Source organism: Deltaproteobacteria bacterium (genome assembly GCA_016177765.1).
In the GTDB taxonomy this organism is placed as follows: Bacteria; UBA10199; UBA10199; order JACPAL01; family JACOUP01; genus JACOUP01.
The window spans coordinates 57672-115342 of sequence record JACOUP010000003.1 but is presented as its reverse complement, the minus strand read 5'-3'; the positions used below and the strand labels follow the sequence as shown (position 1 = coordinate 115342).

The 57671-nt window shown below is 53.2% G+C and carries 55 protein-coding genes and 2 tRNA genes (2 of these 57 cut by a window edge); 14 read left to right on the top strand and 43 right to left on the bottom strand.

The features are described 5' to 3' along the window. The 8 genes from ispG to HYS22_01950 all read right to left on the bottom strand — a co-directional run. On the bottom strand, nt 1-472 hold the 5' portion of the coding sequence (ispG, locus tag HYS22_01985) for a (E)-4-hydroxy-3-methylbut-2-enyl-diphosphate synthase (GenBank protein ID MBI1908922.1). It extends 653 nt beyond the left edge of the window; 472 of the gene's 1125 nt are visible here — the first part of the coding sequence; the start codon lies at nt 470-472; the stop codon falls past the left edge of the window. A 140-nt stretch (nt 473-612) separates the two neighbouring features. Then, complete coding sequence (trpB, locus tag HYS22_01980; protein ID MBI1908921.1) at nt 613-1785, bottom strand: tryptophan synthase subunit beta; 1173 nt, start codon at nt 1783-1785, stop codon at nt 613-615. Further along, entirely contained in the window at nt 1772-2389 is a 618-nt protein-coding gene (locus tag HYS22_01975) for a phosphoribosylanthranilate isomerase (protein ID MBI1908920.1), read from the bottom strand. Before HYS22_01975 ends, trpB begins: the two co-directional genes overlap by 14 nt. Before the next feature lie 45 nt (nt 2390-2434). Continuing rightward, nucleotides 2435-3301, bottom strand: a complete 867-nt coding sequence (gene trpC, locus HYS22_01970) for an indole-3-glycerol phosphate synthase TrpC (GenBank protein ID MBI1908919.1) — start codon at nt 3299-3301, stop codon at nt 2435-2437. After that, nucleotides 3243-4226, bottom strand: coding sequence for an anthranilate phosphoribosyltransferase (trpD, locus tag HYS22_01965; protein ID MBI1908918.1), 984 nt, complete (start codon nt 4224-4226; stop codon nt 3243-3245). Before trpD ends, trpC begins: the two co-directional genes overlap by 59 nt. Beyond that, nucleotides 4214-4786 (bottom strand): aminodeoxychorismate/anthranilate synthase component II, encoded by a 573-nt coding sequence (locus HYS22_01960; protein ID MBI1908917.1) that lies wholly within the window; start codon nt 4784-4786, stop codon nt 4214-4216. Before HYS22_01960 ends, trpD begins: the two co-directional genes overlap by 13 nt. Further along, a complete protein-coding gene (locus HYS22_01955; protein ID MBI1908916.1) occupies nt 4767-6266 on the bottom strand; it encodes an anthranilate synthase component I family protein in 1500 nt (499 codons plus the stop codon). The genes HYS22_01960 and HYS22_01955 overlap by 20 nt, the downstream gene beginning before the upstream one ends. Next, complete coding sequence (locus tag HYS22_01950) at nt 6242-8656, bottom strand: MMPL family transporter (protein MBI1908915.1); 2415 nt, start codon at nt 8654-8656, stop codon at nt 6242-6244. The genes HYS22_01955 and HYS22_01950 overlap by 25 nt, the downstream gene beginning before the upstream one ends. Nucleotides 8657-8730: 74 nt before the next feature. Between HYS22_01950 and HYS22_01945 the strand changes: the two genes are divergently transcribed. Then, nucleotides 8731-10242, top strand: coding sequence for an alkaline phosphatase family protein (locus HYS22_01945; GenBank protein MBI1908914.1), 1512 nt, complete (start codon nt 8731-8733; stop codon nt 10240-10242). On the opposite strand, the gene HYS22_01940 is transcribed toward HYS22_01945, so the two are convergent. Then, entirely contained in the window at nt 10236-11192 is a 957-nt protein-coding gene (locus HYS22_01940) for an ROK family protein (protein MBI1908913.1), read from the bottom strand. The two genes, HYS22_01945 and HYS22_01940, sit on opposite strands and share 7 nt — an antisense overlap. A 66-nt stretch (nt 11193-11258) precedes the next feature. On the opposite strand from HYS22_01940, the gene HYS22_01935 reads away from it, so the two are divergent. From HYS22_01935 to ruvA, 6 genes are read left to right on the top strand one after another with little or no spacing between them, the layout of a single operon-like run. Beyond that, nucleotides 11259-12011, top strand: a complete 753-nt coding sequence (locus tag HYS22_01935) for a 16S rRNA (uracil(1498)-N(3))-methyltransferase (GenBank protein ID MBI1908912.1) — start codon at nt 11259-11261, stop codon at nt 12009-12011. 12 nt (nt 12012-12023) lie between these two features. Then, nucleotides 12024-12728: a glycerophosphodiester phosphodiesterase gene (locus tag HYS22_01930; GenBank protein ID MBI1908911.1), complete on the top strand. Its 705-nt coding sequence runs from the start codon at nt 12024-12026 to the stop codon at nt 12726-12728. Further along, nucleotides 12728-13894: an RDD family protein gene (locus HYS22_01925; protein ID MBI1908910.1), complete on the top strand. Its 1167-nt coding sequence runs from the start codon at nt 12728-12730 to the stop codon at nt 13892-13894. Before HYS22_01930 ends, HYS22_01925 begins: the two co-directional genes overlap by 1 nt. A 34-nt stretch (nt 13895-13928) precedes the next feature. Further along, nucleotides 13929-14678, top strand: a complete 750-nt coding sequence (locus HYS22_01920; protein MBI1908909.1) for a YebC/PmpR family DNA-binding transcriptional regulator — start codon at nt 13929-13931, stop codon at nt 14676-14678. 16 nt (nt 14679-14694) lie between these two features. Then, nucleotides 14695-15186, top strand: coding sequence for a crossover junction endodeoxyribonuclease RuvC (ruvC, locus tag HYS22_01915; protein MBI1908908.1), 492 nt, complete (start codon nt 14695-14697; stop codon nt 15184-15186). Continuing rightward, on the top strand, nt 15170-15763 hold the full coding sequence (gene ruvA / locus HYS22_01910) for a Holliday junction branch migration protein RuvA (GenBank protein MBI1908907.1): 594 nt from the start codon (nt 15170-15172) through the stop codon (nt 15761-15763). The genes ruvC and ruvA overlap by 17 nt, the downstream gene beginning before the upstream one ends. A 77-nt stretch (nt 15764-15840) precedes the next feature. Here the strand turns inward: ruvA and HYS22_01905 are convergent, their stop codons facing one another. Then, nucleotides 15841-17496, bottom strand: a complete 1656-nt coding sequence (locus tag HYS22_01905) for a hypothetical protein (protein ID MBI1908906.1) — start codon at nt 17494-17496, stop codon at nt 15841-15843. Nucleotides 17497-17583: 87 nt separating this feature from the next. On the opposite strand from HYS22_01905, the gene ruvB reads away from it, so the two are divergent. Continuing rightward, complete coding sequence (gene ruvB / locus HYS22_01900; protein ID MBI1908905.1) at nt 17584-18630, top strand: Holliday junction branch migration DNA helicase RuvB; 1047 nt, start codon at nt 17584-17586, stop codon at nt 18628-18630. Continuing rightward, nucleotides 18620-18901 carry a septum formation initiator family protein gene (locus HYS22_01895; protein MBI1908904.1) on the top strand — a complete coding sequence of 94 codons (282 nt, stop codon included), beginning with the start codon at nt 18620-18622 and terminating at the stop codon, nt 18899-18901. Before ruvB ends, HYS22_01895 begins: the two co-directional genes overlap by 11 nt. A 9-nt stretch (nt 18902-18910) precedes the next feature. On the opposite strand, the gene gspN is transcribed toward HYS22_01895, so the two are convergent. The 12 genes from gspN to HYS22_01835 are packed head-to-tail and all read right to left on the bottom strand — an operon-like array spanning nt 18911 to nt 32184. After that, nucleotides 18911-19831, bottom strand: coding sequence for a type II secretion system protein GspN (gspN, locus tag HYS22_01890; protein ID MBI1908903.1), 921 nt, complete (start codon nt 19829-19831; stop codon nt 18911-18913). A 4-nt stretch (nt 19832-19835) separates the two neighbouring features. Then, the gene (locus HYS22_01885; GenBank protein MBI1908902.1) at nt 19836-20426 is read right to left on the bottom strand and encodes a hypothetical protein; all 591 of its coding nucleotides are present in this window, start codon (nt 20424-20426) and stop codon (nt 19836-19838) included. Beyond that, a complete protein-coding gene (gene pilM, locus HYS22_01880) occupies nt 20416-22044 on the bottom strand; it encodes a pilus assembly protein PilM (GenBank protein MBI1908901.1) in 1629 nt (542 codons plus the stop codon). The genes HYS22_01885 and pilM overlap by 11 nt, the downstream gene beginning before the upstream one ends. Then, entirely contained in the window at nt 22045-23328 is a 1284-nt protein-coding gene (locus tag HYS22_01875) for a general secretion pathway protein GspK (protein MBI1908900.1), read from the bottom strand. Then, nucleotides 23318-24010, bottom strand: coding sequence for a prepilin-type N-terminal cleavage/methylation domain-containing protein (locus HYS22_01870; protein ID MBI1908899.1), 693 nt, complete (start codon nt 24008-24010; stop codon nt 23318-23320). Before HYS22_01870 ends, HYS22_01875 begins: the two co-directional genes overlap by 11 nt. After that, on the bottom strand, nt 24010-24570 hold the full coding sequence (locus HYS22_01865) for a type II secretion system protein (GenBank protein ID MBI1908898.1): 561 nt from the start codon (nt 24568-24570) through the stop codon (nt 24010-24012). The genes HYS22_01870 and HYS22_01865 overlap by 1 nt, the downstream gene beginning before the upstream one ends. Continuing rightward, nucleotides 24567-25136, bottom strand: a complete 570-nt coding sequence (locus HYS22_01860; protein MBI1908897.1) for a prepilin-type N-terminal cleavage/methylation domain-containing protein — start codon at nt 25134-25136, stop codon at nt 24567-24569. Before HYS22_01860 ends, HYS22_01865 begins: the two co-directional genes overlap by 4 nt. Nucleotides 25137-25168: 32 nt before the next feature. Continuing rightward, a complete protein-coding gene (gspG, locus tag HYS22_01855) occupies nt 25169-25624 on the bottom strand; it encodes a type II secretion system major pseudopilin GspG (GenBank protein MBI1908896.1) in 456 nt (151 codons plus the stop codon). A gap of 21 nt (nt 25625-25645) precedes the next feature. Beyond that, nucleotides 25646-26875, bottom strand: a complete 1230-nt coding sequence (gene gspF / locus HYS22_01850) for a type II secretion system inner membrane protein GspF (GenBank protein MBI1908895.1) — start codon at nt 26873-26875, stop codon at nt 25646-25648. A 3-nt stretch (nt 26876-26878) separates the two neighbouring features. Further along, on the bottom strand, nt 26879-28597 hold the full coding sequence (gspE, locus tag HYS22_01845) for a type II secretion system ATPase GspE (GenBank protein ID MBI1908894.1): 1719 nt from the start codon (nt 28595-28597) through the stop codon (nt 26879-26881). A gap of 16 nt (nt 28598-28613) precedes the next feature. Continuing rightward, on the bottom strand, nt 28614-31274 hold the full coding sequence (gene gspD / locus HYS22_01840; protein MBI1908893.1) for a type II secretion system secretin GspD: 2661 nt from the start codon (nt 31272-31274) through the stop codon (nt 28614-28616). Beyond that, nucleotides 31261-32184, bottom strand: coding sequence for a hypothetical protein (locus HYS22_01835; protein MBI1908892.1), 924 nt, complete (start codon nt 32182-32184; stop codon nt 31261-31263). Before HYS22_01835 ends, gspD begins: the two co-directional genes overlap by 14 nt. 191 nt (nt 32185-32375) lie before the next feature. Between HYS22_01835 and HYS22_01830 the strand changes: the two genes are divergently transcribed. From HYS22_01830 to HYS22_01820, 3 genes are all read left to right on the top strand, one after another. Continuing rightward, entirely contained in the window at nt 32376-32651 is a 276-nt protein-coding gene (locus HYS22_01830) for a DNA-directed RNA polymerase subunit omega (GenBank protein ID MBI1908891.1), read from the top strand. Between the two features lie 24 nt (nt 32652-32675). Next, nucleotides 32676-32759, top strand: a tRNA-Leu gene (locus tag HYS22_01825). Nucleotides 32760-32765: 6 nt separating this feature from the next. After that, a tRNA-Thr gene (locus HYS22_01820) sits at nt 32766-32837 on the top strand. 65 nt (nt 32838-32902) lie between these two features. Here HYS22_01820 and HYS22_01815 read toward each other — a convergent pair. Further along, nucleotides 32903-33361 (bottom strand): hypothetical protein, encoded by a 459-nt coding sequence (locus HYS22_01815; GenBank protein ID MBI1908890.1) that lies wholly within the window; start codon nt 33359-33361, stop codon nt 32903-32905. 138 nt (nt 33362-33499) lie between these two features. Further along, nucleotides 33500-36955, bottom strand: a complete 3456-nt coding sequence (locus tag HYS22_01810) for an SBBP repeat-containing protein (GenBank protein MBI1908889.1) — start codon at nt 36953-36955, stop codon at nt 33500-33502. 305 nt (nt 36956-37260) lie between these two features. Here HYS22_01810 and HYS22_01805 point away from each other — a divergent pair, with 305 nt between their 5' ends. Then, the gene (locus tag HYS22_01805) at nt 37261-37719 is read left to right on the top strand and encodes a hypothetical protein (GenBank protein ID MBI1908888.1); all 459 of its coding nucleotides are present in this window, start codon (nt 37261-37263) and stop codon (nt 37717-37719) included. Here the strand turns inward: HYS22_01805 and HYS22_01800 are convergent. The 10 genes from HYS22_01800 to efp all read right to left on the bottom strand — a co-directional run bounded on the left by HYS22_01800 (nt 37716) and on the right by efp (nt 46590). After that, nucleotides 37716-38681 carry a radical SAM protein gene (locus tag HYS22_01800; GenBank protein ID MBI1908887.1) on the bottom strand — a complete coding sequence of 322 codons (966 nt, stop codon included), beginning with the start codon at nt 38679-38681 and terminating at the stop codon, nt 37716-37718. The two genes, HYS22_01805 and HYS22_01800, sit on opposite strands and share 4 nt — an antisense overlap. 2 nt (nt 38682-38683) lie before the next feature. Beyond that, on the bottom strand, nt 38684-39466 hold the full coding sequence (locus HYS22_01795; GenBank protein MBI1908886.1) for an enoyl-CoA hydratase/isomerase family protein: 783 nt from the start codon (nt 39464-39466) through the stop codon (nt 38684-38686). 9 nt (nt 39467-39475) lie between these two features. After that, nucleotides 39476-40660, bottom strand: a complete 1185-nt coding sequence (locus tag HYS22_01790) for a thiolase family protein (protein ID MBI1908885.1) — start codon at nt 40658-40660, stop codon at nt 39476-39478. Nucleotides 40661-40727: 67 nt separating this feature from the next. Then, nucleotides 40728-41999, bottom strand: a complete 1272-nt coding sequence (locus HYS22_01785) for a TRAP transporter large permease subunit (protein MBI1908884.1) — start codon at nt 41997-41999, stop codon at nt 40728-40730. Continuing rightward, a complete protein-coding gene (locus HYS22_01780) occupies nt 41996-42508 on the bottom strand; it encodes a TRAP transporter small permease (GenBank protein ID MBI1908883.1) in 513 nt (170 codons plus the stop codon). The genes HYS22_01785 and HYS22_01780 overlap by 4 nt, the downstream gene beginning before the upstream one ends. 7 nt (nt 42509-42515) lie before the next feature. Continuing rightward, complete coding sequence (gene dctP / locus HYS22_01775; protein MBI1908882.1) at nt 42516-43520, bottom strand: TRAP transporter substrate-binding protein DctP; 1005 nt, start codon at nt 43518-43520, stop codon at nt 42516-42518. Between the two features lie 12 nt (nt 43521-43532). Next, on the bottom strand, nt 43533-44444 hold the full coding sequence (locus HYS22_01770) for a hypothetical protein (GenBank protein MBI1908881.1): 912 nt from the start codon (nt 44442-44444) through the stop codon (nt 43533-43535). Between the two features lie 54 nt (nt 44445-44498). Next, nucleotides 44499-45137, bottom strand: coding sequence for a J domain-containing protein (locus tag HYS22_01765; protein ID MBI1908880.1), 639 nt, complete (start codon nt 45135-45137; stop codon nt 44499-44501). Between the two features lie 75 nt (nt 45138-45212). Continuing rightward, a complete protein-coding gene (locus tag HYS22_01760) occupies nt 45213-45989 on the bottom strand; it encodes a hypothetical protein (protein MBI1908879.1) in 777 nt (258 codons plus the stop codon). Between the two features lie 43 nt (nt 45990-46032). After that, the gene (gene efp / locus HYS22_01755; protein MBI1908878.1) at nt 46033-46590 is read right to left on the bottom strand and encodes an elongation factor P; all 558 of its coding nucleotides are present in this window, start codon (nt 46588-46590) and stop codon (nt 46033-46035) included. Between the two features lie 107 nt (nt 46591-46697). On the opposite strand from efp, the gene HYS22_01750 reads away from it, so the two are divergent. Next, a complete protein-coding gene (locus HYS22_01750; protein MBI1908877.1) occupies nt 46698-48980 on the top strand; it encodes an AsmA family protein in 2283 nt (760 codons plus the stop codon). A gap of 10 nt (nt 48981-48990) precedes the next feature. On the opposite strand, the gene HYS22_01745 is transcribed toward HYS22_01750, so the two are convergent. The 9 genes from HYS22_01745 to HYS22_01705 form a co-directional block, all read right to left on the bottom strand. Next, nucleotides 48991-49410, bottom strand: coding sequence for a hypothetical protein (locus HYS22_01745; GenBank protein ID MBI1908876.1), 420 nt, complete (start codon nt 49408-49410; stop codon nt 48991-48993). Nucleotides 49411-49437: 27 nt separating this feature from the next. Next, entirely contained in the window at nt 49438-50409 is a 972-nt protein-coding gene (locus HYS22_01740; GenBank protein ID MBI1908875.1) for an LOG family protein, read from the bottom strand. 49 nt (nt 50410-50458) lie between these two features. Then, a complete protein-coding gene (locus tag HYS22_01735) occupies nt 50459-50740 on the bottom strand; it encodes a helix-turn-helix domain-containing protein (protein ID MBI1908874.1) in 282 nt (93 codons plus the stop codon). Between the two features lies 1 nt (nt 50741). Beyond that, the gene (locus tag HYS22_01730) at nt 50742-51074 is read right to left on the bottom strand and encodes a type II toxin-antitoxin system RelE/ParE family toxin (protein ID MBI1908873.1); all 333 of its coding nucleotides are present in this window, start codon (nt 51072-51074) and stop codon (nt 50742-50744) included. A gap of 96 nt (nt 51075-51170) precedes the next feature. Further along, nucleotides 51171-52079 carry a methyltransferase domain-containing protein gene (locus HYS22_01725; GenBank protein ID MBI1908872.1) on the bottom strand — a complete coding sequence of 303 codons (909 nt, stop codon included), beginning with the start codon at nt 52077-52079 and terminating at the stop codon, nt 51171-51173. A 44-nt stretch (nt 52080-52123) separates the two neighbouring features. Continuing rightward, a complete protein-coding gene (locus HYS22_01720; GenBank protein MBI1908871.1) occupies nt 52124-53434 on the bottom strand; it encodes an outer membrane beta-barrel protein in 1311 nt (436 codons plus the stop codon). Next, nucleotides 53379-53681, bottom strand: a complete 303-nt coding sequence (locus HYS22_01715) for a hypothetical protein (GenBank protein ID MBI1908870.1) — start codon at nt 53679-53681, stop codon at nt 53379-53381. The genes HYS22_01720 and HYS22_01715 overlap by 56 nt, the downstream gene beginning before the upstream one ends. 67 nt (nt 53682-53748) lie before the next feature. After that, the gene (locus HYS22_01710) at nt 53749-54378 is read right to left on the bottom strand and encodes a hypothetical protein (protein MBI1908869.1); all 630 of its coding nucleotides are present in this window, start codon (nt 54376-54378) and stop codon (nt 53749-53751) included. Continuing rightward, nucleotides 54341-57671 carry the 3' portion of a hypothetical protein gene (locus tag HYS22_01705; protein MBI1908868.1) on the bottom strand. 2246 nt of this gene lie beyond the right edge of the window, so 3331 of the gene's 5577 nt are visible here — the last part of the coding sequence; its start codon lies beyond the right edge, outside the window — the gene reads right to left on this strand; the stop codon is at nt 54341-54343. The genes HYS22_01710 and HYS22_01705 overlap by 38 nt, the downstream gene beginning before the upstream one ends.

Sequence of the window (57671 nt, the reverse complement as noted above, 5' to 3'; positions counted from 1 at the left end):
GAATCATCGCTTCTTCTTCTGTCGGGTATTTGGCCAAAAAGTCCGGCGCGACGGAACCGCAGTTCACACCGATCCGGATCGCGAGATCATGCTTCCCCGCAATCGCCGCAATCCAGGCGACTTTTTGTTCGACCGTTTTGTCTTTCTCAATATGGTGAAGGTGTCCCGGGTTATAACGGATCTTGTGGACATAGGGGGCAACCGGCTCCGCCAATTTCCAATTTTCCTGAAGGTCGACCGAGAGCGGTTTGTCGGTCTCTCTGCTGATCTCGGAGAGCGCCTCCAGATCCCGCATGTTGTCGATCGCAATCCGTATGAGATCCGCCCCCGCCTTCTCCAGGATCTTCACCTGACGAAGGGTCGCCGGAATATCGGTTGTTTTGGTGGCTGCCATCGACTGGACGGCGATCGGGTTCTTCCCGCCAATCTTTAAATTTTTGATCCGGATTTCGCGTGTCTTTCGCTGTTTCATAAATCCCCGGTAAACTCCCCCCTCCCTTGATGGGAGGGGACTAAGGGGAGGGTGACCACAGGACCACCCTCTCCTTTATCCTCCCCCCTCAAGGGGGAGGAGAGAATCTCTTTGATTAATGTCAGAACCGGGGCTAGTTTTCAAGTGGTTTTATGGTGGACAATCGTCCCCAAATCCTTATCCCCCCGGCCGGAGAGGTTGATAACGATCGTCTTGGTCTTCGGAAGACGACGGGCCAGTTTCATCGCATAGGCAATAGCATGGGCCGATTCGAGTGCCGGGATGATCCCCTCCTCTTCCGTCAAAAGATGAAACGCCGCGAGGGCCTCTTTGTCGGTGACGGCAACGTACTGAACCCTCCGGGTATCCTTTAAATAGCTGTGTTCGGGACCAACCCCTGGATAATCAAGCCCGGCAGAGATGGAATGGGTCTCGGTCACCTGACCAAACCGGTCCTGAAGGAGATACGACTTGGAACCATGGAGGATCCCGACGGATCCCGCCACCAGCGTCGCCGCATGACGGCCCGAAGAAAGACCACTGCCAGCCGCCTCCACACCGATCATCCGAACCCGCCTGTCCTGCAAGAAAGGATAAAAAAGCCCCATCGCGTTGGAGCCACCACCGACAGAGGCAACAAGATAATCAGGTCGCTTCAGCGCCTGTTGTTTGACCTCACGACCGATGACCGATTGAAAATCCCGGACCATCATCGGGTACGGGTGCGGTCCCGCCACCGAACCGATGCAATAATAGGTGGTCTCGATGTTCGTGATCCAATCCCGAAGCGCCTCATTCAGGGCATCCTTTAAGGTCTTTGACCCGGATTGGACCGGAATAACTTTTGCTCCAAGTAACTTCATTCGAAAAACATTCGGCTCCTGGCGTTTGATATCTTCCGAACCCATGTAGACGACACACTCTTGGCCCAACAACGCCGCCATCGTGGCGGTCGCCACTCCATGCTGACCGGCCCCCGTCTCCGCGATGACCCGCTTCTTCCCCATCCTTCTCGCCAAGAGAGACTGGCCCAAGGTGTTGTTGATCTTATGGGCCCCGGTATGACAAAGGTCCTCCCGTTTTAAATAAAGGCGGGCCCCTTTTGCTTTTTGGGTCAATCGTTCGGCATAGTAGAGCGGCGTCGGCCGGCCAACATAATGTTTTTGATAATAGAGAAGCTCCTCCTTAAAGGACCGGGAAGAAACAATCTTGCGATAAGCCGCTTCCAACCCCTTCAAGGCCGGCATCAAGGTCTCGGCGACATAGCGGCCGCCGTAAATACCGAAATGCCCGTGCTTATCAGGTAGTCGCACCTTTCGCCTTTCTTAAAAATTCTTCCAGTTTGTAATGATCCTTTCTGCCCGGTTTCTCCTCCACACCGGAGCAGACATCAATACCATACGGTTTGACGGTGGCAATTGCCATCTCAACATTCTCCGGCCTCAACCCACCCGCCAAAATGATACGTCCTTTTTCTTTTACACGGGCCGCCAGATCCCAATGGGCCGTCACCCCTGTCCCCCCCCACATCTTTTGAACATACGCATCGATCAGAAAGGCATCCGGCTTGTACTTCCCGATCAATTCCAGCGTCTGCTCATCCTTCAAACGGAACGCCTTCCAGTAAGGGGTCGCAAACTGTTCACAATAGTAAGGGGTCTCATCTCCGTGAAACTGGAGAAAATCGAGGGAGAGAAACTGGGAGATCCCCTTGACCGCCTCTTCTTTCTCATTCACAAAAACACCGACCTTGGCGACCGCCGGGGGAAGATCTTCCAGGATTTCCAAAACCCTCTCGGGATCGATATAACGAGGGCTGTCTTTGTAAAAATTAAACCCAACGGCATCGGCGCCGAATTCAACCGCATCGAGCGCGTCATCGAGATTGGTAATGCCGCAAACCTTGACGAAGATCATAGTTGTGTTCAGACCTCACCCGGCCTCCGGCCACCCTCTCCTTAGCTAAGGAGAGGGACGGGGAGAGGTCTGTCCCAAGAGTTCTTTTAACTTGTACCCAACATTTTTCTCCCTGAGCAAGATCTCCCCTACCAGAAAGGCATGAACGCCAACCTTCTGCAGTCTTTCAATATTGGCACGGGAGGAGATGCCGGATTCGGAGATAAATGTAGGGGCAGGCACGGGGGCCGCCCCTACAAAATTCATCAATTTCTCGGTCGTTTCCAAATCAACCTTCAACGTGTCCAAATCACGGTTGTTAATCCCTACCAAAGGAGAATTCAAATCCAGAGCAATTCCCATCTCCTTTTCATCATGCACCTCGATCAGCGCCGCCATTCCCAACTCCATGGCCATGGCCTGATAATCCTTCAACTGGGCCTTTTCCAGAATCCTGACGATGAGCAGGACCGCATCGGCCCCTGCGGCCCGGGCCTCAAAAATTTGATACTCGTCAAAGACAAAATCTTTTCTTAAGAGCGGAAGGCCCATCGCCTTGCGAATCTTCTTTAAATGTTCGAGAGACCCTTGAAAGAAATGCTCGTCCGTCAAAACGGAGAGTGCCGCCGCCCCGTTTTCTTCGTAAGTCGAGGCCAGACGAAGGGGATCAAAATCTTCACGGATCACCCCTGCCGAGGGGGAGGCCTTTTTGATTTCGGCGATGATTCGGGTACGGGCGGTTCGCGAACCGCCCCTACAGGCCCCCATAAAATCACGGGCCGGTTTCTGGTCAGCCGCCTCTTTTTCAACGTCTTTCAAGGAATGGCGACGCTTGAGGGATTCCAGTTCTTCTTTTTTGTATTTTAAAATCTTATCAAGAATCACGATTGGAAACCTCCACCATCTTTTGCAAACAGTTGAGGGCCGTCCCATGATCCAGAGAACGTTTCGCCAATAGAACCCCCTGATGCCAATCCTCGGCACGACCCACCGCAACTAAAGCGGCCGCGGCATTCAGGATCACCACGTCGCGGATCGGCCCCTCAAGTCCTTCTAGAACAGCCTTCAGGGTCGAAGCATTCTCTTTGGCATCCCCTCCCCTTAAATCTTCCAGAGAACAGAGTTTAAAACCGAAATCTTCCGGTTGAACGACAAAGGTAGAAATTTTTGGGTGAATCACCCTCTCATTTTTAAATTCGGCAACAGTCGTTGGGCCGGTCAGCGTGATTTCATCAAGCCCATCCTCCCCATGAACCACAAGAACATGACTGGAGCCAAGCCTCGCCGCCACCCGGGCCATCGGTTCGATCCACTTTTGATCAAAAACGCCGATCACCTGGTGCCTGACGCCGGCCGGATTCAAAAGCGGTCCCAAGAGATTAAAGATAGTCCGGGTGCCGATTTTTTTCCGGACCGCCGCCACATTTTTCATCGCCGGATGGTACCGCGGGGCAAAAAAGAAACCGATCCCGGTGTCGTCGACACATTTTTTAACAGACTCGGGGGGCAAATCGATCTTCACCCCCAACGCCTCCAAGAGATCGGCGCTCCCGCACTGGGAGCTGACGCTCCGGTTTCCATGTTTTGCCACCTTGACCCCAGCCCCGGCCACCACAAAGGCGGCGGCCGTTGAAATATTGAAGGTCCCCTTCTGATCCCCTCCGGTGCCGCAGGTATCGACCCCCTCCTCCAGAGACCAGCCACTCTTGACGGCAAATTCTCTCATCACCGAGGCCGCCGCAGTCACTTCTTCAACGGTTTCACCCCGGTCCCGAAGTGTCGTGAGGAAGGAGGAAACCTCTCCCTCCGGCATCCGGCCGGACATGATCTCCCGCAATGCTGTTTCTAGCGACGGCATAATTCGAGAAAGTTCCTTAAAATTTTCTTCCCCTCCAGCGTCAGGATCGATTCAGGATGAAACTGGATCCCTTCCATCAGGATTTTTTTGTGGCGGATCCCCATAATTTCTTGTTCGGCGGTCCAGGCAGAGACTTCAAAACAATCCGGCAGGGTTTTTCTCTCAACAATGAGAGAGTGGTACCGTGTCGCCTCAAACGGGTTCTCGCAACTGGTAAACAGGGTCTTGCCGTCGTGCAGAATCGGCGAGGTCTTCCCGTGCATCAGACGAGGGGCGCGGATCACCTTCCCCCCCAGCGCCTCCGCCATCGACTGATGCCCCAGACAGACCCCGAGGATCGGAATCTTCCCCTGAAATTTCCTGATCGCCGCCACGGAAATCCCGGCCTCTTTGGGAGAGCAAGGTCCCGGTGAGATCACCAGCTTCGCTGGTTTCTTTCTCTCAATCTGCCGAAGGGTGATTTCGTCATTGCGGTAAACCTTCACCTCTTCTCCCAGTTCCAGAAAATACTGGACGAGGTTGTAGGTAAAAGAATCGTAATTATCGATCATCAAGAGCATCGAGCACCCCTTTGGCCTTGTTCCTACATTCCTCATACTCCCGTCCCGGGTCTGAATCGGCAACAATCCCGGCCCCCGCCTGGATATGAATCCGCCCGTTGTGAATCACGGCAGACCGGATGGTGATCGCCATATCCATATTGCCCGAAAAACCAAAATAGCCGACGCACCCGCCGTACGGTCCACGATGGGTCGGCTCCAGATCTTCAATAATCTCCATCGCCCGGATTTTGGGGGAACCACTGAGCGTCCCGGCCGGAAAGGTTGCCCGGATCACGTCAAAGGCGTTTTTCCCGTCGGCCAGTTCGGCACGGACGTTGGAAACCAGGTGCCGGACATGGGAGTACCTCTCCACAATCATCAGCTGGTCCACCGTCACCGTCTTTGTGCGGGCGACCCGTCCCAGATCGTTCCTCCCCAGATCAACGAGCATAATATGTTCCGCCTTTTCCTTGGGATCATTCAACAGTTCTTTTTCCAGGGCGGCATCCTTGATCGGGTCAGGATCCCTTGGCCGTGTGCCAGCGATCGGACGAAGAGTCAACTGTCCCTCCTCCAACCGAACCATCGTCTCCGGAGAGGCCCCGACCAGTTGAAGGTCACCAAAATCGAAAAAGAACATGTAGGGAGACGGGTTCAGGCGACGTAACGACCGGTAGAGATGAAACGGATCCCCGGAATAATCCCGTGACTCCCGAAGCGACAAAACGGTCTGCGTCACATCCCCCGCCAGGATATACTCCTTGACCCGCCGAACCCCTTTTTGAAAAGCGGCGGGGGACCAATTCAATTTTGTAGGGGCGCCCTGACCGCCCTCTCTGTCCCTATGGGACATCTCCCCCGATTGGCGGGGGAGTTCCCCTCGCCACCCGCTTCCCCCTTGATCAATCTTCTCCGAAATCTCCTTCAGGCGCGCCTCCACCTTCTTCTCCTCCCCCCTCTCCGCAAACCCGACGATCTCCAGCGTGTGCCGAATATTGTCAAAAATAAGCAAAACCCGCGGGATCATGAAAATGGAATCGGGGAGTTGGAGATCATCCCGGCCATGGCGAGGCAGTTTTTCAAAGAACCGGACCATATCGTAGGAAAGATAGCCAACCGCCCCGCCAAAAAAGCGGGGCAAATGACTCACCTCCGATGAATCAAGGGCAACCGAATAGGAATGAAAGAGTTTCTCCAACTCCTTGAAAGGGTCCTCGACCCGTGGGTCTTTGACCCGTTTTTTCGATTCCCGTCCGGCGATGTCAAGGTGTACACGATCGCCTTTACTCCGGAACAGGGCCAAAGGCTCCAAACCGATAAAACTGTACCGAGCCCACTTTTCCTGCCCCTCAACACTCTCCAATAAAAATGACGGCCCCGGCGATCTCAGTTTCTGAAAAAGAGAAACCGGCGTCTCGCAGTCAACATCCTTCCTGAGGCGTATCGGGACCAATTGATTTTTCTTGCGCAACCTCACAACGTCCCTTTCTTGCGCCAGTCCTCCAGCAACTGCAAAGCGGCCGGGAAAAGGGTCAAGGAACAGACCATGCAGGCCACCATGCCGATCATCGCCGCTTTTCCAATAGAAGCAAGCCCATTATGCTCCGCAAAAACAAGCCCCAGAAACCCGATGATGTTGGTGAGGGAGGAGAGAAAGGCCGCCTGTCCCGCCGTCCGGACGACTTTGCCAACGGCACTGAAACGTTCTTCCATGTACCGATGGTACATATGAACCCCGTTGTCGATGGCCGTGCCAACCACCGACGGGATGACCACCATGTTGTAAAAACTGAACCGGAAATCGATCATCCCCATCAGACCGCACATCCAAAAGATGCCGCCGACAATCGGAAGCATCACCAGGGCAACACGAATTGGCTTTCTGAAATCGAGAATAACAAAGAAAAGAACCCCGAAAACGGCCAACGCTATCGCCTTCTTAGAGTCCCGGAGCATTACCTTCAAGACATCGGCAAAGACGATGGCGTCACTCGTAGCGTGGTAGGTCTTGACGGCCGTCGGGATCTCGGCCACCTCACTCTGAAAACGCATCGCGATCCGGCCATCCGAGAGTTCCACATCCGGATCGGCAAAGATGAAAATAACCTGTCCGGGGACCTCCTTCCTGCCATAAAAGATCCGTTTCGCCTCGTCAGGAACATCATCCAGGGTGACCGGCGGCACATCCAGGGAGCGGACGAATTCGTCCAATGCCTTCTTTCTCCCCCCTTTCTTGATCCCCTTTTGAATCAGGGGTTCCTCGATCATCTTCTGAATATCCGATAAAATCTTTTCCTTGGCCTCCTGGTCTTTGGGAACCAGGTCTGTCGCAATCTTCACCCCCTGGATAAGACTGGAAGAAGTCAGCTTTTTCCTGGTCAGAAGAGCTTCCTTGATCAGTGCGGCCTCTTCATCCCTCTCAACAATAACCATCGCCGGACTGTTGACCGGAGGCACCACCTTGTGGACCTTCTTCCGGATCTCCTCATGGAAGGGAAGCTTCGGTTTCAGCTTGTTGAAATCATATTCGAACCGGAGTCTGGGAATGAACGCTAGACAAATCATCGAAAGGATGAGGGCTCCCCAGAACAGCGGCCGGGCGTAATGAAACCGCGTCCCCCGATTGTGCAGGAAAAGTCCCTTGTGGATCGCCCTGACCCGAAGGAGATGGAATCTCTCCAAAATGACAATGAGAGGCGGGAGAGTCAGCAGATAGGCCAGAAGTGTGATGAAAATACCGGAACCGGTGATGAGACCGAATTCGGAAAAACCTTTGAAATCGTTAAACCCCAGGAGAAGAAACGGGACACCCGCCGTTGCCGAACTGGTCAGTGAGGACCGTCCCACGGAAGTAATCATTTCCTCAATGGCGGCCAGGGGCTCTTTGCCCGACTCCTTCGCCTCCAGATAGCGGGAAAAGAGATGGATGCCAAATTCAATCCCCAAACCGCTCAGGATCGAAAAGAGAAAGGAGGTTACCACATTGAGATTCCCGATAAAGAGACGGGTCAGTCCAAAGGTCCAGACAAGTCCTATCCCCATCGGGGCCAACAACAAGAGAAGGACAACCGGATTGCGGAACCGGAGCAAAAGGAGGAGGGTAATGCCGACAACGGCAATCAGTCCGGCCAGGGCCAGATCCTGGATCAGGGCGTTGTATTCATTAATCCGTGTCTGAAAGGTCCCGGCGTAATAAACCTTCAGGGAAGGATCGTAAGAAGCAATATCAAAGTCCTCGACGACACCGCTGACATACCGGGTCACCTTTTTGGCAAAACCGAAGTCGGAGCTGGTCCCCGTCGGGTAAACATGAATAAGAAAAACCCGGCCATCATCACTTTCATAATAGGGGCTTCTTTTCCCCTCGGAGTATTTCTTTCGGTATTCTTCTTCAATATCCTTGAAATCCAGCCTGTCGCCGGATCTCCCCTCTTCCAGATTGATCAGCAACCCACCGAGTTTTTCCCTCTGGATGCGCCGGTCGATCCGGTCCCGAATCTCCTCAAGGTCTTCCAGATCAACATAGAGGAGTTTGTGATCGGAAAAGAACTGATACCCCGGTTTTGTGGAAACCACCTCCTTGATGAGGGAATCCCCTGAAAGTTTCTTCGAAAGATCGGAGGCAAACTGGATAATCCCTTCCCTTTTATCTCCTTCGAGGACGATGATGAGACTGCCCAACCCCTCCATCTTGTCACGAGCCTTCCTGATCAGCTGGACACTGTGGTAGCTCTCCGGAAGAAGGGCCGAAAGATCGGTCTGGATTGTGCCGAAAAGCCGGATGGTTGAGGGGATGGCTGCGGCGAATGCGAGGAAGATGACGGTCAGAACAATCAAGGGATGCCGATGAAAAAGACGAACGGCCGGCCGGGCGAGCTTAAGGTACATGAGCCTCCTCGGCTATCAAAGAAAGCCCCTAAAAACAAGGTGCAAAAAAGAGGAGCGGATGGTATCCCCCAGCCATGCTCCAAAAGGCAATAGTCCGGTTTGCGGTCTTTCTGACACTGTTGATGACGGTCGTTTTTTTCTTTTCTAACCATTTTTCGGCGAAATCGTCCGAACGCTCGGGACGTCAACCAAGGCTTCTTGTCCTTTTGCTGGACGGGATCCCTTACCACCTCTTTCAGGAGACCCAGCGGGAGGGACTTTTTGGCTACCTCTACCCGACCGCCCGGATGATCGCCCCCTTCCCCTCCATTTCCAACCCCTCCTTTGCCCGGATGTTCACCGACAAGAAGTTGCCCGGCTATGTCCGCGGTTATTTTAACATCCAGAACAACAAGAAGGAGGAAAATTACGGCGCTCTGACCGCCCTTGTCGGGGCGATGAGCTGGGAGAGAATCGTGCAGTATTCGGACAACAACACACTTCAAAAACTGGGTTCTTTCATATTCCCCCTCGCCACCACCTTGAGAGAGATCGATCAGCTCGAAGAGGCCTTTTTCCGCTCCGAAGACCCGATCTTTTTTGGCTATATCGGCGGCACCGATGCCCTCGCCCACATGTTGGGCCGGGAAAAAACAAAGGGCTTTTTGACAAAACTGGACGCCCGCCTCAAGGAAATTTTACACAAGTACGAGGAAAGGACCGGGCGTCCCCTTCTCCTGATGCTGGTCTCCGATCACGGCAACAATATGATTCCTCTGAAATTCCGCGACTGGGAGGCGATCCTCGCCAAAAAAGGATTCCATTATGATGAGGCCCTTCATGACGACCGGAGTGTCGTGAAAGTGGTGGAAGGATTCGCAACCGTCACAACGCTCCACACCGCCGGACGCCATGACCGGGAACTGGCTGAATCGTTGATCCAGGACAAGGCGGTGGACCTGATCACCTACCGGTCCGGCAACAAGGTTGTGGTCCTTTCAAAGGAAGGGAGTGCCGAAATCGAGCACGGAAAGAGAGGCTACCGCTACCACCCGTTCACGGGGGACCCACTCAACTATGCCCCCCTGCTTCAGAAACTATCCGCCGAGGGGAAGGTCGACCAAAACGGTTTTATCAAGGATGAAGACCTCTTCCCAATAACCCTCAATCACCAATACCCGGATGCCCTCCACCGGATCTACGACGGATTTTTCACCCTGACCGAGAACCCCCCCAACCTGATCGTGAGTCTCAAGGATGGTTACACCTCAGCCGACAAGACACTCTTGAGGACGCTGGAAACAGTCTCCGGAATCTACGCCCACGTCGAGGGATCACACGGGGCGTTGCTCGCCTCCCACTCCAACGGCATTTTCACCTCCAACTTTATGCCGTTCCCCGACATCCGCCCGGAGGAGTTGAGAAAATATATTGATCTCTCCCACTTCGGGATCAAGGCCGAAAAACCGGTCGTCAACATCGCCCTGGCCCAGGACGTCCGGTACCCGGAAAAAGGATCGGTTGTTTCACGCCCCCTACCGGCAGACAAAGAATTTCAGATCGCCTATTACCTCTGGTTCTCGCCCACTTATTTGTCTGATTACTGACTAAAAACTGCCGAGGCCGCCCCGAGAATGCCGGCGTCGTTCCCTAAGAGGGCCGGTGCTATTTGAACTTTTGAGGCTGTTTCCCTGTAAGTCCTCCGGGCTATCTCCTTTTTGACATCGCCGATAAAAAAATCCCAGGCCGGGGCAATCCCCCCACCGAGAATCACCTTCTCCAGGCCAAAGGCGTTCACCAGGGTGGCCACACCGATCCCCAGATAATACCCGATCCGTTTGAGGAGACCGACGGCAAAGATGTTCCCATCCCTCGCAAGGTTGTGGACCTCTTCGACGGTGATATTTTCAATCCCTCGTTCGAAAATCTGCAGAAATCGCCGTTTCTCGGTCTCTTCCGGAGACAGGTCAATCAAGGTCTTCAGACCGGTCGCCGAGGCATACATTTCAAGACAACCGCGGCCGCCACAAAAACAACGCACCCCTTCGCTCTCCACCACAATGTGGCCGAACTCCCCGGCAAATCCCCTGTCCCCACGCCACAATTTTTTCCCGATCACAATACCGCCGCCGATGCCGGTTCCTAAAGTCAGCATGAGAAAATTCTCCCAATCCCGGCCGGCCCCTTTCCAAGACTCCCCCAGGGCGGCAAAGTTGGCGTCATTATCCAGCAGAAGCGGCCGGCCAATGATTTTCTCCAGCTCCTCCCTCACCTTCCAGTTTTTCCAATCCTCAAAATGGGGAGAGGCGTATAAAATCCCCTCTTTGGAATCGAGAATTCCCGGCAAACCGATGCCGATGCCTCTGAGAGATGACCCGCTTGAAGCAGACATTGACACCAAATCGTCGATCAACTGTTTTAATCGGACCACAAAACGCCCCCGACCCATCCGGGATTCAGAAAGGATCTGCTGACGCTGGAGAATCTTCCCATCGGGACCGACCAGGACCCCTCGCGTATTCGTTCCTCCGACATCGATACCCAAGGCTAGTTGCATCTTCAGAGCGGTATAAACGAAATTGTCCCTCTTTACAAGAGGCGATCCTTCACCTATGACAGGCCGATGCCCTCCTTCTACGTTGACCCAAAAGATTTCACAGAAAACAGAGCAGTCCTGAAAGGGGCCGAGGCGAGACACGTCAGGAATGTCTTCCGGCTTGGTCCCGGGGAGAGCATCGTCCTCTTTGACGGGCGGGGGCATCAGTACAAGGGGGAAATCATGAGTGCCGGTTCGGTAGTCACCATCCAGCTATTGGAAAAAGAAACAATCCCTCCTGAAAGATTTGAAATCACCCTCGCGCAGGCCTGCCTCAAAAGCGACAAGATGGAACTGATCTTTCAGAAGGCGACCGAGTTGGGGGTCAGCAAAATCCTGCCCTTCTTTTCTTCCCGTACCGTTCCCAAAGACCCGGGCGCCAAACTGGAGCGGTGGCAAAAAATAATCCTGGCCGCCGCCAAACAATCCGGACGGGCGACCCTTCCGGAAATCATGAGCCCCTGCCCGATGCCAGAACTCCTAACCCAGTTTGACAAAACCACCGTCCGGCTCCTCCTCTCCGAGAGGAGGACAAAACGCCACTTAAAAGAAATATTGAGGGAATCGGCGGCAGGGACTTCTCTCCGAAACATTATCCCCTTCCGAATCGAAAAAATTGTCGGTCTGATCGGTCCCGAAGGAGGTTTTTCGGACGAAGAGATGGACCTTGCGGAAGAAGCCGGCTTCATCCCGGTCAGTCTGGGCCGGCGGATCCTCCGGGCGGAAACGGCGGCGATTACCTTTTTATCCGTCCTCCAGTACGAAATGGGGACATTATAACATTTCAATCATATGACCCTTGTCATCGCCCATCGCGGCGACACAAAACAGGCGACGGAAAACACCTTGGAGGCGATCTCAGCGGCTGTGCGAAAAGGGGCCGATGGGATTGAAACCGATCTCCGTCTTTCCGCCGATGGGATTCCGTTCCTGTTTCATGACAAGACCCTGGAACGTCTGGCAGGCCGTCCTGAAAAGGTAGAAAAACTGACTTGGCGTGAACTCCGCGAAGTCCGGCTCCAGGGAAACCTCCAGATCCCGACGTTGGACAATCTCTGTGAAATCGCCGGAGAGGAGCTTCTCCTGAACATTGAGCTGAAGGCTTCCTCACTGCAGGAATCACGGAGAATGGCTGATGCGGTGACCTCCCTCGTTGGCAATCGGAACCCAAACCGCTTCCTCTTCTCTTCCTTCAATCCGGTTTCTCTCTACTATCTTAAAAAGAAACTCCCTCGCTTTAGAATCGGGATGCTCTTTGCCGAACAAACAATTTTCTTCTCCCGCCAACCCTGGGCTAGAAGATGGTTGAAACCTTATTCCCTGCACCCCTCGATCAAACTGGCCACCGATGAAAAGATCCAACAGTACCGGCGTGAAGGGTTTGAAATTTTTGTTTGGACCGTCAATGAAGAAAATGATATACAAAGACTAACTTCCCTGGGGGTTACCGGTATTATTACGGACCACCTGGAACTGGCTCGGAGGATCGTGAAATAATGGATGACGAACAGGCGGCCGCCCCGCTCCACGACGACAAGACAGAAGAGCAGAGCTTTGCCTATAAGCTGGCCACTCTGAACGACCGTTTTGCCGCCTTTGTCACCGACGGTCTCATCCTGGGCTACCTCATCTGGGCCTGGTCCGGGGCCCTCTCCCTTTTCTTCAAGAAGGAGCTTTCCCTCTTCCCCCATTTTCAAGGGTTTCAGGCGATGCTCTTTTTTTCCACGAGCTTTGCCTTTGTCTTTCTCTACTACCTGATCGGTGAAGGGATCTTTTCCGCAAGCCTGGGGAAACTCCTTGTCGGGATCCGGGTGATGGGGATCCGGGGAACCCCCCCTTCGCTCTGGTCCATCATCGCCAGAAACCTGATCCGCTTTCTGGATCTCCTTGTTTTTCCGATCCTCCTGATCGCCTTCATGGAGGGGACTGAGGGTCGCCAACGATTCGGCGACTTCCTGGCCCGAACCACCGTTGTCCGGCGGAGGATGGATGAGAGGATCGATGAGACGCGAGTTTATGCCTCAACACTCCGGCGCTTCTTTTCCCTCCTCTTTGATCTGGTTCTTTTCTGTGGTCTGATGGGTGGTATCCTCCTGTTGATTCCCGCGGAACAAAACGGACTCACACTCCTTTTTCTGAACCTGATTCCGCTGTTCGGACTGATTTATATTATTCTGATGAACCTCCTTTTTGAAGGGAGTCCCGGCAAGCTCCTCCTGGGAATCAAGGTTTCCCAAGAATCGGGACGACGTATCGGTTTTGCGGGGACCATGACCCGATCTTTCTTCATCCCGTTTGACATCAACCCGGTCTCCTACCTTTGCACCCTCCTCTCCAAGAGACGACAACGACCGGGGGATGTCGCAGCGGCAACGGTGGTCATCAAAACCCCTTACCGCTGGTATTACCCCCTTGTCTTTCTGATGGTGCTGGTAATTGTCAGCGGGGTTGGATTTGTCGGCTGGAATAACCCCCGAAATTTTGTTGAAAAAGGGTACCAGATTAATCTCTTGGGGCAACCGCTGGACCCCTCCAAACTGACCCCTTATACCGGGAAACTGGCCCCTTATATAAAAGAACAAGCCCCGGTGTTGAATCGACTCCGAAAATTACCTCAAAGGGTCCTGCACAAGTTACCCAAGATCCCCTTCCTTAACCCTTGAAATAGGTTTATTCGTGTGTTAGCGCTACCCCGTTATGTCCGGACATTCCAAATGGGCGACCATCAAGCGTAAAAAAGGGGCGGAAGATGCCAAGCGGGGGAAGATTTTCACCAAAGTCATCCGCGAATTAACCGTTGCGGCCAAATCAGGCGGCGGCGATCCCAACAGCAATCCTCGTCTCCGAACAGTCCTTGAAAAGGCGAAGGCCGCTAACATGCCCCAGGATAACATCACCCGCGCGATCAAGAAAGGAACCGGCGAACTGGAAGGGGTCAATTACGAGGAGTCCACCTATGAGGGGTACGGTCCCGGCGGTGTCGCGATTATGTTCGATGTGATGACCGACAACAAGAACAGGACTATCTCTGAACTCCGCCATCTCTTGAGCAAAAATGGGGGGAATCTTGGGGAGGCCGGTTGTGTCTCCTGGGTTTTCGCCAAAAAAGGGATCCTACGTTTCGATAAGAACAAGGTCAGCGAGGAACAGCTCATGGATGTTGCCCTTGAAGCTGGCGCCCAGGATATCAACGATGAAGGAGACACCTTTGATGTCCTGACCGATCCCGCCCATTTTGAATCGGTCAAAAAAGGGCTGGCCGGCAAGGGGCTGTCCCCCCTCGAATCCGAGGTCACGATGGTCCCTCAAAATACCGTCCAGCTCCACGGCCCGCAGGCGGAGCAGATGATCAAATTAATGGAGGCGCTGGAGGATCACGACGACGTTCAGAACGTTTATGCCAATTTTGACATCCCCAAGGAAGAAATGGAGAAGATCGCTGTCTAACGGCGTTCCGCCATCAATGAAGGTCCTTGGAATAGACCCTGGTTCACTCGTTACCGGTTATGGGATCATTGGCAAAAATGGAACTGGCATTGTTCACATTGACAGCGGTGTAATCGCCCCTTCCCCCAAAAAAGATTTTCCGAGCCGTCTTCTTGAGATTTACACGACATTGATCAAGGTCATTCGGGAGTTCTCGCCGGACGAGATTGCCATCGAAGAGGTTTTTTTCGCACAAAACGTGCGGTCAGCCCTCAAACTGGGAGAGGCACGCGGCGTGGCCCTCCTGGCGGTAGAAGGCGAAGGAGTTCCGCTTTCGGAGTACTCCGCCCGCGAGGTGAAACAGGCGATCACCGGTTATGGTCAGGCAGACAAACAGCAGGTTCAAAAAATGGTCCAGCGGCTTTTAAAATTACCGGAACCGGCCGCCATCGATGCCTCCGATGCCTTGGCGATCGCGTTGTGTCATATGCAGTCCAGAAATATGAGGCGTTATGATCGCGCGTCTTAAAGGAATCCTCGTCGCCAAAGATAAAGACCATGTCATCCTTGACGTGGGAGGGGTTGGCTATAAGACCTTCCTCTCTCTCTCCTGCCATGAACATCTTCCACCCCTCGGCCAGACCGTTCTGCTTTTGATTCACACGCATGTCCGGGAGGGGGAGATTTCACTTTATGGCTTTTTGGAATCCTCCGAGAAGGAACTGTTTGAAAAACTGATCACCGTCTCCGGCATCGGCCCAAAGCTCGCCTTAACGATCCTTTCGGGAATCGCCCCCGACGAACTGGCCGCCTCCCTTTACAAAGAAGACCTCATTCGCCTGACCGCGATCTCCGGCATCGGCCGCAAGACAGCGGAGAGGATGATCGTGGATTTGAAAGACAAGCTGGTCGGTTTTATGGCGACCCATCGCCCCTCGAAAATGGAACCGGATGGCAAGCGCAAAATCTACGACGACCTCTTTTCCGCCCTCACCAACCTGGGTTACAGCCGCCCGATGGCGGAGAAGACCCTGTCTCAACTTCACTTGAAGGAAGGGACCGCTATCGAAGCGGCCCTCAAAGAGGCCCTAAAACTGCTCGCCTAGATCGTAGGTACCCGGCACCATTTGGCCATTTCGGCATTTCGGTACCGGGTACCTTTTGGCCAAAAGGTACCCGGTACCTATTCCAAATGATCGATGGTGGGGATAAAACAAAATGTCTGAACCGACTGTTGGGGAAGCCTATCAGGACCTTCCAACACGTAATCAAAAGCATAAAGACCGCCGTACAGGGAGCACTGAAGATCCCCCTGTTTTCTTCCCAATTCTGGAACATCCCAGGTTTTGACGTCAAAACCGGGAAGTTTTAAATCGACACCCATCCTCGTCCCCACCGCGAGCCAGTCGTTGAACTCATCGTCCATGAGGGAGTGATATAGAGGATCGGATGACAACAAGACCTTCTTTGCCTCTTCGGCACGATCCGGAAACTGGACGAGAAATCGTGTCGCCCCCAGGTAAAATATCCCCCGAGAAAGCGTCGGATCAGCCCACCCACCCCGCCAACCGATAGAGGCATGAAGACCGTTGTTGGGTGTAAACCAGCTATGATCCAGAAAGGTCATCTCCAGATCCCAGGTCATCCCTTTGATAATCAACGCCGTCCTGGAATCCAGAAGGGCCGTCATTGTCTTTTCCTTGGTGGAAAATTGCTCTCGATTGAGTTCTGGAAAACGCTTTTTCCAGCGACTCCAGACCTGATCATTCCCCGCCGCCGCCATGGCAAGTCCCACAATGACCTGATAGGGACCGATCCCCTGAACCTCCCAGTTGAGACTCTTACCAGGAATAACGGTTGGAAAGGCACTCACTCCCCGCTTTAGCCACTCTTCCGCTTTTCCGGAAATCAAACTACAGAAATTGGCCTCTATCTCTGGCCGATTCGGAGCCTCCGAAACCTTGGCGGCGAGACAATCCTGCTTGGGGTCCTCATCCCCAAACCCCTGCCATTCATCGAAAAGAAGCGCCAGGAAGGCCATTTCGATCAAGTTGCGAGGGGCGTTGTGCGAATGGGCCTCTGCCAAAACGGCCGAGATATCTCTGACAAGATTACGATATTCGGGTCTGTCCAAAATTTCCCTCAAAACAGTTTCCGAGGCAAAACGCCGATAACCGGGTCTTGCAAAAACATACTCTTTCCGTGACGGCTTACCACCCGGCGAGGAAACGTATTCAATATGCCTCAGGAAGAAGGTTTCATTCTCGTCCAGATAATTTGATCGTCTCTCGGTCACCCCAAAATAACGATAACCTAGGACCCGCCACCCGCTATCCGGCGTCCTCTGATCGTCAAAAAAGGCCGCTTTGTAACGAGCCAACATCGCGGGGGTACTCTTTTCTTCCCCATGACCGGCCAGCAGATTTCTCAATCCCATCCTCTCCACCCAGAGAGTGGAACCAGCCACTTCAGGGGGATTGACAGAATTCGCTTGCCATCGCCGATCCATCGCTTCCAAGGAACTGTCTTGCGAATAATGACCGCCTACTTCGAGACGACGTCTTTTAAAAACACCGGTATAGGCCTCCATAATTTTTCTGCGTACTTCAGCGAGCTTGGCGGGAGGGACTTGCTGGGGATCCTTCCCCTCCAGAAGGCCAGCAATGATCTCAAGATCCCACAGGAGGTCCTTGCGACGGTCGGCATAAGGCCCTTGGTTGTACTGACCGTAGTCCTCGATAAAATCATGGTGGGCGCCAATATTGGGGTCTATATAAAAAACTTCCCGACCGAATTGGACTCTCTTAATCTCAGGATGGGAAAGACTGGGTGGCGCCATAGCGGCCTTCCTTATCGGCACCGGGCAGGAAAGTTGCGTCTTTTCGTGCTTGCACGAACAGGCAAAGTAGTCTAAATTGAGGGCCCAATGACCCTAAAAGACCCTGCACGCCGTTCCGACCTTGACCCGATCCCGATCCCTGACGATTTAGAGATCGAGAACTCTCTCCGCCCAAAAAGCTTTGGCGAGTTCATCGGTCAGGAATCGGTCAAAAAGAATCTGATCGTCTTTATTGAAGCGGCCAGAAGGCGTAACGAACCACTGGACCATGCCCTCTTCTGCGGTCCGCCCGGTTTGGGCAAAACCTCACTCGCCCATATCATCGCCCACGAACGGGGGGTCCAGATCAAGTCAACCTCCGGCCCCGCCATCGAACGCCCCGGAGACTTGGCCGCCATCCTCACCAATCTGGAACAAGGGGATGTACTTTTTATAGATGAAATCCATAGGTTATCAAAGATAATTGAAGAGATCCTTTATCCGGCGATGGAGGATTACAAGCTGGATATTGTCATTGGCCAGGGCCCTTCCGCCAAGACGGTCAAGCTCGACCTCCCCCGTTTTACCTTGATCGGCGCAACAACCCGGGCCGGGCTTTTGACCTCCCCTTTCCGGGACCGTTTTGGGATTACCGCGCGGCTTGATTTCTACTCCCCTGAGGAGTTGACCAAGATTGTCCTCAGGTCTGCCAAGATCCTCGGCGTTCAGGTGGATCCGGAGGCCGCCCTGGAGATTGCCGGGCGATCCCGCGGCACCCCCAGGATCACCAACCGGCTCCTCCGTCGCGTTCGGGATTTTGCCCAGGTCCATGGAACCGGTCTGATTGATCTGGACAGGGCCAAAAAGGCGCTCACCTTGCTGGAGGTGGATAACAAAGGGTTTGATGCGATGGACCGAAAGATTCTTCTGACGATTATCGACAAATTTGAGGGGGGGCCGGTCGGGGTGGAAACCCTCTCCTCCGCCATCAGCGAAGAAAGAGAAACAATCGAGGATGTCTACGAACCTTACCTGATCCAGTCCGGTTATCTCAATCGCACGTCACGCGGGCGGGTCGCCACACGACTTGCCTACGAGCATTTAGGACGACCGATCAAAGGCTTAAATCAGGGAGCCCTCTTCAATGAGGCTTAACAACCCTCCCCCATTCCGCAAGATCACGACAGTTCTCATCGCTATCATGTTACTCGCCGCCATCTATGGAAACCAGGGGTTGCTAAAACTCTACCGATTGTCCCGCCTGGAAAAACAATTGGAGTCTTCCATCATGGAAAACAGGAGAGAGAACCAGCGGCTGGCCTTCGAAATCAAGCGGCTCAAAGACCCGTTACAACTGGAAAGAGTGGTTCGTGAGGAGCTGGGTCTCGTCCGGCCCAATGAACTTGTTTTCATTACTGAGCCTTGAAACTGGCCCCTACAAAGGCACTCTGAGGCTACCAATCTGAATGCTCGGTTTTTCCACACGGCCGGTCACCGTCAGGGGGAACTGCCCGTCCGACCCCTTTTCTTTTTCAATCAGGACAAGAAACGGCAGACGACTCGAGGCGGCAGGATTGACGCCAAAACTCCCTTTCAGATTCAAACGGCTATTACTCAAACTCTGGGCTATGTAAAGCTTCCCAGAAAGATTCAACTCAAGATCTCCCCCCTTGAACTCGAAGGATTTGACCTCCATATTCCCCTTATCCATCCTCATATCGATCACGGAAGGGACGGTATTTACCGCCATCTGAAGGGGTGGAAGATTAAAACTCATCGCCATCTCCCCTTCCCCCACCTTGAGCTCGGATTCCAGCAGTCTGAGCTCCTTCAAAACAAGATGCACAGAGCCCTGATTCCGTATCGGTTCCGCCGGAAACAGCTCCAGATCCACTTGGCCACTAATCTGGCTCGACAGATTCAATCCATAGCGGGTCGCCAGGGATTTCAGTTCACCCAGATTAATCCCATCCAATGAGAGAGAAACATGGTATCTGTTGCGGCCGGAGGCGAACGAACCCTCCAACTCCCCTTTCCCAATTTTGGCATCAAACCGGGTCTGCACCGAGCCCCACAAAAGGGGAAGGAGCCTGAGGGAAAGACTCGCCTTGTCAAGCTTGATGAAATCGTTCTGGCTCCGGGCCTCCTTGATCTGGACATTTTTCAGGACAACCCCCAGGAGGGGGAATGGCCTGATTTTGTTGATCGTCACCTGGTAGGCGCCCCCCAAACCGTTTTCCAGTTCCCTGGTGATTCTTCCCTTGATGCTGTCATAGGGAAAGAGCGTCAGCAAAAAAAGGAGGAAGAAAAAGAAAAAGGTGACGCCGTAAAGGGCCAGTCTCAAAAAGAGTTTCATGTCTTTAAGTCCCCTTCTTCAGTGTAAAGTTCGCAATTTCACAGGAAACATCCATCAGGGAACGATTGGAATACATCGGCCGGATCTCGATCTTCGTCACCTTCATGAAACCGGCGGTATTCTGCTCAACATTATAAAGAAAATCGACGAGCTGTGACAAGGTCAGTTTCGAGAGCCTCAACTCTACCGCCTCACCGGTCAGGTCGTCAGTATCAATCGCCGGTTTGCCGCGGAGCGAATCCATATTGGAACGAACGTTACTCTTGGTAGCAATCCCCTCAATGCTGGTCGCCAGGGACCCGACGCCAACACCAAAGGACCTTTCCATCTCCTCCACAGAAGCCTTCAGGTCCTGGTACTCCACCAGTTTGTCCGAAATCTGTCGGAGCGACTCCTGGGAGGTGCTGATTTCCTTCTGAAGAGAGGCAATCTTGCCCGACATCAGGGAGGTCGGGAGAAAGATCAGAAGGACCAGAATGAAGCCACCCACGGAGAGGGCGATCACCCTCCCTTGGGGTGACAGGGAAATGAAGGAATTGTAAATATTATCGAGATTAACCTTGGAAAGGAGGGAGTATCTCGTTTTAAGTGCCATGGTCTCCCCCTTCCTCGCCAACCCGTACCTCAAGGCTCAAGTCGAACTTGATCTCATCCTTGACCCCCTTTTTGACGTTGCCGGTCGTCACATTCTTGAAGAGGGGGGAGCGGGAGAGTGATTCCTTGAGTTTGTCCACCGATTCAAAGGAGTTGGTCCTCCCTTGAAGCCTGATCTTGTTGGAAACGATGTTAAGATTATCCATGTCGACCACAAGATTGGCCTTTTCCGGAATAACGGTGGAAATTTCTTTGAGAAGTTTCAGAACTGAAAGACTGGTCTCCTCCTCCAGACGCCTCTTTTTGTCCCGAACCTCCTGAATCTTCCCATTGAGCACGGAAATGGCCGATTGCGGCCGTTCCACCATCTTCTTGGGGGTATCCGGCAGTTTCTCCGTCACCAATTTGGAAACTTCCTTACGGACACCGCTAACCCGGGACTGCAAGAGGGAATAACTCAGCAAAAAATTTACCAGTGCAAAAAGGATGAGTCCCGCCAACAGAAAGCCTGTCTGCTTTACAACCTTGGAGAGATCTTCAACATCCCCCCGGTAGGCGAATTCCCCCCGGCGAAATTGGACATCCGGAAACCCTCCGGAAGGAAAGACAGCCCTGAGGGCATAGGAGAGTGCCGTAGAGACAAGGGGACGGCACCAGTTTGAGTCGGAAAGACGGTTGAAGGGAAAATCGAGGGGATCTAAAAAACTGACATTTTTGCGTATCCGGAACGATAAAAATTGATCGATCCCTGGCAGGCGCGAGGTCCCGCCGCAGAGGTAAAGGGCCTGGACCGTTTCACCCCCCATCTCCTCAAAGGCGAGAAAGGTCTGTTTGAGCTCCACCAGCAACCCCTCCATCACCTTGCGGATCGCCCCCCCGACCTTTTGCCCCATCGCATCCAGTCCTTCCATGTTCTCGCTCAGCTGGCCAAGTTCAATTTTTATTTTTTCCGCCTCCTCGTAAGGAACAGACAACGTCTTCGCAATCTCTTCGGTCATCGCCTTCCCACCGGTCATGACCGTCCGGGTATACCGGAGAGTCGGCCCGACGAAGAGGGAAACCTCGGTTTTCAGATGACCGATATTGATGATCGCATAAGCCCCTTCCGGTTGGGCCAGCCCCAGTTTGAGAAGATTCCCCAGTTCCACCGGTTCGCAACCGATGAAACGAGGCTCAAATTCGAGATCTTTGAAGATGGAGAGGAACTTGACGAAATCGGTTTTCTTCCCGTAGGCCACCAAAATGGAGGAGAGGTTCTTGGCACTTTTGAGGATATGATAATCGATGAGCAGATCCTCAAGGCTAAAAGGGAGGTATCCTTCCATTTCAAATTCCACCGTCGTGTCTATCTTCTTGGGGTTTGAAAAGGGGAGTTCCAGGAGCCGTGTGGCCACAAGAGAGCCGGGGAGGCTCGCCAGAACGATATCCGGCTTCAGGGAAAAGTCATCAACCAGTTTCTGGAGGGTGGCGGCAATCGCCTCTTCAGGGCTCAAGACCTCATTGTAGGCAACGACCCGCTCATAGAAATTGACCAGCTCGAACCCCTTATAGGCCCGTTCGATCTCGGCAATCTTGACCGAGTAACTCCCGATATCAATCCCCAGAATCTTTTGCGCCATTTACTGCACCCTAAAATAAAGTGTTTTCCATTCGTTGACATTTCCCTTGGTATCAAGAACCGCCTTGATCTTCAGTTCCAGGTCCCCCGATTGCCCTGTCAGTTCGAGCGCATAAAACCTGGCGTCTGTCGTGATCATTGAAGAAAGCGGGATTGTCGCCGTTCCCCCTCCTGCCGCCACCCCCAGAATCGGGTTGACCGCCGAGGCGATCGCATTGGCATCTTGACTCAATTGACAGGTTTGCTGAACCGCCTCCACCAGTTTCTTCAATGTTTCCTCATCATCCGGTTTCACCGGAGGGACCCCCTGGAGCCCTGAGGCGTATTTTAAAAGCACGGCCTTGATCAGTGCCTCCTCGGCCAGACAAAGGTTTATTTTGTTGTCACCATAAACGGTGAGTGAAGGGCTTGCCAGATTATAAAGATCGTCCCCCACCCCACTGACCAAAAGCAACTCCGCCAGTGAGCCCATCTTACCATTTTTGACGCGATATGTATACTCCGTTCCGACATAGACACTGTCCTCATAGCCCCCTTCAATCCCCGGTGCCTCGTTGATCCGGTCATTGCGATCGACCCAATCAGCGATGTTGCCCACCACCTTGGCGATCTCCTCTCTTTTTCCCCCAAAGACAGGCTCAAAGGCCTTTTCCGAAAAGAGCGTCTTCAAAATAAGTTTCTGTTCCTCATACGGGTCGGAAGAACCTGTGGAAGAACTACCCCCGATCCTGAAATAATTCAGATTGATCTTGGACTCCTCCAGGCCGCAGGAGACAGAAAAGTCTCCCTCAAAATCGAGAAACTCCTTGGCCTGCCCTTCCTGGAGAAACCCGAGATCCCCCCCTGTCTTAACCCCCTCTTCCGGTTCCTCTTTCCCGGCCTTCTTTTTCTCTTTTTCCTCCTTCTTCTCTTCTTGAGGCGCCGCTTCTGCCCCCTCTTCGCCACCAAGGAGTCCCCTTAAAAGCGCCGTTGAAAAAGGGAACTGTTGGCAGACCGGGGCCGAGGAGACCGCCCCTTGCTGTAACTGGGACCCGAACTTGCCGCGGATTTCTTTCTCCATCGAGATCTCCAGTTTGGCAAATTGGAATGCGGAACGGGCGAGATAGTAGGCCCGGAGCCGGTCCCTCTCATTCATCGCCATGCTGTAGGAGACATGGGAATTGTAGGCGAATTCCACCGCCAGGGTCGTCAGGACTAGAACCGCCCCCAGCGCCATCATCAGGGCGATGCCGCTCTCCCTCCCTCTCCCTTTGGGGAGAGGGAATTTTGAACGCTTAGAAGTCATTGGGTCCCGGAGCCATTTCGACAATCGCGATCGTGGTAAAGACAATCGGCTCCCCCTCCTCCTCCGGATTTTCAACCGTCAAGGTGATCTCAACCGCCCTCGGCAACTTGGAAGGGTTATCCGACCCCTCCGAATCCCATTCCTCAAACCACTCCTGTTTTTTCGGGTCATAATAGCGAAAGCTCAACCCCTTGACCCCCTTCAAAAGGGGATAGGTCTTTCCCCCTTCGGTTGGGTTGGCATCCAGTGGGGAGGAGCTTCTCTTCACAATCTCCAGGCTGTTTGATTCGTCATCCTTGGAAGGTTCTAATTTGTAAGTCACCTCTTCCTGATCCGATTCCTTCACATCCTTGAGGTAACGGACGTGGGAGAAGGAGGTGAATGAAATCTCATCGGCATCCCCGTTGTTTTTTCCAACAAAGGCGGTCTTTGCAAGGATTTCGCCATTGATGCTTTTTCCTAACTCCTCGGAGGTGGGAGAATAGAGAAAGGCCTCCATCAGATCCTCACTCATCCGGTCCATCACCATCGCCACCGACTGAAAAACCTCATCCCTTTTTTCAGATCGTTCTTTGGCCCTCATGTTAGAGCCGGAGGCCTGCCAGACAACAATGGAAATCAGGGCGAGGATCGCCACAGAGACAATGACCTCAATCAGGGTAAACCCGCTATCCCGTCTCATCACTTTTTTCCTCCACTGGCTGGCGGCGTCGGACTTGCCGGTGGTCCAGAGGGAGAAGTCCCGCCGGTCTGGACCTGAAAACTGCTGATCCCGGACCTGATATTGGCCATATGTGTGGCCACCGTGAAACTCTCCTCAGCCTCCAGTTCCTTCCAGGAGATGGTGACCTTCACAACCCGCATCATCTCCCCCAATTTTTGGCCGATAAAACTCATCAACTGTTCGGCAACGACATTTTCCCCTTCCCCGCCGGAAGGGATCGGCGGGGCCTCCATCTTCTTGATCTCAACCTTCCAGTGATAATCAGGAAACTTGTCAAAATCCCCCTCTTCTTCCTTCCCTTCAGGAAATTCCCCCTTGTCGATCTGGGTCTCAATCTCGATAATTTTTTCATTGGTCTTCTGGCGAGCCAGTTGGACGGCAAGAGACATTTTCTCAGCCCTTCCGGCGCGACGGAGAGAACCCCCCTGCAGGCCGGAGATCGCCACCATGGTAATAGCGAGGATACCGATCGCAATCATCACCTCGAGAAGGGTGAAACCACCGGCCTTCTGTTTCACCGAGCCCCCCCTTCTCCCTCTTTGTATTCGGATCGGATGATCACATGCCCTGAGTAAGGCTCGACCTCAATGGAGTAGAAGGTCTCCTCCTCCTTATCCCTCAGGTTGATGATCGTTCCTGTCATGAAGCCGTTGGGGAAAAAATAGGTGTATCCCTTGCCGTTCGTCTTTTTCTCCCCCTGAAGAGACATCCAGACATCCTTGAAAAAGACCCCGTCCGGTAATTTGACCGGTTTCAGGAGGAGACCTTCCTCTTGGATAAACTGGGCCTCTGGAGGGGCCTCTTCCCCTTCCTCGGGCTCTTTCTTTTCTTGAGGTTCCTCTTTCTGAACAACAAAGGGATCCTTCGTGGATTCAACAAGGTAGGCCGATTCGTCAATATTATAGACAACCCGGAGATAAACCCGCTCAGTCACCGCCTTGTTTCGAAGGTACCGCATCGTGGAGGCCAGTTTCTTGGCCGCCCCCTTCATTTCAAGGTCAAAGAGATTGGAAAAGGAAACGGCGGCCACACCGAACATAATGCCAACAATCGCCATCGTCACCAGAAGCTCGATTAAGGTCATTCCTCTTTTGTTGATGGCTCCCCCCCACTTAACTATTTCTGGCCTATTTCCCACGAATTGATATCGGCATCCACATCCTCTCCCCCTTCTTGACAATCAGCGCCAAGGGAGACGATCTCAACCGGATTGCCGTGGGTCCCAGGACTAAAGTAGACAAAATCACAACTGAAGGAATCCCTGGGGACCTTCCCCCCTTTAAGATAACCATTTTTGGGATAGGTGTTGGGGATCCGCCCGATCGACGGCTTTTCGACAAGGGCACCCAGCCCCTGTTCCGTTGAGGGATAAAAGCCGTTATCCCGTCGGAACTCATCTAAGGCCACCTCCAAGTTCTTGATCTGGGTTTTTGTCGCACTCGCCTTGGCCTGATCGAGCCGGTCGAGGACGTTGACCGTCACGATGGTCGCGATGATCCCCAAGATCGTCACCACCACCATGATTTCGATGAGGGTCATCCCTCTTTGAGATTTTAGTATCTTCTTCCACATAGGCTTCCTCCTTTTATTTGTTTATGCGCCCAATTGATTCATTTGCAATATCGGCAACAAAATCGACATGACGATAAAAGAAACGATCCCCCCCATCATCAGAATCATCAGTGGTTCCAAGAGCGTCGTCAAAACGGAAACAGTATTGTCCACCTGGGTATCATAGGTATCGGCGATTCGGGCCAGCATTTTTTCCAGTTCCCCGGTCTTTTCGCCGATGGAGATCATGTGGGTCACCAGTGGCGGGAACTGCCCGCTCCTCTTCAGCGGTTCGGCCAGGCTTTCCCCCTCCCGAACGCTGTTTTTGGTGGCCTCGATGGCCGCCGTCAGGATTGAATTCTCAACAATCTTCTTGACGATGTCCAGGGCGGCCAAGAGCTGGACACCGCTTCCCAGAAGGGTTGCCAGCGTACGGGCAAAACGGGAGATGGCCACCATCAGAAACAATTTCCCGAAAAGGGGAAGGTGCAGCATCGTTTTGTCATAGAAATGGATCCCCTTTTCGGTTTTCAGGTATTTTTTGATCCCGAAAAAAGCGGCGACGCCGAGGATCAGGAGAAGCCACCAGTAACCGGTCAGGAGGTTACTGATGCCGATGAGAAGCTGGGTTGGGAGGGGAAGCGTCGCCTTGGTGTCCTCAAAAATCTTCGTCACCTTCGGCACCACGTAGACAAACATAAAGACCATGAGGCTCAAGCCGACCAGCCCCATGATCAGGGGGTAGGTCAACGCCCCGATAATCTTGCTTTTCAGCCGCGCCTGTTTTTCGGTAAAGTCGGCAAGTCGTTCCAGGACAACATCCAGCGCCCCTGAGGATTCACCGGCACTGATCATGTTCAGGTAAAGATCGCTGAAAACATCCGCGTGCCCTTTCATCGCATCGGCCAGGCGTGAACCCTCAACAACCTTCTGTTTGACGTTGGAGAGAATCCCGCGGAGTTTTGGGTTGGTCGTTTGGTCGGCCAGGGCTCCGAGGGAATCAACCAGCGTGATGTTAGCCGAGATGAGGGTCGCCATCTGCCGGGTCATCACGGCGATGTCCTGGGTCTTGACCCTCTGAAAGAATTTTCCAAACTCGATTTCCCGGCCCAACCCCCCCTGTCTGGAGCTTGTCCCCTCCGGCCTGACCTCCGTCGGGAAGATTCCCTGTTTCCGGAGCTTGGTCCGGGCAACCCGCTCCGTCTCGGCCTCAACAACACCGCTGGAGTTCTTTCCCTTCGCGTCGATAGCATTATAATGGTAAACGGGCATGATTTAGGCAGCGGCCGTTGTGGACCGGTTTACATCTTCCTGCGCCACTCTCAGGACTTCTTCCAGGGTCGTCAACCCCCGTAACGCCTTTTGGGCCCCATCTTCCCGAAGGGTCGTCATCCCTTTTTCCATCGCCATCTTCTTGATCGTTGTAGCGTCGGTGTTTTTCATCACAAGGGCGCGGATATCATCATCCATGAGCATCAGTTCGTGAATCCCGGTTCGTCCCGCATAACCGGTATTGATACAGTTTTTACAACCAACAGCCCTGTAAAGTTGGCGCCCTTTCAGCTGTTCCGGCGTCAGTCCCACCTCGGCCAGCTCTTCCGTCGTCGGGGTATATTTTTTGGCGCAATCCTTGCAAATGGTTCTGATCAACCGCTGGGCCAGAATTCCCAACACCGAGGAAGAAACAAGAAACGGCTCCACCCCCATATCGATAAGCCGGGTAATCGAGGATGCCGAATCGTTCGTATGCAGCGTGCTGAACACCAGGTGACCGGTCAATGCCGCCTGAACGGCGATCTCCGCCGTTTCGCGGTCGCGAATCTCACCAACCATGATCACATCCGGGTCCTGCCGGAGGATGGCGCGAAGACCGGCGGCAAAAGTGAGTTCAATCTTGGGATTGACCGGGATCTGATTGACCCCGGTAAGCTGGTACTCCACAGGATCTTCAACGGTGATAATCTTCTTGTCGATAGAATTAATCTTGGAAAGACCAGCATAAAGCGTCGTCGTCTTTCCGCTCCCTGTCGGCCCGGTAACCAGAATGATCCCATGGCTTTTTTTGATCAGTTCGTTCATCTTTTCGAGATTACGGCCGGTCACGCCGATCTGCTCCAGTTCCAAAAGGACCTGGCTCTTGTCCAAAAGACGCATGACCACCGATTCCCCAAAGGAAGTCGGCACCGTGGAGACACGAATATCAATATCTTTCCCGGCGATTTTAATGCGGATTCGGCCGTCCTGAGGTAATCTCTTCTCCGCAATATTCAGGCTCGCCATGACTTTGACACGAGAAATGATCGCCGCCATCGCCTTCTTGGGGGGACGCAAAATGTCGTAGAGGATCCCATCCACCCTGAAGCGGACGACGAGATCTTTTTCAAACGGTTCAATATGAATATCAGAGGCCTTCTGCTTGACCGCCCGGAACATGAGCGAATTGACCAGACGGATGATCGGCGCCTCATCGGCCGATTCCAGCAAATCCTGGACCTCCTCCAGTTCCTGACCGATGGTATCGAGATTCTCTTCCCCCACATCCACCTTGTCCCCCGCATCGGTCATCTTGTTGTAGACGATGTTGATGGCACTCATGATTTCGTAAGAACTGGTGATGAGCGACTTGACGGGGATTCCGAAAAGAAGCCTTAAGTCATCAATGACGGCATGATTGAACGGGTCGGCCATCGCTATATAAAGAGAACCTTCTTCCTTTCTGATCGGAAGGACCTCGTTCTTTTTGGCATAGTTGATCGGGAGCGACTGGAGAAGATCCAGAGGGATCTCTTCTGGCGCTAATTTGTTCAAGTAAGGCATCCCCAACTGGATGGAAAGCGCCTTGAGGATATCCTCCATCCGAAGGTATTTCAGCTGGATCAACGCTTCCCCTAGTTTGATCCCCTTTTCCCTCTGAACGGTCAAACCCTCTTCAAGCTGTTCCTGGGTGAGAGAGGTATTTTCAAGCAAGATCGCGCCAAGGCTTCTATCTTCCATAGATTATCGAAAATTTTCAATAAGCCAAATCGATGTCTTCATCCTGCACCGGTTTCAACCCCCCTTGACTTGGGCCTGGGGAGACAGGGCTCCGCATCTTGACCTTGGGCTCTTTGGGGGTCATCGGGGCAGGGGCCTTTTTCCCGCCAGCACCGGGGGGGAGGGCCAGGTCAATATCTTCCTCCTCAGAACCGTGGGTCGCAGCGGGAGAGGGGGTCACCACGGCCTGCTGTTTTTTTGGCTCAGGCGGAGGGGGGGTAAAACTGGGGGGAGGCGATTCGGACTCTACTGAAGATGTTGAGGACGGCGTCTGGACTTGAGCCGGCACGGTCTCACGGATCGGCTCATTGGGAGGCAAGGCCCCTTCGTACTCCAACAGCTTTTTGGCGTGGGACTCTATCGACTCGCGAATCAGTTTTCTCTGCCTCTTGCTGTAGTTTTTGTCGATGAAAACGTTCCTCTCCTCGATTTTTCTCTGCAAAATCTTGTTAAAATCATTCACATCACGAATGATATAGGGTGTGATGAAGACAAGCAGATTGCTCTTGACCTTCTTCTTCGTCCGGTTTTTGAACAACCAGCCCAAGATCGGGATATCCCCCAGTAGCGGCACCTTGTTGATCTCCGTTTTCAGGGTGTCTTCGAGAAGCCCGCCAATCACAATGGTCTGCCCGTCGTTCGCCATAACCGTCGTCTCGACAGACCGTTCCTTCGTCGAAGGGCCGGCTACGGCGGTCAGGGGCCCCGAAGTATTGAGGATGTCCGATTTTTTCTGCTTCAGTTTGAGTTTGACGGTGTCCCCCTCATTGATCTGGGGGGTCAGCTCGAGGGTAAGGCCGATCGGCTCCCGCGTGAAGGACTGGGTGGTCACCCCTCCCTGCCCCACCGCCTGCCCCTGTGAAAAAGGTTCCTTCTGGGCAATCTCGATCGTCGCTTTTTCATTATCCATCGTCAGGAGATTTGGCGTCGAGAGGACATTCACATCAATATTTTTCTGCTGGGCCGTCAACGCGGCAAAGAACTTGGGGACCGTAATCGTCTTGGCGGCGCCGGTTGCCGGATCGGTCACATTGACCGTCACTGTATCGGTACTTACCACACCGCCGCTGAGGCCGTCTTTTCCGGTATTCGCCGCTGTCGATCCGCCCAGCATGGAACCAAAGCCAAGCGCCCCCTTCCCCTTGATGCTGAAGGGAAAACCACCCTGGGCCGCAATCCCCAGACTCTGATCCTGATCAATCACCAGCTCCATCACCACCGCTTCTACATAAACCTGACGCCGCGGGATATCGAGTTTGGAAACAACCTTCTCCACCAGCGTCTCATAATCTTTCTGGGAGGCCATGATCACCAGTGAATTGGTATTCTTGTCCGCCGTAATGTTGACCTTTCCCTCCAGCTCAAAACCAAAGGCGGCCACCGGAGAGCCTCCACCGGAACCACCTCCCGATTTGGCGGCTGAAGAGACTGATTGCGTCAGGCTTGTCAGGGTCTGGGCCATTTCCGTCGCTTCGGCATTTTTCAGGTAATGCACATGGATTTTTCCTGAATCCTTGCTCAGGACAGTATCCAACTTGGCGATCATGTCATGCACCTGTCTCATCGCCACCTTTGAGGCCAGGATGATGAGGGAGTTGGTCCTTTCATCCGGGATCACTTTCGATATCCTCATCAAATCGCCGGATTCATCCCTTTTGGCGCCTGTCGCCGGGCGGCTGCCTCCCTTATCGGTCTCAAAGATATTCTGGATCTTGTCCGCAATATCTTTGGCGGAGGCATATTTGATCGGGACAATCTCCATGATTTCCTGGGGTCCGGTCTTGTCGAGCTCCCTCACCAGGTTATGGATTCGATCGATGTTGGAGCCGGAATCGGTGATGATGATCGTGTTGGTCGCCTGGTAGGCGAAGAGATTTCCCTCCTTGGAAACCATCCCCTTGATGGCATTCGCCATATCCGTAGCGTTAATATTTTTGAGAGGGATCAACCGTGTGATAAAGGCATCCGTGATGGGGCTGTCGCTATCCCCCAGATACATCGGAATCGGGCTGGAGATCGCATCGCGCAAGGGGACAAGTTTATGAAGCCCGACAGGCCCTTGAACGACCGTATAGCCGGCCACCTCGAGGGCCGAAAGAAACATCTCCCACAGTTCATCCTTGGTCACTTTTCGTTCCGAGATGATGGTGATCTTGCAACGGATCTTGTCATCCAGCAAAAAATTCTTCTGGGTCGCCCGGCTGATCTGTTTGATCACTTCACGACAATCTTCTTCGGCCACATTGAAGTAAACCCCCTCTTCCGAGATCATCGATTCCGCCTGTTGCAGGGTCTCCGGAGAAGCGGGACGAAGTTCTGTAGCAACACCTCCTGGAACGCCGCTCGTCTCCGGAGAAATCTCCGAGGCCGGGGCAAACGGGGCCTGGGGAAAACCAATCTGGGGCAGGTTCGCCTGAGGCAGACTGACCTGGGGAGGAGGTGTCGGGAGCGTTGTCGGGACCGGTTCCAGGGTGACTGCCGGCGGGTAACTCGGAATACCGGAAACAGGGGGAGGCTGAACAACGACCGGCGGTTGCGGCGTCCCCTGCGGGGCAGGGGCAACCGTGGCGGGACTCAGCTCGGCCGCCAAGGCGCTGAGGGACCAGGCAAGGAGAAAAAATGTTTTAACGAATTTCATATTCAAGCGTTCGGCCCTTTCCATTTCTCTCCAGATCAATGGTCAAGTTCTTTGAGTCCTTGAGCTGACTGAAGATCTCCATCCCCCTCTTGATATCCATCTCAATCCCGTTGATCCTCTCCAGCACATCCCCTCGTTGCATCCCTAATTTAGAAAAAAGAGACCCAGGCTTGATGGAGAGGATTTTCAAACCCGAAGGTTTGCCAGCCTTGAAATTGGGGACAATCCGGACTTCCGTATAAAGCTTGTCCAGGTTCGCCAAGGCCTCATCCACCTCCCTCTGGTCAATCGTGAAACGACCGCGGGCCTCTTCAACCCCTTCTTTTTCGTGGGCTGCCGCCAGCGCAGGACCCCCTGCCTTCCCCCCGCCATGAACTTCATCCGGCGATTGGAAGATGGATAATTTTGCGGAAATATCTTCCAGTTCTGCGTATTCCAACCGTCCCCCGTTGATGAACTCAACCCTGTTTTTTGAAACCCTGACCATTTTTGTCCCTTCAGCAAACCTCTTCTCGGTATCCCCCACAAAATAGACATCGACCCCACCGGCACCGCTCCCTCCGGAAATGGTCGCTGAAGAACGCCGATCCTCGCCTTCCCCAATCACCAAAACCCCGAGGACCTTGATCGGGAGGGCTGTCTTGACAGCCGTCGCCTGAGGATCAAGAATCTGATCCCCGGCACCGACAGTCGTTCCCCCTGAATCCTCACCCAAGCCCTCTTGGGCCGAATTAAAAATATTCCGGACGGCGATCATCTCATAATCACCCTTTTCCGGAACCTCTTTGGCCAAACGAGTTACCGGACCGGAGCGACGCATCTGGGCCTTGATCTCACCCCCCAGAAGGGCCGCCACATAGGTCGACACGGTCTGGGCCAAGAAATAGCTACCGGCGGCAATCGTCACCAAATGGAGAACCCATAAATATTTTCTAAGAGATAAGACCATTTTGTAGTATAATTATACTTAAATGTAGCATAATTTGAGGGGCTCTCCAAGCTGTTTTTTTAGGGTTTTTTGTGAAATCACCTCACTGCTTGACTTTCCCCCGATTTTTGACTCTACTGGCCCCCGTTAAAACAAGGAGAGGGTCACCCTATATGGCACGAATCACTGTTGAAGATTGTCTGGAAAATGTCGAAAACCGGTTTGCCCTGGTTCATATCGCCACCAAGAGGGCCAAGGAACTCTACCGGGGGATTGATCCGCTTGTTCGTTGCAAGAACAAGGAGGTGGTTACGGCCCTAAGGGAGATCGCGGCCGGGAAGGTCTCGTTTGCTGAAGAAGCCACCGAGACGCCTGCCAAAAAGGGTGATTCCCCCAAGAGCGATTCGCTCAAGGGTGATTCACCCAAAGGTCCTTCCAAAAAAAAATAATTCAGCTTAAGTAATTCCCGCATGGCCGCCTTGGCGGAACTGGTAGACGCGCCAGACTCAAAATCTGGTAGGGGCAACCCTGTCCCGGTTCGATTCCGGGAGGCGGCATATACCGCCGGGATAGCTCAGCGGTAGAGCAACGGTTTCGTAAACCGTAGGTCGCGGGTTCGATTCCCGCTCCCGGCTCAACAGATGGGTGGTATCGGAGGGAGAGAGGTATCTCCCTCCGATTCAGTGGAGTAAAACAACCCTTAGTTGGTTCGTGTGAATGTCCCGCTAGAGGTCCCGTCACAAGTCCCCGAGCCGTAATCTGACTCCCAGGTTGTGCCGGAAAAGCTAAAGGTGCTCCCAACGCTATTGCTGGTGAGTGTCGCCGTCGTGCAATCGATGGTAATAGTTTCCGTCCCGATGGTGAGGTCTCCTGCAAATTTGATCTGGCTTCCGGAGATCTCCCCCTTTAGCGAGATACCGGAGGAGGTTGCCGTGAGCGTGTTGCCGCTTTGTGTAAAGGTACCACTCCCGCTAAAGGTCGTGGTAGGATCGGGACAATTGTTAGATGGAGTTGTTCCCTCCAGAGACCAGACGGTGCCATCCAGATTAAAAGTAGGGGTGGAGGGGTCATCAAAACCGCAACTGCTCCCTCCGCCACCGCACGACACCAGAAGAAAAGAGGCCAGCATGGCCAACACGAACACGCCGCATTTTTTCATTGTCATCTCCTTATTTTCAAAAAACCGTCAGTGTTGGGGCCAGACTTGACTTATTGCGCGGTCCAGAAGCAAAAGTCAATAAGTCAAGTCTGACCCCTGATACTCTCCACGAGAAATCAAGTCGCCGGTTCAACATTCCTACCGTTGTCCCGTCCCACGCAAAGGAACAAAAATACGCCCTTCCTCCGTATTGGTGTGCAGGACCAGAGTGCTACGATACTCTCTATTGAAGAAGGGTGTGAATGATACCCTGATGGTAAAACTCCCTCCCGGATGAATGGTGATAGAGCTGGGTGGTGTAGGGATGTTGGGAGGTGACAACTGGTAAGCCTCTTGGCCGGCTCCTGCCGCCAGATAAAACTCTCGCAGTAATACGGGAAGCGTACCGGAAACAGTAATCGTCACCGTTCTTTCCATCGGCGTGGTCCCTGTCTGTACTCCAAAATCCAACTCGGCAGGGGTAACGATGGCTACCGGTAGTGGAGGGCAAGTCCATCGGATGTTTAAAAGCACCTCACGCTCATCAGGATCGTTCGACCGGATCAGGAAGTTGAGGTCGGGGGAAAGCCCTTCCGCTGGGCAGGACTGTTCATAATAAAATCGGACACGGATCTCAACGGACTGACCCGGACTCAGAAACCTTGGAATGGTGTCCAAAAAGGTCAGTTGAGCCGAAAATGGATTGAAGACCTCAAAGATAGATAGATTAGCGCCACCAGTATTGCGCAGGATGAATGACCGCACCGTAGGGATTTTTTGCCGGATCTCGCCAAAATCGATGACCCTTAAAGTTTGGTCACCAGCAGGATTGGAGCCATACGCAACGATATTCGGGCTACAGACACCCCCTTCATCCACTGGACCATTACAGTTGTTATCGCGGCCATCGCAGACCTCTCGTGAAGAGCGTTCTGCGGTGGTGCATCGGCCCCAGGCGGACCACTGGCCCTCCGTACAAAGACGGGTTCTCTTGCCGCCGGCACAGACACCAACCCCGCAGTTTTCGACCTCGCTGAGATCCTCGTCGATCCTCCCATCACAGTTGTTGTCTTTGTTGTCACACCGCTCGGAACTCGCTTGCGAGGCGGTGGAGCAGGCACTCCATGCGGCCCAAGTCCCATTGGGGCAAGAACGTGTTTGAGTCCCCCCCACGCAGGGGCCGAGACCACAAGACCGGCTCTCGTCACCAACGCCATCCCCATCGGTATCGGTCTGATCCGGGTTGGGAACCAGATAACAATTATCATGATCATCCAGAACGCCGTCCCCATCTTCGTCGTGATTACAGGAATCACCTCTCAGATCGCTAAAGGACCCGTCCGGGCAGAAACCGCTAATCATCGCCACAAAGGCGTCTTCGCCTCCGTTGTCTGACTGCAGGGGAGCCATGGTTGGAAAATCCGTAGAAAAGGTTGTCCCAGCCACCACAATATTTCCGGAGGGGACAATCGCAAGGCCGTAGGCACTATCATAGTAATTCCCTCCCAAGTAAGTGGAAAAAAGGAGGGAAGAACCATCTGAACTTAGGCCTGTTACAAAGGCATCACCGCCGTTCAGATCCGCCTGTAGAGGAGCCACGGTCGGAAAATCGGTAGAATATGTGTTTCCTACTACCACAATGTTACCGGAGGGATCAATCGCAACAGCAGAAGCCCCATCATTACCGCTACTCGACTGCATGCTGGAAAATCCACTGCCCCCCAAGTAGGTTGAAAAGAGGAGGAAAGAGCCATCAGGGCTCAAGCTTGCCACAAAGGCGTCATAGTTACCTCGCCTATTTGCCTGAATGGGGGCCACGGTCGGAAAATCGGTCGAGGCTGTCTGCCCTGTCACAACAACATTTCCGGAGGGAGCAATCGCAAGGGCAGAAAGATGATCACTACCATCCCCCCCCAAGTAGGTGGAAAAGAGGAGGAAAGAGCCACCAGGGGCGATCTTCGTCACAAAGGCGTCATAATCGCGTACACGATTTGGCTGGAGGGGGTTCACGGTCGGGAAATCGGTAGAAACCGTACTCCCAGCCACAACAATATTTCCGGAGGAATCAATAGCAAGGTTTCCAATGTGTTCCCAGCTATCCCCCCCCAGGTAGGTGGAAAAGAGGAGGGAAGAACCATCAGGGCTCAGGCTCGCTACAAAGACATCATATAAACCTCCCTTATTTACCTGAATGGGGGACATAGTTGGGAAATCAACAGAAGAAGTCCCCCCTCCCACAACGATATTTCCGGAGGGGGCAATCGCAAGGGCAGAAGCATAATCATGATCGTTGCCTCCCAGATAGGTGGAAAAGAAGAGAGAGGAACCGTTGGGACTCAGACTTACTACAAAGGCATCACCGCTACCTCTCTTATTTGCCTGCAAAGGAGATGCAGTCGGAAAATCTGTAGACTCCGTAGTCCCTGCTACCACAATGTTACCGGAAGGATCAATCGCAAGGGCATTGGCCCAATCCCTACCGCTCCCTCCCATATAGGTGGAAAAAAGGAGGGAGGAGCCATCGGGACTCAAACTCGTCACAAAGGCATCACCTCCATCTCTACTATTTGCTTGAATGGGGTTTACGGTCGGAAAATTAACAGACCCCGTGTGCCCCGCTACTACAATGTTGCCGGATGGACTTATCGCGAGGGTATGAGCAGAATCTTCATCGCTTCCTCCCAAATAGGTGGAAAAAATGAGCGACGGATCAATCACCAGCGGGCTGTTCGGATCATAGGTCCCTATCTCAAAACCGTAGCCTCCTTTTTCCTGAATCTGGTAACCCCCGGTCACTTCCACTTTTTTGCCATCCCTCACCTGATAAATAGTGGGACGCTCCTCGCGGATCTCCCCGGCCGGGTGTTTGATGAGGAGATTCCCCCCTTCGGAGGGAGAAAGGTTCTCGATTCCCTCATACGCCACGGCAATATCTTTGGGGTTCGCCCCGGCGGCGACACGATACTCAGACTTCAAACGCCCTGGCTCTCCTTTGAAAACGAGATCGATCCCCGGGTAGAGATTTTTGTAGGTGATCTCATGATAGGTCGGGACTTGGGTGATCCACCCTTTTGGGTCTTTCCCTAAAAAGAAATTCATCTTGGCGACTGCTTTTTCCGTCCCCCGGATAACCGGTTTAGGATTAGCCCCGGTAAAGGTTTGGCGGACCACCGTTGTTTTGAATTTCGTAGGACGAGGGTCACCCCGGATTCCTTTTGGAAAGATCTCTTTTGACTCCCCCTCACCCTTACCCTCTCCCCAAGAGGGAGAGGGAGGAATCGTCTCGGAATCTTTTTCAGGGACCTGAAACACCGTTACAATTTCCTTGGGGGTAAAGAAGACAGAGTACCCAGGCCCATCGACATAAAAGGAAACCTGTTTGTCTTTCTGTCCCCGATTTTCGACAAAGAGGAGCGGGAGTCGTGAAAACGAGGAGGTGACCGCCGGTTTGGTTTCGGGAGACGGGCGGGAAGATGAGGCAATCTGGAGCTTTTTGAGGAAGGGAAACCACGACTTTAGATCCCAAGCCTGACTCGGACCAACCACGAGGGTCAGGGAGAAAACGAGGAATGTCAGGAGCGGGAGGCTACGACGGAAAACTCGTTTGAGGCGCATGAGGTCTTACTCCTTATAAACAAGACGCCGCCTCCCCGACGTCACTTAAAAGAGTATAACAGATTTTTAAACCGTTGGTGAATATTTTTTTCAGGGAACTGCTTTGTCCCTTGCTAATCGCTTCCCCTGTGCTAGAGTATTTTCCACAATGCGGCGGAAAAGAAAAATTGTCATGAGTCGATTGATCCCCATCGTCAAAGCCGGCGATCGTTTTGACCTTGTCTTCTGGCAAAGAATCGGGCTTCAGGGTAGATTCGAAGCGGCTTGGGATATGGTCCGGGAGCTTACCCATTGGAATTCTGCTTATGCCCCTGAACAAAGACTTCACAGAACTATTGCATTTCTTAAACGCCGTCCACGCTAAGTACCTCGTTGTTGGGGCTTATGCCGTGATTGCTTATACGGAACCCCGTTACACGAAGGATCTCGATATCTGGATAGAGCCGGAACGGACAAATGCTGAAAAGGTCTATCAAGCCCTGAAGAAATTCGGTGCACCACTAAAAAATCTATCCATCGAGGATTTGGTCAATCCCCACATGGTGTATCAAATCGGCATCGAACCAAACAGAATTGACATTCTCATGGGAATTGGCCGAATTCCCTTCAAAACAGCCTGGAAGAAAAGAAAAATCGGGCATTACGGAAAGGAAAAAATTTATCTTCTCGATCGTGATCATTTGTTGCGTGCCAAAAAAGAGGCCGGCCGCCTACAGGATAAAAGAGATATTGAGCTTCTCCGCCAAATCAAACAAAAAAACTAATGCTTCAAAAACTCCCAAATGCGGGACGGGGTGAGCGGGGTTTCGGTCTCGCCGCGGCAGGAGAGCCAGCAAACATCGCAGGGGTTCGGGTTCTCAATACGGTCCGCATCGTACTCCGTCCAGTGGCAAACGACCGGCATCTCGGAACAACGTTTGATATAACCATCCGGCGTCATCTGGATGAAATTAAGCCCGGCCCGGCAATCCTCCATCTTCCCGTTGCGGAAATACTCCGGCACCTTTTTCAAGTAGTAATCGGAGGTCAGGATATTCCCCTGAGTTTTCTTGAGCAGGAGCAACTGCCCGATCACCTCTTCCAATCGGTTCAGCTGGTCCTGGCGGACGGCATATTCCCCCTTGTCATTCTTCAGGGCAGAATAGGAACTGAATGAAACCTTGACCCCCCACTCATGACTCTTTTTGGCAATCGGCAAAATATGCTCCAGGTTCCGGTCCATGATCACCGTATTGAAGGCGATATTGTCATACCCCTGACGGGTCAGTTTGGGGAGGAGTTCGGAAAAATGCCGGTACAGCCCTTTCAGCTGGCGTTCCTGGTCATGTTCCTCACCGATGTAATTGAGCGAGACCGAGAGCTGGTTCACCCCATGATCGGTCAACGCCTTGAATTTTTCCTCCGTCAGGAGCTGGCCATGCGTGATCATCATCAGGTAGGTACAGTGTGGACGAACCTGATCAACGATCTTTAAAATATCCTTGCGGAGGAGCGGCTCTCCGCCGTTGAGGGAGAGCACCGTCGGCCGGAACCGGGCCATGATTTCGGAATAGTCGTCCAGCTGAGGGTAATCCTTGATCGTCCAACAGGGGCAAAAATCACACTTGGCGTTGCAAAGCTTGGTCACCTCAAGATTGATCAGCTTGGGCCAGCCGCCCGTCTTGACCCGAAGGTATTGGAAGGCGCCGCTTAACTTTTTTGCGGTGGTAAGTCGTCGCGAAAGCATCTTTAGCGCCCCTGAAACCGGGCCGGCCTTTTTTCCAAAAATGCGGCGAGACCCTCTTTGAGGTCGCTGGTCTCAAAACATTTGGGGAAACTGTTCCTCTCCTGAGAGAGTCCTTCCGCCAGGGAAAGATCGAACCCTTCATGGATCACCTTCTTGGCGAGAGTGACTGCCAGTGGTCCCTTTTTGGCGATTTCTCCTGCCACTAACCGGACCTCGGCCAGAAGTTCCTCCGGTTTGCAAATCTTGTTCGCGATCCCGAAACGGAACGCCTCTTCCGCCGAAAGGATCTTGGCCGAAAAAATCATCTCTTTCGCCCTCCCCTTCCCGATCAAACGGGCGAGTCGCTGTGTCCCGCCCCACCCGGGGAAGAGACCAAGACCCACTTCGGGAAGACCCAGTTTCGCCCTTTCCGAGGCATAGATAAAATCACAGGCGAGCGCCAGTTCAAGTCCGCCACCGAGGCAAAAACCATTGACCGCCGCAATCACCGGTTTGGGACAGTGATCCACCGCATCCATCGCAGAATGCCCCAGTTTTCCAAATTCGAGCGCCCCCACCGGCGTCATTGAACTCATCGCCGCAATATCGGCGCCTGCCACAAACGCCCTGTCACCGGCACCGGTCAGGATGACCGCCCGAACATCCCCATTTTTTGAAATTTCGCCAAAGCACTGCTGTATTTCCTTTAAGAGATCAGCATTGAGGGCGTTCAACGCCTTCTCACGGCTGATCGTAACCGTAGAGATAAAATTTTCCGATTGAACCTGCAGGTATTGGTATCCCATATTCCCCTCCTAAATTCTTTCCACCACCAACGCCACCCCTTCACCGCCACCAATACAGAGAGAGGCACAACCACGCCTACTGCCAGTCTCCTGCAAGGAATAAAGAAGTGTTGTTAAAATCCTGGCCCCGGAGGCGCCGATCGGGTGACCCAACGCCACCGCCCCGCCACGAATGTTGACATTTTGCGGATTCAAACCCAATTTTTTGTTGTTGGCCAGCGCCACCACGGCAAACGCCTCGTTGATTTCCCAAAGATCGATGTTGGCGATTTTCAATTGGAGACGATCCAAGACCTTTTTGATCGCCTCCGATGGCGCGATCGTAAACCACTCCGGCGCGACAGAAGACCCCGCATGCCCAACAATCCGCGCCAGGGGCTTCAATCCCTTTTTTTTGGCCAGCTCGCCACTCATCACCACCACCGCCGCGGCGCCATCATTCAACTTGGAGGCATTACCGGCAGTGACCGTTCCTTCTCCGCCTCCGGCGGAAAAGGCCGGCCTCAAACTTTTTAGCTTTTCAAAGTTGGCTTTGGCCGGTTCTTCATCGATCTCTATTTTTTTGGTTGATTTACCGTCGGCGACTTCGACCGCTATGATCTCCGTTTTAAATTTTCCATCCGCAATCGCCTTTTGCGCCCGTCGGTAACTCTCTATCGCAAATTCATCCTGCGCTTCCCGCGAAATCTGGTACTCCTTCGCACACAACTCTGCGGCGGAACCCATATGAAAATTGTTGGTAACATCCCACAGGCCGTCATGGACCATGCTGTCGATCACCTGCCCATGCCCCATCCGATAACCACTCCTGGCCTTGGGGAGAAGGTAGGGAGAGTTGCTCATCGACTCCATCCCGCCGGCAATCACCACCTCCGCATCCCCATTTTTGATCATCGCATCGGCCAGCATGACCGACTTCAACCCGGAACCACACACCTTATTAATCGTGAGACACCCTGTTCCCTTGGGAAGACCTGCCCCCAACGCCGCCTGCCGGGCCGGGGCCTGTCCCAATCCGGCCGGGAGAACGCACCCCATGATCACCTCTTGAACCTCTTCCGGTTTCAGTCCGCTTTTTTTGACCGCCTCCGCAATCGCCACACTTCCCAGTTTTGTGGCGGGAAGGGAGGAGAGGGTTCCTTGAAAAGAACCGATCGGCGTCCGCGCCGCGCTAACGATAACAGTCTCTGTCATGGGGGCGGACGGTAACAAAAGGAGTGCGGAGTGTCAACTTATCGAAAAATTACCTGTTGCTGGCCGATTATTTAAAATGATTCACAAGGAAAAGCGAAAGGCTCGGTACATAAGTAATGATCATCAGGGAGGTCAAAAGAATGATCATGAACGGCCATGAAAATCGGGCGATCTGCAAGACCGGTCGTTTAAACCGGTAGCTCGAAATAAACAGATTTAAACCGACCGGCGGGGTCAGGTAGCCGATCTCCAGATTGGTCAAGAAAATAATCCCCAGGTGAACGGGATGAATTCCAAATGACTTGGCGATCGGTGTGATCAGCGGGACAACAACAATGATCGCGGAGAAAACATCCATCAAGCAACCGACCACGAGGAGCAGAAGATTGAGGATCAGGAGAAACATCAGCGGACTGGTGATATATTGGCGAACCGCCTCTAAAAGAATCATCGGCACGCGGGCATCGATCAGGAAACTGGTAAATCCGAGAGAGACACCCAAAATGATCAATATGCCGCCGACAAGGACCATGCTGTCCTTCACAACCCGCGGGATATCGGTAAAAAATTTCAGGTCGCGATAGATAAAGACCTCAACGACAAAGATATAAAAGGCCGAGACCGCCGCCGCCTCACCGGCAGTAAAGTAACCGCCGTAGATCCCGATCAGCACGATAAACGGCAGGGGGATCTCCCAAAAGCCGGCCTTGAACGCCTTTCCTATCGCCTTCCAGCTAAATCGATTGCGGCTCTTTTCGCTCCTGAACCCGACACGAACGCTATAAACCCCCAAGAACAGGATCAGCAGAAAACCGGGGAGAAGGCCGGCCATAAAAAGTTTGTCGACATCCACTTCACCAATCAGACCATAAAGGATCAATGGCAGACTTGGGGGGAACAACAGGCCGAGGCTTCCGCAGGTGGTAACCAGCCCCAGAGAGAAATTTTCGGGATACCCTTTTTTAAGAAGGATCGGAAAGAGAAGCCCTCCAAGCGCGATGATCGTCACCCCGGAAGCACCGGTAAAGGCGGTAAAAAAGGCACAGGCCAGAAGGCAGACAATCGCCAACCCGCCGGGCATCCAGCCAAAGAGGGCCTGACTCAAGTTGACCATCCGTTCCGGCGTCTTCGATTCCGCCATCATGTAGCCGGCAAAGGTGAAAAGGGGGATCGCCACCAGGGTGGGAGCGGAGGCCATCCGGTAGAGTTCAATGATCACAGCCGAAGGATGGATACCGTTTGCCGTGAAACCAAGAAGGGCAATCGCCCCGAAGATCGTAAACAGGGGGGCCCCAAAAACGGCAAAAAGGGCAATGAGGAGACCGAGGAGGAGAGTCATGTCGAAAATGTGACCGGTGGCGTCTCAACAGGTTTTTTCTCAAAAAGATCCAAAAGCAGATTGATGAAAAACCGGAGGCCCGCCATCAAAAAAACAAGGGGGATAATCAACTGCATGACCCAGGCCGGCACCTTCAGGAAGAGTCTGCCGCCGTTCTCCATCTCCCCCCGGAGAAAGTCAAAGGCCGCCAGAAAGAGAAGCGTGCAAACCACTCCGGCAAAAAGATCGAGGAGGATGAAAAAAGGCCGATGGAGACGCAACGGAACGTAACGACTCAGGAGGTCGACACGGATATGGTTTCTCTCCTTCGTCGCCAGAGAGGCCCCCAAAAAGCCGACCCAGAGGACAAGATGACGGACAAAGACATCCGACCAGAGAAGACCGGTATTGAAAAAATTCCTCAGGATCACCTGCAGAAAGGCAAAGACAATCATGGTGAGGAGGGCCACGGAAAGAACGACCTGCTCGACCCGTGCCAGGCCGTTATTGATCTTTATTAAAAATTCCAAGGCCTCTTTAAACCCCCTTGCCGGCAACCACTATCTTCTTCAATTCTTCCAACTGTTCCTGGGAATAAAGTTTGCCGACAAGCTCCTGCCACATCTTCTTGAAAAGGGCCTCCATTTCCGTCTTGTCCTTTTCAGCAACTGTCACAACCTGAATTCCTGCCGCCTTGAGGGCCGCCAGGGCCTTGTCATTATCGGAACGGGTCCGCTCCACCAGTTTGAGACAATATTTCTGGCTGGTTTCGGTGAGAATTTTCTTTAGATCGGGGGGAAGGGAATCGTAGAATTTTTTGTCGATGATGAACCCCCCCATCGCATAGTTGAACCGGAAATCCATGACATACTTGACCCGGGTGTGCCACTGCAACGCGGTCACGCCGAGCGGCGGGCCATAAACCGCATCAATCATGTTGGTTTGCAGTGAGGTCAGGACATCCGGCACAGGGAGAGGGATCGGGGCCACCTGCAACGCCTTGAAGGCACTCTGGGCCAGCGGATCCCCTTCCCACATCCAGAACTTGGCCCCCTTCATGTCAGCCATCGACCGGATCGGCTTGTTGGCAAAGATGTTAATCGGCCCCACATCGGCATACCCCAAAAAGACGAACCCTTTTTTCTGGAACTCTTCCTTGAACTGGGGGAGGAATTTTTCCTTGGCCTGGTCCAATGCTGTCGTATCAGTAAAGGCGGCCGGCAGTTCGAGAAGACGGATTGCCGGGACAATCGTTCCCAAACCAAGCCCGGTAAAACCGCCGGCCTGGATCTGGTTGATCCGGAGTTTGCGGATCATATCCGGCTCGTCCCCCATCACCCCGCCCCAGTAGAACTTGAATTTGAGCCTCCCCCCGGAGGCGGCCTGAACCTCCTTGTCCATCTCCGTCATGACATTGGCCCAGGCGGAACCCTCCGGCGCCAGATTGGCAAACTTGATTTCAACCGGTCCTGCCGCCTGGGTTATGCTTGGCTGAGGCCACCCACCGACCAGAACGGCCAGCACGAAGAAAAACTTTTTCATGTTTTTTACCCCCTAAAAGTAGCTATCAATCCTGTCCAAAAGGATTCTCGCCCTTTCCTTGGCTAGCTCATTGGCCAACTTCTGTTCCGGAAGGACGCTGGACTCGGTCTCCAGCACCTTCTGCAAGAGCTGGTAAAAAAGCGCCTTGTCCTGAACCTGCACCGCATAAAACTGGGCCTCGAGAACAGGCCCCATCAGGAATCTCTCTTGGGTCAGCCGGATCGCATCGTCAAAATGCTCCTTCGCTTTTTGCGGCGAACCCCCCAGCATCGGCGGCCGGCTCGCAAAATAGACACCGTAAAAAATGTGCGGACTGGCATAGAAGAAGGTCTCCTGCAATTGAAGGACCCTGGCCATCATCGCCTGAACACGGGCGAGGTCGGTGATCGCCTCCGGATCATCCTTGGAGAGATTGATCAGATTCCCCCAGCAAAAGGCGGTCCAGAAAAGAAGGTCCAGATCTCCCCGTCCATACCCCTTCAGCATTTCTTCAAAGGTCGGGATATCCTTGTTCAAGGTGTTCTTGAACCGGTTACTCTTCTTCAGGATATCCAACCCATAATCCCGTCCCCGCTGGTAAAACAGTTTGGCCCGTTTGACGTAAGTGCCGTACTTGGCATGATCCTTATCCTTATAGAGGAGGATCTTGTTTTCATAAAAACCAAAGGCATAATTCCCATAATTCCGGGCGAGCAGGACGGCGTAATTTTCATTACTCGGATTGTCCCTGGCAAAAATCTCCAGGGTCTTGAGCATTGCCAAACCGGCTATCTCCGCCACCTCAATATCTTCCTCCTCCTCAAAAACGGGGGCCCCGTTCTTCATGATGTTGGAGGTGATGTCAGAAGCCGCCTTGGAAAGACTACAGCCGTTTTGACTGAAGATAAAAACGAGAAGGCCGAAAAGAATGAGGGAGCGTTGCACTGGCCCTGATCGGTATCATCCGGTGGAAAACAAAGTCAAGAATTTTAACACCTCTTACTTAACGCGAATCGTCAGATAAAGGTCTCCTTGGCCTTCTCCTTGTCCACGGAGACGGAGTTTGGCGCCATTCTTGATCCCGGAGGGAATTTTTACCCTTAACTGTTCACCCTGACCGTTGGGGTGAAACAATAAAACATGGACGGGGGTCCCTGCCCTCGCCTCATCCGCCGAAATCTCCAGCGACGAATGAAGGTCGTGCGGGGCCGCCCCCTTTCTCGCCCGACCAGCCCCACCGGCGGGGCCGGTCCTACCGGTGGGACCGGTCCCACCGGTAGGCATCCCAAAGAGCCCCTCAAAGATATCTCCAAGATCAACCCCTCCCATCCCTTCCTCAAAACGGAACTCCCTGCCAGCCCCCCCACTCGTCCAAGCCCATCTCCTCGGCCCCTGACCCGGCCGGTCCCATTCAAAGCCCCCTGGGTGAATCACCCCCAGATCATACTTTTTCTTTTTTTCAGGGTCCCCCAGGATGTCGTAGGCCTGAGAGATCTCCTTGAATTTTTCCTCCGCCCCTTTGTCCCCCTTGTTCACATCTGGATGATACTTTCTGGCAAGACGCCGGTAGGCGCTTTTAATCTCACCCGCAGGAGCGTTGCGAGAAACACCCAGAACTTCGTAATAATCACGAGCCATGATGGTTTACCCTATAGGGGGAAACGGAACGACGCAAGGGTGATTCACCCAAAGGTGTTTCACCCAACGGATCTCTTAATCTTTGTGATAGCTGATGGTACAAGGGCCACAATTGTAGCTAAGGACGATCCGGCTTCCGGATTGGGTAAAGGTATTGGTACACCCTCCCATCGTTCCACCAATCGCCTCCGTTTCTGAATAATAACAGGTGTCGGTAGTATGCAGGGGGGCGTTGTAATTGGAGGCGTTACAATTAGAGTTATCCGTAACCGTGGTCCCTGAAACCGTAATCGTCCTCGGATCTCCCGGGCCTCCGGCACCCGCACAACAACCGTCGGAATCCAGGGCGTAACTCCCACTCAAACTGGAAGCGGTGCAAAAAGAAAGGGTTGTGCTCCCCCCGCTACTGTCCCCTCCCGGCAGTGAAGAAGGGGCGGAACAACTGCCGGAAGAACAATTTCCCGAATTACATTCTTTCGAAGCGGTGCAACCGGCGCCATTGGCCAACAAGGCAGAACATTTGCTCCCCGTGGAACAATATTCCCCGACAAGACACTGACTGTCTGAAGAACAACCACTTTCTGAAGCGGTACAGAAAGCATTGGTGCAGTGTCCGGAACGGCACTCGGTCGAGGCGGTGCAGGAACCTCCCGACGATACCAGACCAACACAACTCCCGGAAGAACAGTAATTCCCCGAAGAGCAATCGCCATCCTTGGAACAGCCCGACGCGGCGGGAGTCCCTCCATCGTCGGTACCGGCACTGCATCCCAACGTGTCGAAAAACCGGAGCGTCAGAAGGAGACTGATCGCGGCCAGAAATAAAAGAGACCGGCAAACGAAACCATGCACAATTCTTATTGTACCAAAAAGAGGGGCCTTTAAGGAAGGCTTTTTAGACCCGCCCAATGTACTCCAGGCTGGAGGTGTCGACCTTAATCTTGTCCCCCCTATTAATAAAAGGAGGGACCTTGATGGTCAGGCCATTGTCCATCAGTGCCGGTTTGTAGGAGGCGGCGGCGGTCCCCCCCTTCATGGGAGGGTCGGTTTCCACAACCTCAAGAACAAACTCCGGGGGGAGATCGAGGCCAACCGGTTTATCGTCCCACAACTGGACTAGAATTTTAGAATTCGATTTTAAAAAATAGGTCCCATCCCCAAGGGTATCCTTGGAAAGCTGGGTCTGTTCATAGGTGGTCGTATCCATGAAATAATAATGTTCCCCATCATTGTAGAGGTATTCCATCTCTTTTTCCTCAAGCACGGCATTTTCAATGCTGTCTTCTGAGCGGAACCGGTTTTCAATCTTCAGACCACTCTTTAAGCTCCGTAATTCAGCCTGAATTTTTCCTCTTTTATTCCCCTGAGTGATATGGATGATCTTCAGGACCCGACAGAGGTCCCCCTCATAAACGATAATCATCCCCGGTCTTATCTTGGTGGCTTGAATCATTTTGAGGGCATTCCGTACAAGTACCCTGCAAAAAAAGCAAGGGTGATTCACTTGGGCCCCTTAAAAACAGTTGCCTCTCTCATCAAAATTAAATAAGGTGCCTCCCCATGAAACTAATCCTCAAAATTGTGGCCGGTCTTGTTCTGGTTTTTGCCCTCCTCATCGCCGGGATCCTGGTTTTTGTAAAACCGGACCAGGTCAAAGAAGCGGTTCTCAAAAAAGTAAACGGAGAAATCAATGGAACACTCACTATTGACAAGGCCTCCATCCGGGTCTTCCCCTTTATTGGTCTCCATCTGGAAGGATTGACTGTCAATAACAGTGACGATTCTCCCTACAAAGGAGTCACCCTCGCCAAGATCAAGGGTTTTGATTTCAAGGTCGATTTCAAGAGTCTTTTGTACCTCAAGGTAATTGCCAACCTCTCCCTGGATCAACCGGAGATCCTGGTGGTGAAAAAAGATTCCGGGACCAACATCGAAAGTCTGCTACAGAAAAAGGGGGGGCCTGCCTCGCCGACTCCAGGCGGGCCTGTCCCGCCCCCTCCTCCCCCGGTCAGTTTTTTCATCAGAGACAACCTGTTTGGGGTGTCGGAGGGGAATGCCGCCGAACCTTCTCCTCCCGCCACCGCCAGTTCACGATTTATGCCCAAGCAGATCTGGGTGGATGACCTGACGATTCACGATGGGAATTTCACTTACAAAGATGAGACGACCCCTGGTGATCCCCTCTCTGTCAAAAAGTTAAACCTCAAGATCAGTTCCATCAAGCTGGAGGATCCGAAAAATCCGATCGGTCTGTCGCTCGAATTTGACCTCTCCAAGGGGATGGAGGCACATTTCAAGCTGACTGGCGAGGCGTTTGTCGACCTGAAGCAGAATAATGCCTCCTTCAAAGAAGGGAAATTGGCGATCAATGACGGCAACCCGTTTTTGATCAACCTCTCTGTCATCGATTTCAAAGAAAAAAAACAGTTCGAGGCCTCGCTGGAAAACCTGGCCCTCTTCTGGAACAGCCTCTCCCCCTTTTCGGCGGCGATGGGTTCTACCCTCTCCGGCAGTGGGGCCTTGAAGCTCCATGCCGCCGGCACCCCTCAGGCGGTCCAGTTTGATGCCAGTTTAAGCCTCAAGGATTCCGTCATCCATTCGGGAAACAGTTTTGAAAAAGCGGCCGGCCAGAATCTGTCGGTTTCGATCGCCGGGAACAGTGATGCCAAAAAGGTCGTCGTCTCCAAATTGACTCTTAACCTCCTGGAGGCGGCCATTAACGGTTCCGGGGAAGCAAGCCTTGGCCCCGATAAAACGGTCGCGTTAACCCTGGAATCGACCCCTCTTCCGCTGGATCAGCTCAAAACCCTTCTGCCGGCCTACAAAACGGTAACCCTTGCCGGAGACCCCAAGCTAAAATTCAAACTCTCCGGCCCCTTGAGCAACACCAAGGAAGTTTCCGCCTCCGGAAGTCTCAACGCCTCCAGGATCGTCTATGAAAAATATACCCTGACGAACCTCGCCTCTGCCTTTGAATACAAAAACTCCATCGCCAACCTGAACAACTTGAGTTGTGATCTTCTCGGTGGAAAGTTTGCGGGAAGCGGCTGGGTCGATCTTTCGGCGGCCAAACCACTCTTCGGCATGAACACCAAGCTCCAGGGAATTGATGTCGCCACCGCCATGAAGACTTTTTCTGATCTCCCGGAAGCGGTCTCCGGCAAGGGTAACTTTGACCTGAATGTGCATGGTCACGGCACCGAGGCGGAAGAGATCAAGAAAAGCCTCTCGGGACAAGGGTCACTGGGCATCACGGACGGAAAATTCTACGCCGCCAATATGGCGGGCGGCCTTTTTTCGAAGGAGCTGTTGGCGGTCACACAGGTCGGCTTGCTCGGGGCCGGGCTTTCAGCCCCTTCCTTTACCAAAGGGGAAGGAACCCCCTTCAAGAATCTTTCCGGCAGTTTCAAGATTGAAAACGGGCAGGTGGAAACGCCCAACATGAAGATGGTGACCGATGACTTCGCAACAGACCTCAAGGGGACTTTTTCGCTCGACTTTGATCTCAACATGAAAGGGAACGCCCAGTTCAGTCGTGACAAGACCAACGCCTGGATCACCAACGACAAGATCCGCACCTATCTGGTGGACAAGGAGGGACGCTTCAACCTCCCCTTTACGATAACGGGGACCGTCAACAAACCGGTCATCGCCCCGGATGTCGGTTTTGCCAAGGATCTTTTCGCCAAGGCGGCCACAGGATTGGTCAAGGAGCAGGCCAAAGAACAGGCAAAAAGCCTGATCCCTTCCCTTGGAAAGTCCTCAGGAGGAGGAGCCCCGGTGGCCCTCCCCAAGGCGGTCCCTGCGAAACCGCAAGAGATGTTCAAAAAACTCTTTCGCTAATCATTCCCGATTATTGGGCTGGTTTTGATTCGGGAGCCTTAGGGGTCGCTTTTTCCTTGGCAATCGCCTTCACCACCGGTGAATCATCGCGAAGCTTTTGATAATAGAGCACCTGCTTCTTGTTCAGGTTCATCTCGTCCCGCGGTCCTTGAAAATCGGTGACCTGAGCCACCAACTTGATATTAGGCGGCACCACCTCTTTTTTGTTGGGATCCTGCTCCGGCCTGGTCACCTGGATATAATGAACATCCTGGAGATAAAGATACTGCCCATCTTCACGAATAATATGCCCAAAGAAAAGATTATTGTTCGTGAGGGCCACACTATAATAAGAGGAGGCGTCAAATCGTCTCTCCACACAACCCGATAAAAAACAAGCAACGACAACAGCCGCCACAACACCCAACGCCTGCTTCCATGGTTTGAACATAACAACGCCTCCTTTATTATCCGACCATTAGACAGAGTTCAGAAGATCGATGATCCCTCTTAAATGACTGTAAGAAGAAGGGCAATATCTTTCCAGCGTCAGCCTGTTTTTTCCCCAAGGGTGATTCCCCCAAACAAGATGACCCAGTTTTGAACCGATCTCAGATGCTTTTTTCTCGACCCGTTGTCTCAAGCGAAAGGGAATCTTGCCTTTGAGTTCAATCACGACCGTCTGTTCCTTTTCATAGTGAATCTGGTCCACATTGTTGTAAAACCTCTTCAGAACCGTAACCGCCTCCCGTGGCGTTTTGGCAAAATGGATCAGACCGACATCCTGCGGGTCGATATATTTCCGGCGGCGCGTGTATTCAAGATCGTTTTTGATATGTTCCGGATTTTCTGAAAGATAAATGATCGGCATGAGCGGCGCCTTGCCCGTTTGAACAAGGGTCAGCATCTCGTAGAGCTCGTCCCGCGTCCCCCACCCTCCCTCGCAGGCGATGAAACCGCTGGACAAGGAGGCAAAAAAGAATTTGCGGACCATAAAATAATGGAACGTCGCCCCCAGACCGATGTAGGGATTGTTTTGGGCCTCAAAAGGAAGCGTGATCTTCAAACCGGCGGAGCGTTTCTTCAGGAGCCGCTGGTAGGGGGCGGTCTCCCGAACCTGCTCCAGACTGATCCCTTTTCTTCCCTTAAGGAGATGGTGGGCGATCGCATCGGCCACCCCCTGATTGGCCGCCTCCATGATCCCCTGACTGGCGCCGGTCACGACCGCAAAACCGGCGTTGTAAAGGAGCCCCCCCAACTGGTGGGCCAGACGAAAATTGGAATCGATCTTTTTTGTCCGGGCCGAGCCGAAGACGGAAACAATCTTGATCTTCTCCCTTTGAATCGGCTCAAAGACCTCAGTCGCATGAAAGTATTCGAGCAGAATCCTCAAACCCCGAACGCTGGTCGTCTGGCTTCCTTCAATATACTCCTTGAGGTGTTCGCGCATTAGAGAGGTTTAGTGTAACAAATTTTGTCCGTTGAAACAAAATAAAAAACTACGCGGCCTTCTTGGGAATGATCCTGAAACCATACCCAAGTATCGACAAAGTATTCAGGAGGACATCAAAACTAACCCTGACCGTCCCAACACCTGATTCAATCTGGGCAACACGGCCCTGTGTCACTCCAATTTTCTTTGCAAGATCATACTGCGAAAGTTTTTTAGCCTTCCTCAATTTGACGATCAGGCGAATGAGGTCTTGTTTGGCACGCACTTCCCCAACGCTAATGCCAAGGGAATCAGCAATCTCTTCAACAGACACCTCTTTCCAGGCCATGTTACACCTCCTTGATTCTTTTTAAGACCAGTTCAATATCTCTTTTCGGAATTTCCCGAGTTTTTTTACGCATCGCATGAAGCATATAAATCGCCTCTCCCTTCTTGATAAAATAAAAAATCCTTATCTGACCATTCCTGTCTTTCATACGAAGCTCATAGATCCCAGGATAGATTCCCGAAAGATGACGAGCCAAAGGCATCGAAAGCGTCTGGCCCGAAACTAAAAGAGCTGTCGCATCCACAAAATTAGACCGAATCTCCTCCGATTGTTCCCGTAAAAACTCTTCAACAGGACTTCGGCCAGAACTGAGCAAGAAAAACTTAACCTTCACAAGATCAGTATAAGTTTTAACTAATAATTAGTCAAGACTAACAACAGACTATAACAATTAAAATGAACAAGGGAGGGATAAAGGGAAAAAGGGTTCCTATTTCTGAACCGAAAGGACGACAAACGAACCATGTTTGGCCAGAATTTCAGGGATCTGCCGGAGGTGTTGCTGGGTCTTTTGAGCAATCTTTTTGCCGTAACGACGGTTTACAATTTCTGTGTTCTGTTGATAGACCGCCAGCGAATGTTCCCAGGTCTTCATCGTCTGCGGGAGGATATCCATCTTCTGACGAATGGTGAAACCCTGTTTTTCAAAAAGGGCTGGCCAGTCGGTCACCAGCTCTTCCCCCTTGTGATAAAGGACCATCCTCATCGCCTTTTCCTCTTCACGGCTGGGGAGGCCGGTAAAGACAAGGTCCGAGAACCCAAGCCAACCGCCCGGTTTCAGGACCCGGTGCATCTCAGCGATGAGTTGCGTCTTCTGTTCGGGCGTCACACAGATATCACCGGCCACCTCCAGACAGAGAATGGCGTCAAAGGAATCCTGGTCAAAGGGAAGGTCAAGGGCATTCCCCTCCCGAAGCGAAATCCGGTCGGTCAAACCATTTTTGGCGACAAGCTCTCTCCCCTGCCTCACCTGTTCGCGGCTGATATTGATCCCTGTCAGGGAACAGCTGTGCCGCTTGGCAACCCGCACAGCCGGACTGCCAATGCCGCAACCGATATCCAGGACGTTCCGCGCCTCATCAAGGCGGGCCATCTGGCAGACAAGGTCAGTATGGGCGTTCAACGCCTCTTCAAAGGTTTCACTTCCGGTCGGGAAATAACCGAAGTGAAAATTGTCTCCGTAGAACATCCGGGCGTCATCCGTGATCAGGTCAAAGTAGGCGCCGACACTTTTGTTTGTCCTCCTCCCCAAGAAAAGGAGCGGAAGATTCATGCTGATCGCGGCAGAAATTTTTCGCAGACACCCCTTCAGACCGGACTGACGATAAGTATCGGCCAAAAAACCTCCTGTTTCACAAAAGACTTTATTGTCGTTATTCATGATCAAAAAGAATAGGCGGTTTCAACGGCGATCCCGTGGGTAAAGGTGGGGTCTGTCAAAGGGTCGCTCCCCTTCGGGTCCTGATAATCGATCCGGTATTCCAAAACAACCTTCGCCATGTCGTTAAAGAGATAAGAGACCCCAAGGGAACCGTCAATAATGTACTGGGCCGCCCCACTCCTCCCGCCATGGTTATAGTCACGCAGGTAACCAGCGCGGAGGTAGGTATTCCACTGTTCCCAGGGGATGGCTCGAACCTGCAAGTCTCCCCCCAGATACCTGCAATTGGGTCTCCCATCACCACAATTATTCCCATTTTCCTGCCGGTAGGCCCCTTCCGCCGATAGCTCCAGCCTTTCAAAGGGTCTGATTTTCAGAGACAGATCCCCCATAAACGTGAGCGGCCTTACCTTCGTTGATTCCGGTCCCCCGGCAAATGAAAGTTTGACCCAGTTTTTGGCCTCTTCTCCCCAACTGAACCGGACGTTCGTCCCCCCCGAGGGGGCATCCGAAGTCACGTTGATGCCATTGTCCGCGAGGTCATTGACGGCATAAAGATCCCAAAGCCATGCCCCTGTTGTCACTGTCATCCGGACCCCGGTAACGTTCAGAGGAACCAGAAATCGGTGGACGGAAGAGAAAGAAACACCGGCAAGCTCGTTTCGATCAATCGGTTCCAGACCGAAACCCGAGTTGAAACGACCGACATCAAGGGTCAGCCAGTCTGCGGGGTGGATACCGGTAGTCGCCTGTTCGAGCTGAACGACGTCCTGAACATCGGTATTTTTGTTATCCCGGTTATAATCTCTGTAAGGGGAGATATCGAGGTCGGCCCGGAGGCTTAAGAGTTCTGAGAATCTTTTATCAATAGCCAACTCGAGTTGATCCACAAACAGACCAACAGTACTTCCGTTGGTCCCATAATTAATATTGGCCAGACCGTCTCCAAAGATCCCTCGTGGCCCTGTGCCGGAATCCAAGGCTTGACTGTCCGACCTTTGCCAACCGGTCAATGTGGTGATATTCCCGCTCAACCGAAGGCTATTTTGCCTGGCTTCTCTCTCCTCTTCAAAGTCTTTCTGAAGCTCATCCAGACGGGATTCCGTCTGTTCCAACCGCTTCGTCAAGGCCTCATTCTGCTCTGACCCTTTTTTCAGATCAGACTGGGCCTGTTCCAGTTTTTCAGCAAGCTCCTTGATCTGACTTGATTTTTGAGGCCCTGCGACGGCAACACTCGACCAAGAGAGGAAGACAAAACTACTGAGGAGGCTTGATAGGAGTCGACTTGTAGCTAACCGATCTGTTTTCGCCATTAACATCGCCAATCTGCCCCAAGGCCTTGTAACTGAGCGACCCCATCGTGGAACGCCCCCCTTGAAGGGCCGAATCCTGCACGGTATAACTGCCACTCTTCGGACGGGGGTTACCTCCCCCTAAAGGGCCAAAGCCGTCACCCAAGCCGTTATCCTGATCGTCCCATTCGCTCCCGCTACTGCAACCGGCCATCAAGGCCGAGAAAGAGAGCACCAAGACCACCAGTTTTTTTGCACTATATTTCATATTCTACCCTTTGGCAATTGTTTCGTTCACCCGATATTTTCTCACAATCTCCTATTTTCACTCCTCCTTAATCAACAATCCAGATCCGTCTCGATGATGTGGCCGGGGTATAACTGATGGTCACGGAGACCTGACTGCAATTCAGGGAGCCAGATCCGGAAGAGCTGCTCTTGACCCCTATTTCCAGGTTGTCCAGATCGGTGACCGTCCAGGCCCCGTCGGTCGAGTTACTGCAGGAGCTGACAGGGCATAAGCTCCAGCTCTTGCTATAGTTGGCGTAAGAGGCTGTCTGGGTCTCAAACCCCCCCGTTGCCGATGTATTGGAACGCTCTATCTGGGCCGCCACTGTTTTTGACCCCGCTGAAGCCCTCTTGCATCGAAAATTGACCTGGACGCTGTCGACAGTGGCATCCGAAGGGACCGTATGACTAAAGGTATAAATTTCCACCGAGCTTGTCGATGAGGTAGTAATTGAATCGTTATCGTCAGCCCCGCTAACGGTTTCGTCGACGGTAGAATAAGCACCGCTCCAGTTATTGGGACTCCCATCGGCCGAAGGGACATCTTCTTCCGTATCGGCATAAGCGGGCGACCACAGAAGAACAGCTGTCAGCAGACAAAGGAATCCGCAAGAGAGGCGAATACCCCGCCCTATCCTACTATTGTGCATCAATGGTATAAGAGATACAGATCTCATAATCGTCGGTCGTTGGGTTAGGGGTATTGGTAACGTCAAACCGGACTGTTTCACGAGCCGTAAGCGAACCTGCCGCAGTCACGCTTTGTGCCGTCGGAACCGTTCCTACCGCCGTGCAAGTAGGCGCATTATGGGTCATGGCGTTTGAGGAACCATCTTCGAGGGTGATAGTCGCCACTGTTGAACCGGTGCCCGTATAACTGCACCAGATACTGGTAATGGTAACGGCATCCGCAAATGAACCGAGCGATTTATTGTCATCAGCGGCTACCAGGTCCTCAATCACCGCGCATCGGGTGTATTCGAAAGGCAGAACTCTCTTGGCGCTTGCACCATAGTAAATGAGTTGGTCGTCCGTCGTATCGATTGCAATCTCTCCGGTCACATTAACGGTGGGGGACCCCCCATTGGGGATTTCGAAATCACTCGCTCCCCCGAAATCCTGGGCCCCCGTAGACGTAATGGCGATAGTTGAGGCCAGATCCCCTCCGGCAATTGTGGCATCCAGAATTTCGGTGCTGTCGATAGAACCGGCAGGTAAGACAATTTCTGCCGTACCGGTCCCGTCTGTCGTAAATGTCCAAGAATCAGTCGTTGAATCACCGATGGTACCGGCCACGTTTCCGGTGACAATGGCGTTGTTACCGATATTAATGGCATCCCCGATCAAGGTATCCGACAGGTCAATACCGGTGGTAATTGAACCGGTGCCCCCGCCGGAAACATCAATTTCGAGGCCCGTGGTCACTGCTTCATTACTATCGGCATTGTCAAGAACGAGGAGACGCTCAGTGGTCCCGGTGCTTCCTCCGTCGTTCTTGTTGGTAATGACCAGGACCCTTTGGGTATTTGAATCGGTACCCGCATCATTAGTCATGGTAATCGTAAGGCCGTCAAAAGCGGCGGCCGTCGAGGCGGTGTCCCAATCAAGGGTCTGGGCATATTCGGCCATCGCAACAGCGGCACCAGCATCTGGATCACCAATATCATCCCAGGCGGTTGCTCCTCCTCCAACAGCTGTACAACTCTCCACCGCACCGGAGGCGTCCACTCCCAACGGATAACTCCCCGCTGAACAGTTCGCCCCATTCGCCGCCAGGGCTGTCGCCGTCGCTACATTACTCGTCGTCAACGCCACCGTTCCCGTTACGTCCGGAAAGGTATAGGTCCGGTCGGCAGAAAGATCTCCCGCATCAATGATCCCGTAGTAAGTCGCCCCGGAACTCTCCAAAATCTTGAGTTCGGAACTCGCATTATTAAGGACGATGTCAAACGCCCCGGTCTGGTTCCAGTCCGCCGTCAGGGCACCAAGAGAAAGGGTCCCTGTAGTGGTAATTGTCCCCCCGGTGAGTCCCGAACCGGTCGCCACCGAAGTCACTGTCCCACTCCCAGAAGCGACCGTGCAACTCTCCACCGCTCCACTGGCATCCACTCCTAAAGGATAACTGCCAGCATCGCAGTTCGCCCCGTTCGCCGCCAGGGCGGTCGCTGTTGCCACGTTCGACGTCGTTAAGGCCACCGTCCCCGTTGCATCCGGAAAGGTATAAGTTCTATCCGCAGAGAGATCCCCGGCATCAATGATCCCGTAGTAGGTCCCTCCGGCGCTCTCCAAAATCTTGAGCTCGGAGCTCGCATTATTAAGGGTGATGTCAAACGCCCCCGTCTGGTTCCAGTCGGCGGTCAGGGCGCCAAGAGAAAGGGTTCCTGTGGTGGTAATTGTCCCCCCGGTGAGTCCCGAACCAGTCGCCACCGACGTTACCGTCCCCGTCGTCGCCGCTGTACAAGTCTCCACCGCTCCACTGGCATCCACCCCCAAAGGATAACTCCCGGCAGAACAGTTCGCCCCGTTGGCCGCCAACGCCGTCGCCGTTGCCACGTTCGATGTCGTTAAGGCCACCGTCCCGGTCGCATCCGGAAAGGTATAGGTCCGGTCGGCAGAAAGATCACCGGCATCAATAATCCCGTAGTAAGTCGCCCCGGCACTCTCCAAAATCTTCAGCTCGGAACTGGCGTTGGCCAAAACAATGTCATACGCCCCGGTCTGGCCCCAGTCGGCGGTCAAGGCCCCCATAGTCCCTGCGGCAGAATCCGCCCAAGTTGGATTAGCCCCTGCCCCTTGTGTCTTAAGGTACTGGCCTGAGGTCCCAGCCGCAAGTCGAACCCAATCGGTTCCACTGTAATACATGACATCTCCCTGGGCATCGGAACCAAGGGCGATATCGGTCCCATCAACGCTATTGTCAGCAACCGTCGGGGAAGAACCGGTCCCGGTCAGGTCCCCACCCCATGAGGTCGAGGTGGTCAAGGCGGTTGAGGAGGCCTGATACCCGGTGCAAACACTACCGGTGGTACAAACAGTCCCTGTCTCATCCGGAAAGGTATAGGTCCGGTTGGCAGAGAGATCACCAACGTCGATCGTCCCACCCCAAGTTCCGCCAGTACTTTCGAGTATAACAATCTCCGAACTGGCGTTATTCAAAACAATGTCATACGCCCCGGTCTGGTTCCAGTTGTCGGTCAAGGCCCCCAAGGTCAGGGTCCCGGTTGAGGTGATCGTTCCTCCACTCAACCCGGAACCGGTCGCCACCGAAGTAACTGTCCCCGTCCCCGCCACTGTACAACTTTCCACCGCACCCGAGGCGTCCACTCCCAACGGATAACTCCCCGCTGAACAGTTCGCCCCGTTCGCCGCCAGGGCTGTCGCCGTCGCTACATTACTCGTCGTCAACGCCACCGTCCCGGTCGCATCCGGGAAGGTATAAGTTCTATCCGCAGAGAGATCCCCGGCATCAACGATCCCGTAGTAAGTCGCCCCGGCACTCTCCAGAATCTTGAGCTCGGAGCTCGCATTATTAAGGGTGATGTCAAACGCCCCCGTCTGGTTCCAATCCGCCGTCAGGGGCCCAACAGCAACTGCGTCTGATGTAACACTGATCCCTGAACCGGCACCAACCGCCAAAGTCCCGGATCCCGTAATGGCACCCCCGGTAAGACCATCTCCAGAATCAACCGAAGTAACCGTCCCCGCCGCTGTACAAGTCTCCACCGCTCCACTGGCATCCACCCCCAAAGGATAACTCCCCGCTGAACAGTTCGCCCCATTCGCCGCCAGGGCGGTCGCCGTCGCTACATTACTCGTCGTCAACGCCACCGTCCCGGTCGCATCCGGGAAGGTATAAGTCCGGTCCGCAGAGAGATCCCCGGCATCGATGATCCCGTAGTAGGTCCCCCCGGCACTCTCCAAAATCTTCAGCTCGGAACTGGCGTTGGCCAAAACAATGTCATACGCCCCG

What these genes read in the sequence shown, in the direction of transcription:
- HYS22_01975 (MBI1908920.1), bottom strand. Translation starts at nt 2,389, where the DNA reads ATGATCTTCGTCAAGGTTTGCGGCATTACCAATCTCGATGACGCGCTC.
- trpC (MBI1908919.1), bottom strand. Translation starts at nt 3,301, where the DNA reads ATGGGACGGCCCTCAACTGTTTGCAAAAGATGGTGGAGGTTTCCAATC.
- trpD (MBI1908918.1), bottom strand. Translation starts at nt 4,226, where the DNA reads ATGCCGTCGCTAGAAACAGCATTGCGGGAGATCATGTCCGGCCGGATG.
- HYS22_01960 (MBI1908917.1), bottom strand. Translation starts at nt 4,786, where the DNA reads ATGCTCTTGATGATCGATAATTACGATTCTTTTACCTACAACCTCGTC.
- HYS22_01950 (MBI1908915.1), bottom strand. Translation starts at nt 8,656, where the DNA reads ATGTACCTTAAGCTCGCCCGGCCGGCCGTTCGTCTTTTTCATCGGCAT.
- HYS22_01945 (MBI1908914.1), top strand. Translation starts at nt 8,731, where the DNA reads ATGCTCCAAAAGGCAATAGTCCGGTTTGCGGTCTTTCTGACACTGTTG.
- HYS22_01940 (MBI1908913.1), bottom strand. Translation starts at nt 11,192, where the DNA reads ATGCAACTAGCCTTGGGTATCGATGTCGGAGGAACGAATACGCGAGGG.
- HYS22_01935 (MBI1908912.1), top strand. Translation starts at nt 11,259, where the DNA reads ATGCCCTCCTTCTACGTTGACCCAAAAGATTTCACAGAAAACAGAGCA.
- HYS22_01930 (MBI1908911.1), top strand. Translation starts at nt 12,024, where the DNA reads ATGACCCTTGTCATCGCCCATCGCGGCGACACAAAACAGGCGACGGAA.
- HYS22_01925 (MBI1908910.1), top strand. Translation starts at nt 12,728, where the DNA reads ATGGATGACGAACAGGCGGCCGCCCCGCTCCACGACGACAAGACAGAA.
- HYS22_01920 (MBI1908909.1), top strand. Translation starts at nt 13,929, where the DNA reads ATGTCCGGACATTCCAAATGGGCGACCATCAAGCGTAAAAAAGGGGCG.
- ruvC (MBI1908908.1), top strand. Translation starts at nt 14,695, where the DNA reads ATGAAGGTCCTTGGAATAGACCCTGGTTCACTCGTTACCGGTTATGGG.
- ruvA (MBI1908907.1), top strand. Translation starts at nt 15,170, where the DNA reads ATGATCGCGCGTCTTAAAGGAATCCTCGTCGCCAAAGATAAAGACCAT.
- HYS22_01905 (MBI1908906.1), bottom strand. Translation starts at nt 17,496, where the DNA reads ATGGCGCCACCCAGTCTTTCCCATCCTGAGATTAAGAGAGTCCAATTC.
- ruvB (MBI1908905.1), top strand. Translation starts at nt 17,584, where the DNA reads ATGACCCTAAAAGACCCTGCACGCCGTTCCGACCTTGACCCGATCCCG.
- HYS22_01895 (MBI1908904.1), top strand. Translation starts at nt 18,620, where the DNA reads ATGAGGCTTAACAACCCTCCCCCATTCCGCAAGATCACGACAGTTCTC.
- gspN (MBI1908903.1), bottom strand. Translation starts at nt 19,831, where the DNA reads ATGAAACTCTTTTTGAGACTGGCCCTTTACGGCGTCACCTTTTTCTTT.
- HYS22_01885 (MBI1908902.1), bottom strand. Translation starts at nt 20,426, where the DNA reads ATGGCACTTAAAACGAGATACTCCCTCCTTTCCAAGGTTAATCTCGAT.
- pilM (MBI1908901.1), bottom strand. Translation starts at nt 22,044, where the DNA reads ATGGCGCAAAAGATTCTGGGGATTGATATCGGGAGTTACTCGGTCAAG.
- HYS22_01875 (MBI1908900.1), bottom strand. Translation starts at nt 23,328, where the DNA reads ATGACTTCTAAGCGTTCAAAATTCCCTCTCCCCAAAGGGAGAGGGAGG.
- HYS22_01870 (MBI1908899.1), bottom strand. Translation starts at nt 24,010, where the DNA reads ATGAGACGGGATAGCGGGTTTACCCTGATTGAGGTCATTGTCTCTGTG.
- HYS22_01860 (MBI1908897.1), bottom strand. Translation starts at nt 25,136, where the DNA reads ATGACCTTAATCGAGCTTCTGGTGACGATGGCGATTGTTGGCATTATG.
- gspG (MBI1908896.1), bottom strand. Translation starts at nt 25,624, where the DNA reads ATGTGGAAGAAGATACTAAAATCTCAAAGAGGGATGACCCTCATCGAA.
- gspF (MBI1908895.1), bottom strand. Translation starts at nt 26,875, where the DNA reads ATGCCCGTTTACCATTATAATGCTATCGACGCGAAGGGAAAGAACTCC.
- gspE (MBI1908894.1), bottom strand. Translation starts at nt 28,597, where the DNA reads ATGGAAGATAGAAGCCTTGGCGCGATCTTGCTTGAAAATACCTCTCTC.
- gspD (MBI1908893.1), bottom strand. Translation starts at nt 31,274, where the DNA reads ATGAAATTCGTTAAAACATTTTTTCTCCTTGCCTGGTCCCTCAGCGCC.
- HYS22_01830 (MBI1908891.1), top strand. Translation starts at nt 32,376, where the DNA reads ATGGCACGAATCACTGTTGAAGATTGTCTGGAAAATGTCGAAAACCGG.
- HYS22_01815 (MBI1908890.1), bottom strand. Translation starts at nt 33,361, where the DNA reads ATGAAAAAATGCGGCGTGTTCGTGTTGGCCATGCTGGCCTCTTTTCTT.
- HYS22_01810 (MBI1908889.1), bottom strand. Translation starts at nt 36,955, where the DNA reads ATGCGCCTCAAACGAGTTTTCCGTCGTAGCCTCCCGCTCCTGACATTC.
- HYS22_01805 (MBI1908888.1), top strand. Translation starts at nt 37,261, where the DNA reads ATGCCCCTGAACAAAGACTTCACAGAACTATTGCATTTCTTAAACGCC.
- HYS22_01800 (MBI1908887.1), bottom strand. Translation starts at nt 38,681, where the DNA reads ATGCTTTCGCGACGACTTACCACCGCAAAAAAGTTAAGCGGCGCCTTC.
- HYS22_01795 (MBI1908886.1), bottom strand. Translation starts at nt 39,466, where the DNA reads ATGGGATACCAATACCTGCAGGTTCAATCGGAAAATTTTATCTCTACG.
- HYS22_01790 (MBI1908885.1), bottom strand. Translation starts at nt 40,660, where the DNA reads ATGACAGAGACTGTTATCGTTAGCGCGGCGCGGACGCCGATCGGTTCT.
- HYS22_01785 (MBI1908884.1), bottom strand. Translation starts at nt 41,999, where the DNA reads ATGACTCTCCTCCTCGGTCTCCTCATTGCCCTTTTTGCCGTTTTTGGG.
- dctP (MBI1908882.1), bottom strand. Translation starts at nt 43,520, where the DNA reads ATGAAAAAGTTTTTCTTCGTGCTGGCCGTTCTGGTCGGTGGGTGGCCT.
- HYS22_01765 (MBI1908880.1), bottom strand. Translation starts at nt 45,137, where the DNA reads ATGGCTCGTGATTATTACGAAGTTCTGGGTGTTTCTCGCAACGCTCCT.
- efp (MBI1908878.1), bottom strand. Translation starts at nt 46,590, where the DNA reads ATGATTCAAGCCACCAAGATAAGACCGGGGATGATTATCGTTTATGAG.
- HYS22_01750 (MBI1908877.1), top strand. Translation starts at nt 46,698, where the DNA reads ATGAAACTAATCCTCAAAATTGTGGCCGGTCTTGTTCTGGTTTTTGCC.
- HYS22_01745 (MBI1908876.1), bottom strand. Translation starts at nt 49,410, where the DNA reads ATGTTCAAACCATGGAAGCAGGCGTTGGGTGTTGTGGCGGCTGTTGTC.
- HYS22_01740 (MBI1908875.1), bottom strand. Translation starts at nt 50,409, where the DNA reads ATGCGCGAACACCTCAAGGAGTATATTGAAGGAAGCCAGACGACCAGC.
- HYS22_01735 (MBI1908874.1), bottom strand. Translation starts at nt 50,740, where the DNA reads ATGGCCTGGAAAGAGGTGTCTGTTGAAGAGATTGCTGATTCCCTTGGC.
- HYS22_01720 (MBI1908871.1), bottom strand. Translation starts at nt 53,434, where the DNA reads ATGGCGAAAACAGATCGGTTAGCTACAAGTCGACTCCTATCAAGCCTC.
- HYS22_01715 (MBI1908870.1), bottom strand. Translation starts at nt 53,681, where the DNA reads ATGAAATATAGTGCAAAAAAACTGGTGGTCTTGGTGCTCTCTTTCTCG.
- HYS22_01710 (MBI1908869.1), bottom strand. Translation starts at nt 54,378, where the DNA reads ATGAGATCTGTATCTCTTATACCATTGATGCACAATAGTAGGATAGGG.